The sequence below is a fragment of the Sphingomonas sp. TZW2008 genome (assembly GCF_002117915.1).
Classification (GTDB): domain Bacteria; phylum Pseudomonadota; class Alphaproteobacteria; order Sphingomonadales; family Sphingomonadaceae; genus Sphingomonas.
On the sequence record NZ_BDJB01000004.1, the window covers coordinates 110,910 to 166,129 of the forward strand.

Genomic DNA, 55,220 nt, shown 5'->3' on the forward strand with positions numbered 1-55,220 from the left:
CCCTGCCTGCTTGTTGTTCTTCAGATTGGCGACGATCATCGACATCACCATCGCGCAGGTGTGCCAGCCGCTCGCCGACAGTCGCCCGAAATGGGTCGCCGCTGCCGCCTCGTCAGAGAGGTGGAAGGGCTGCGGATCGTAGCGCGAGGCGAAGTCGATCACTTCCTCACGCGTCACCTGATAGGCGCCGAAGCTCGCCTTCGCGCCGATCGCGATATCCTCGAAATACTGCATCGCCCGTCCTTATCGTTTCAGTACCTTCTGAAACGGCGCGTCGCTGCCGTCCAGCGACGGATCGGCAGGCAGGCCGATCAGCCGCCGCAGCAGCGGGGTGACGGACACGTTGTCGAACGTCGCGATCGTACGCCCCGCGGCGAAGGCGGGTCCGTTGGCGATGAACAGCGCACGCATGCTGGCCGCGTCGTTGTCAAAGCCGTGCTCGCCGCGCGCGAAGGGCTTCGTCGGCGCGGTCTTGTACGTCGTCCACCCATCCTCGGCGAGGCATAGGAACGGCGGGACGCGCGGGTTCGTCCCGTAGTGGAAGCGCGCCGGGATCTCGGACTTGCGCCAGCATTGCAGATGCGCGTGCGGCTTCAGCAACGCAGCGGCGAGCGCGGCCTCGCGACCGGGCATAGGTGCGAAGGTCGCGTAGGGCCCGCTCTCGACGACCCGGGCGTCGCTTGCAGACACAAGCGTGTCGAGCGCGATCACCCGGTCGCTCGACGTCGCGCTCATCCCGTGATCGGACACGACGACGATATTGGCGGGCTGTGCGAGAGCGGCGAGCCCGGCGACGAGCTCACCGATCTGCTGGTCGACTTCTGCGATCGCGGCGTTCACCTCGGAGGAAGAGGGGCCGCGCTGATGCCCGGCGGTGTCGACGACGTCGAAATAGGTGGTGACGAAGCGCGGCCGCGCGGCGGCCGGGCGTCGCATCCAGTCAATCACCGCGCGGACGCGGTTGCTGCCGGGCATCTGCTGGCTGTACTGCTGCCAATCGGTCGGCCGCGTGCCGCCGGCGACGGTGTTCGGCCACTCGGCGGCGCGCGTACCGCCCCACGCGACGTTCGATCCAGGCCAGTACATCGCGGCGGTCGGTATGCCGGCGCGCTCCGCGCTGACCCACAGCGGCGGCGCGGCGTTCCACCAATAGGGATCGTCGGTCGCCATCGTGAAGACCTCGCCCGGCCGGGCGGGATCTTCCATCGAGTTGGCGGTAATGCCGTGGCGGTCAGGGCGCAGCCCGGTGACGAGCGTCCAGTGGTTGGGATAAGTTTTTGACGGGAAGGACGGCCGCATCGGCCCCGTCACGCCGCCGGCGGCGAGCGCCGACAGATTGGGCGTCAAACCGCGATCAAGATAGTCGGGACGAAAGCCGTCGATCGAGACGAGAATCGTGACGGGCTGGCGCAGCTCGGCCCCGGCGAGTGCCTGCGACGTCGCCGGTGCGAGGTGATCAGCGGGCGGCAGGGCCGGCGGGGTCTTCGGATAAGCGCATCCCGCGAGCGCGGAGACGGCGGCGAGCGACGCGAAGAGTCGGCGAACCATGGCGCTGCCTCTAGCGGGCGGCGCCGGCGCTGTCTCGTCCCGTTGTGCAAGACGAACGCGGCCCCGGGATCAGCGCGCCGCGGACCGCTGCGCCGCGGTGACCCGCCAAATGGTGTTGCCGACGTCATCCGCGACGAGCAGCGCACCGGTACGATCGGTTATCACCCCGACGGGGCGGCCCTGCGCCTCGCCGTCGCCGTTGAGGAAGCCTGTCAGCACATCCACCGGCTTGGCACCGCGCACCGGCCACCCCTGCACAGTGAAGGGCACGAACACGACCTTGTAGCCCGAAACCGGCACGCGGTTCCACGATCCGTGCTCACCGATGAACGCCCCGCTGGTGTAGCGCTGCCCCAGCTTCGCATCCCCGGCGAACGTCAGCCCGAGCGCCGCGACGTGCGGGCCGAGCGCATAGTCCGGGCGCTTGGCATATTGCTGGAGCTGCGGGTTCGCGGGCTCGACGCGCTTGTCGGGATAGCCGCCCCAGTAATACCACGGCCAGCCGAAGTGGTCGCCGAGGCTCACCTCGGTCAGATAGTCGGGCACGATGTCCGAGCCGAGCATGTCGCGCTCGTTGACGACGGCCCACAATTGCTTCGACTGCGGATGGATCGCCATGCCGTTGGCGTTGCGCACGCCGGCCGCGAACACGCGCGACGTTTTTTCCTTCGGATAGACCTGGAGGATCGTCGCACGGCGCTGTTCGAGCTCGAGTCCCTTCTCGCCGATATTCGACGCCGACCCGACCGAGACGTAGAGCGTGCGCCCGTCCTCCGCCGCGATCACGTTACGCGCCCAATGGTTCTGCCCGCCGGGCAGCTTGACGACGACTTCGGGAGTGGCGGTGATGCGCGTGTCGCCATCCTTGTAGGGCACGCGGACGAGCGCGTCGGTGTTGGCGACGTAGAGCTGCCCCTCGAACAGCACCATGCCGAACGGCGAATTTAGCCCGGTCATGAAGGCGTGACGCTGATCGACGCGGCCGTCGCCGTTGGCGTCGCGCAGCAGTGTGATGCGGTTGGCGGACGGCACGCCGGCGCCGGCGCGTCCCATCAGGAAGCCCATCACGCGATCGGTGAAGCTCCGCCCGCGCGGCGGCGAGTTGCTCTCCGCGACCAGCACGTCACCGTTGGGCAGGCGATAGAGCCAGCGCGGGTGATCGAGCCCGGTGGCGAACGGCTGAACCGCGAGGCCGGCGGCGGGCGTCGGCATCGCGCCCTGCGGCCAGCCGACTGCCTTTGCCACCTTTACCGTCGGGATCATCTGGCTGCGCGGATTGGTGATCTGCGGCCGCTGCCCGGTGACGGCAGCGAAGTCGACCCGCGCCTTGTCGGGCCAGCCGAGCCAAACGAAGACGCCGATGCCGGCGAGAACCAGCAGGCCGAGGACGATCAGAATGTGTTTGCGCATGGGGAAGAGATAGGGCGCCCTGCGTGATTGGGGAAGATCGTTCCGGTCCGGCCGAACCGGGATCGTCAGGGGGCGCCATCCGCCAGCAGGCTGTCGGCGAGCAGCAGCAGCAGCTTGACGTCGATCGCAAGCCCCTCGCGGCGCTTCGCGGCGACGAACGCAGCAATCTCGCCCCGCGGGACGACGTGGACGACGATATCCTCGTCGGCATCGCCGCCGCCGTCACTCACCTTCACCAGATCGCGCGCGCGCACCAGCGTGAAGCCCTCGCTGACCATGCCGGGCGAGGAGAAAAAGGTGCCGAGCGGCTCGATCGAACCCGCGCGATAGCCGGTCTCCTCCTCGAGCTCACGGCTCGCGGCCTCAGCCAGCGGCTCGTTGGCGGTCTGATCACCGATCAGCCCGGCGGGCAGCTCGAGACACGGGCGGCCAAGCGGAACGCGATGCTGCTCGACGAGCACGATTTCGTCCGCGTCGGTGATTGCGACGATCACTGCCGCCTCGATGCCACGGTTGCGCGCGGCATATTCCCACTTGCCTTGCTTCACCGCCTTGATGAAGCGGCCTTCCCACATCGTTTCGGGTGCGTCGGTCACAGCTCGATCAGCCGGTCTGGAAGTTCGTTGGGATTGCGTCCAGTCGGCGGGAAATGCTCGGCGAGGACGGCCCCGATCTCGGTGACCGCGGCGGCCATGCCGTCGGCAGGCCGCCCGTCCTTCACCGCCTCGACCAGCGCCGCCATGGCGTGGCCCCATACATCGGGTGACACGCGATCGTGGATCCCGGCGTCTGCCACGATCTCGGCGCGATGCTCGTCTAGGCTGAGGTACAGTAGTACGCCTGTTGCGGCGATCGTGCGATGCTCGGCGCTCGCGCGGAACAGGGCGAGCGCGCGGGCATGGACGCGGCGCGTCTTGGTCGCCGCAGGGGTGAGCACCATGCGCAGCGGCCGGATCGCGAACAGATAGCGCGCGAGCAGAAAGGTGAGCGCGGCGAGCACCGTCGCGATCGTCAGCGCGGTGGCGGTGGAGACGTGCTCCTCCCACGGATCGCCGGTCAGCAGATGGACCGCATCGATCGCCGCGGGAAAGCCCGAGAGGATCGCGAGCACCAGCAGCATCGCGAGCACGGCATAGTGCAGCCCGACGTCATGGTAGGCGTCGGACGATTGCGCGACGATCGTCACGATCTCGCCGTCGGTGGCCTGCTCGGCCGCGGTGACGGCCGCCGTGACGCGGGCATGATCTTGCGGTGCAAGGCGCATCACCAACTCCCCGAAGCGCCGCCGCCGCCGAACGATCCGCCGCCACCGCCGCCAAAACCGCCGCCGCCCCAACCGCCGCCGCCGCCGCCCCAGCCGCCGCCACCGGAGCCCCAATCGTCATCGTCACGGTCGCCGTGCATCGCTGCGCTGGCCGCATTGGCCGCGATGTTCCACAGGATCACTGATCCCAGCCCGCTGCCATCGTCGCCGCGGTAGCGCCGCGCGCCGCGCGTGCTTCCGCGCCGCGCCACCGAGAGGAAGACGAAGACGGCGACCATACCCCAAAAGATCAGCCCGATCGGCACGCCGCCGCCACCGCGCCGCTGCGCCTTGGCCGTTGAATCGAACTCGCGCACCGCGGCGTCGAGCTTAGCTTGCGCTTCTTCCGGCGATGCGCGCAGCTGCGCGATCAATCCGTCGGTTCCCGCAACGATTCCGCCGGGAAGATCCCCAGCCTTGAAGCGCGGCAGGATCGTCTGGTTGATCAGCACGCTGGAGAAGGCGTCGGTGAGAAACGGTTCGAGCCCGTTGCCCACTTCGACGCGTACCTTGCGCTCGTTCGGCGCGACCAGCAGGATGGCGCCGTTGTTGACGTCCTTCAGCCCGACGCCCCACGCCCGCCCGAGCTTGTAGCCATATTCCTCGATCGGGTAATTTTCGAGGCTGGGCACGGTGGCGACCACCACCTGTCGTTTGGTATCGCGCTGCAACGCGTCGAGTTTCTGGGTCAGATCCTGCTCGACGGCGGGCGGCAGCACATTGGCCGCGTCGACGACGAAGCCGGTGAACTTGGGAAAGGTCTGTGCAGCCGCCGGACCGGCGAGCGCCGTGACGACGACGAACATCGCGGCGAGCAGCGCCAGCCATCCGCCCCGAACAACCTTGCCGATACGCACCACATGCCGCTCCGCCGGCAGGGCGGGGCCGAGCGCGGTACGCCCAGCCCCGACAGAATAGGGCCGGCTCAGCTGCCGAAATCCACCTTGGGCGCCGTTTCGGCGTTGGGCGTGGTCGCCTGGAACGGCACCATCGGCTTCGCGCCGTAGAAGATCTTGGCACCGACCGCGTCGGGGAAGGTGCGAATGCGGGTGTTATACGCCTGCACCGCGCCGTTGTAGTCGTTGCGCGCGATGGTGATGCGGTTCTCGGTACCTTCGAGCTGGCTCATCAACGTGGTGTAGTTCGCCTGGCTGCGAAGCTCGGGATACGCCTCCTGCAAGCGCTGGAGCGACAGCGTCAGCCCGGCTTGCGCACGTTGATACGCCTGCATCTTGGCGGGATCGCTGAGGTCGTCACCCGAAACCTGCACCTGCGTCGCGGAGGCGCGCGCCTGCGTCACCTGCGTCAGCACCTCCTTCTCCTGCGCACCGGCGGCCTTCACCGTCGCGACGAGATTGGGGATGAGATCGGCGCGGCGCTGATACTGGTTCTGCACGTCGGCCCAGCGCGCCTTGGCGTTCTCCTCCGCGGTCGGAACGCTGTTGATCCCGCACCCGGCAAGGCTGGCGGAAAGCGCGACGAGAAGAAGCGGACGGAACGTCATCGTGGTTGGTCTCCAAGGGGGCCTGTGTCACTCATATAGGACGCTCTAGCCGCTTGGCGAAGGCTTAATCGGGCAGTAGCCTCGAATAAGGAACTGCCAGAAGGGGAAGCACGGCATGCTGAAGGAGTTTCGGGCATTCATCGCGCGCGGCAACGTGTTCGATCTCGCGGTCGCGGTGATCATCGGCGCCGCCTTCGGCAAGATCGTCACCTCGCTGACCGAGGACGTGCTGATGCCGATCATCGGCAAGATCTTCGGCGGTCTCGATTTCTCGAGTTATTTCGTCGTGATGGGTACCGTACCCGCCAACCTCGTCGGATCGACCGACTACGTCGCGTTGAAGAAGGCCGGCGTTCCGCTGCTCGGCTACGGCGCGTTCCTGACGCAGGCGGTCAATTTCGTGATCGTCGCGTTCATCATCTTCATGCTGCTGCGCACCGTGAATCGGGCGACGGCGATGTTCGAGCGTGAGAAGGAGAAAGCGGCAGCCGAGCCTGCCGCCGAGCCGACCGACGTCGCGCTGCTGCGCGAGATCCGCGACGAGCTTCGCGAGCGACCGCGCGTGTAGGCCTTTTTTGCCGCGCTGCCCTTCGAGCGGCGCGGCGATTGCGGTTCAGGCCGCCGCCATCTGCTTCGCCGCGGCGTCGGCAAGACTGGTGCCGTCGAGGATCCGTGCGGTTTCGTCGCGCACCCGCGCCATTGCGTGGCGGATCGCGCAATCGGCCTCGCTCTTGCAGTCCTTGCACGGGCGATAGGCCGTGCGGCTGACGCACGGGACGAGGGCAAGCGGCCCTTCGATGACGCGGATCACCTCGCCCAGCGAGATGAGATAGCCTGGTCGCGAGAGGACGTACCCGCCCATCTTGCCGCGCTGGCTGTGCAGCAGCCCGGCATCGCGCAGATCGGCAAGGATGAGCTCGAGGAACTTGCGCGGCACGTTCGCCTCGAGCGCGATTCGGTTCATCGGCACGGGCGGGCCACCAGCCGGCATCGTGGCGAGATAGAGCATCGAACGAAGGGCGTAACGCGAACGCTGGGTAAGCATGATACCTGTTATATGGCGGCATATTATGGCGACCGAAAGGCGCCCTTGGCACTTTCCCGCCGGCGTCCTATATCGGTCGGGCTCGCGGGGCTTGCCCCACGGCTATGGCGATAAAAGCCGGCGAAAAATAGGCACAGCGGACCCGGGGGCAGTACCCGGCGGCTCCACCACTGCCGCTGCTTCCAGCAGGGGCATTGATGGGGCCGAACCAGGATCGACGTGTGTTGAAAGGCGCTGGTCTTTGCTCGGAATGGGACCACCGTGACGGCCCATACACAAGTGCCAACGATAACGAAGCACTCGCGATTGCGGCGTAACCTGACGGCTTAACGGCCTAAGGTTACACCAAAATAGCGCGGTTGGACCGCACCGGGCAACAGAAGCGGATTCCAGCGGCACGGGGAGCGCCGGGCAACAGAAGCTCCCCACCGATCATCATGCCGCCGATGGTCGGCCGGTCATACCTGACTAACGCACCGCAGGCTTGTCATCGCGGCGCGGGCGCGCACATAGGCCAGCCATGGCATCAGCGAACGTCCCAGGCCATCCTTCGGCCCATCGCGCGCAGATCGGTTCCGCCGTCGCAGCCCGCCTGTCGGCCGATCCGCGCGCGATCCGCCTGCCGAGCAACTATGCCGCGGCGTGGAAGCTGCCCGATTACCTCGACGCGGCGACCTGCAAGCGGCTGATCGCGATGATCGATGCAAACCGTCGCCCGTCCACCGTATTGACCGATCAAGGCGACACGTCGTTTCGTACATCGGAGAGCTGTGACATGGCGCGCGACGCGCCTGAGATCAGGCCGATCGACGAGGGGTTGGCGCATCTGCTCGGCATCGATCCCGCGTGGGGCGAGACGATGCAGGGCCAGCGCTATGCCCCCGGACAGTATTTCAAGGCGCATCAGGATTATTTCCATGAGGGCGAGAGCTACTGGCCGGCGATGCTGGCCAGCGGCGGCCAGCGCGTGTGGACGGCGATGATCTTCCTCAACACCGTTGAGGAAGGGGGGGCGACCTGGTTTCCGCAGGCAGGCCTGCGCGTTGCCCCCAAGCGCGGCACGCTTCTCGCGTGGAACAACATGAACGCCGACGGCAGCCCGAACGGCTACACGTTGCACGAGGGCACCGTCGTTACCGACGGCGTGAAGTACATCGTCACGAAATGGTTCCGCGAGGGACCGTGGATGCCCGAAGGCATGGCCAGGCGATGAGCGCACTGCCGCACGTGCTCGGGGTCGAGCGGTCGATTCTCGGCCAGCCGTGGCGCTGGCGCGCGACCGCGTCGGACGATCTGTCGCTCGATGATCTGGTGACGCAGCTGTTGCTCGCCCGCGGCTGCCCGCGCGAGGCGCTCGACGCGCACCGCGCACCGTCGATCCGCGCCTTCATGCCCGATCCGTCGATCTTCCGCGACATGGACCGCGCGGCGGAACGCTTGGCGGACGCGGTCGTCGCAGGTGAGGCGATCGCGATTTTCGGCGATTACGACGTCGACGGCGCAACCTCCGCGGCGGTAATGATCCTGCTGCTGCGCGAGCTGGGGATCGAGGCGCGCAGCTACATTCCCGATCGCCTGACCGAAGGCTACGGTCCCACCGCGGCGGCGATGCTGCAACTCGCGCGCGAGGGCGCGTCGCTGATCGTCACCGTCGATTGCGGGGCGCAGGCGTTCGAGGCGCTGGCGGCCGCGCGCGGTGCGCCGGTCGACGTCATCGTCGTCGATCACCATCAATGCGCGAGCGAGCTGCCGCTGGCGCATGCGGTGGTGAACCCCAACCGGCTCGACGAGGCGGAAGGGGCGGCGCACGGGCATCTCGCCGCGGTCGGCGTCGCCTTCCTGCTCGGCGCGGCGCTGGTGCGCGTGCTGCGTCGGCGCGGCTGGTTCGCGGCACGTGCCGAGCCGCGGCTACTCGACCTGCTCGATCTCGTCGCGCTAGGCACCGTTGCCGACGTCGCGCAGCTGCGCGGCCTCAACCGCGCCTTCGTCGCGCAGGGGCTGAAGGTGATGGCGGCGCGCCGCAACATCGGCCTGGCGGCGCTGATCGAGGCATCGCGGCTGACGCGTGCGCCGACCGCGACCGATCTCGGCTTCGCATTGGGGCCGCGGATCAACGCCGGCGGGCGCGTCGGTCGCAGCGATCTCGGTGTCCGGCTGCTGACGACGCGCGACGCGCAGGAGGCGCGAACGCTCGCCGCCGAACTCGATCGCCTCAACGAGGAGCGGCGCGCGATCGAGAGCGGCGTGCAGGCGGAAGCGGAGGCGCTGTACCCGCCGGGGCGCGCGGTCACTGTCGTTGCCGGCCGCGGCTGGCACCCCGGCGTGATCGGGATCGTGGCGGGGCGGCTCAAGGAAAAGCTGGGTCAGCCGGCGATCGTGATCGCGATCGACGACGAGGGCATCGGCAAGGGATCGGGGCGGTCGATCCCCGGCGTCGACCTCGGTCAGGCGGTGCTCGCGGCGAAGGAGGCGGGGCTGCTGATCGCCGGCGGCGGCCACGCAATGGCGGCCGGGCTCACCATCGCGGGCGACAAGATCAACCCTTTCGCCGACTTCCTCGAAGAGCTGCTGGCCGCGCGGGTCGCTGCGGCCGTCGCCGATCGCGCGCTGTTGGTCGATTCGGTTCACGCCCCCGGCGGAGTGACGCCCGATCTGGTGACGGCGCTCGATGTCGGCGGCCCCTATGGAATGGGTTGGCCGAGCCCGCGCGTCGCGATCGGGCCGGTGCGCGCGGTGCGCGTCGACGTGGTCGGCAACGGTCACGTGCGCGCGATCGTTGCCGGCGACGACGGGCGCAGCCTGAAGGCGATGGCGTTCCGCGCTGCGGATACGCCGCTCGGTGCCGCGCTGCTCGGTGCGCCGTCACACCGGCGGCTGTGGCTGGCCGGACGCGCGAAGATCGACGATTGGGCGCAGCGCCCCGCCGCCGAGCTTCACGTCGACGATGCCGCATGGGCGTCGTGAACGCGTCGCCTTTCCCGCCGAGCCCGATTGACTTCGCGCCGGACGGCTTCTAACCGCACCCCCGCTGGCCCCTTCGTCTAGCGGTTAGGACGCGGCCCTTTCACGGCTGAAGCACGGGTTCGATTCCCGTAGGGGTCACCAGCACACGCCCGATCGCACCGGTTGGCGCCTGCGGGCGCAATAAACGGGGGGACGGGCGATGACTTTCGACCTTAGCGGGCGCACCGCGCTCATCACCGGCGCCTCATCTGGCCTTGGTGCGCATTTCGCGGAAATATTCGTCGCCGCTGGCGCCCGTGTCGTGATCGGCGCGCGGCGGATCGATCGCGTCGAGGCGCTAGCCGCCAGGCTCGGCGACAAGGCGCTGCCGGTCGCGATCGACGTCACCGACGAGACATCGATTGCCGCGGCATACGACCGGGCGGAGGCGCATTTCGGCACCGTCGACACGATTATCGCCAATGCCGGCGTCGCCAATGGCGGCCGCTCGGTCGATGTTGCGGCCAGCGCGCTGCGCGCGACGATCGACACGAACTTCACCGGCGTGCTGCTGACCGCGCGCGAGGGTGCGCGGCGGCTGATTGCGGCGGGATCGCGCGAGACGGGGCGCGGGCGCATCGTGCTGGTGGGATCGATCACCGCGCATCTGACGGGGCAGGGCGACAGCGCCTATGCCGCGTCGAAGGCGGCGGTGGCGCATCTCGGCCGCAACCTCGCGCGCGAGTGGGTGCGGCAGGGGATCAACGTCAACGTCATCCAGCCGGGCTATATTCAGACCGAGATCGCCGGCGACTGGTTCGAGAGCGAGGGCGGCGCGAAGCAGATCGCGGCGTGGCACCGCCGGCGCTTCATGCCGATCGACGTGCTTGACCCGCAATTGCTCTATTTCGCGTCGGACGCGAGTGCGATGGTGACCGGATCGGTGATTGATATCGACGACGGCCAGTCGCTGTAATCCGATCGGCCAAGCAGCGAGGCTTCGACAAACCGGCATCGCACGCGCTATCGCCGCGCGATGCGATCGATCGATCTCAACGCCGATCTGGGCGAAGGCTATGGCCCCTGGTCGATCGGGGACGATGCGGCGATGCTTGCGCTCGTCTCCAGCGCCAACGTCGCGTGTGGCGGTCACGCGAGCGATCCCGAAACGATGTTCCGCACGATGGCGCTGGCGCGCACGCACGGCGTCGTCGTCGGCGCGCATCCCAGCTACCCCGATCTTGCGGGCTTCGGTCGGCGACGGCTGCCCTGCACACCGGGCGAAATCGAGCGCTTCGTCGCGGCGCAGATCGGCGCACTCGTAGCGATCGGCGCACTAGCCGGGCACCCGGTGCGCTACGTCAAGCCGCACGGCGCGCTCGCGAACGTCGCCGCCGCCGAGGCCGCGGTGGCCCAGGCGATCGTACGCGCGATCGGCGCGGTCGACGCGGGGCTGGCAGTGCTGGCGATCTCGGGCACGATGCTCGAGCAGGTAGCGCGGGCGGCCGGGCTGCGCGTCTACAGCGAGGTGTTCGCCGACCGCGGCTATACCACACAGGGGCATCTGGTGCCGCGCGACCGGCCGGGTGCGCTGATCCACGACGCGGACGCCGCAGCAAGCCGGCTCGTGGCGTTCCTGGCGAACGGCCAAATGCCGACGGTGGACGGCGGCACCGTGCCGCTCGCGGTCGATTCGATCTGCGTCCACGGCGACAACCCCGCGGCAGTGGCAATGGCGAGCCGCGTTCGAGAAGTCCTGACCGACCGCGGACTAACGATCGCGCCGTTCCTGCCCGCGTGAGCGCGCCGGTCTTCCGCGCGGCGGGCGCGGGGGCGCTGCTCGCCGATTTCGGTGGAGCGATCGATGATGCGGTGTTCGCACGGGTCGTCGCGCTCGACCGTGCGCTTACCGCGGCGGCGCCTGAGGGACTGATCGAGACCGTTCCCGCCTATACGAGCCTGCTGATCGTGTTCGATCCGCTGGTGACGGACCATGTCGCGATTGAGGCGCACGCCGCCCCCCTCGCGGCAACGCTGCACGCGCACCTTGCCGACGCGGCGGTGCATAAGGTTCCGGTCTGCTATGACGGCGCCGCGGCGCCCGATCTGGCGGAAGCGGCGGAGCGGCTAGGCGTGTCGCCCGAAGCGCTGATCACGTCGCACCTATCGGGCGAGTACCGCGTCTTCATGTACGGCTTCGCGCCAGGCTACGCGTATCTCGGAGGGGTGCCGGAGGCGATCGCGCTGCCGCGTAAGCCGGCGGCGGTACGCGGCTATCCCGTTGGCAGCGTGATGATCGCCGGGCCGCAATGCCTGATCACGACGCTGCCGATGCCGACCGGGTGGTGGGTGATCGGTCGCACGCCGCTTCGGGTGCTCGACACGGATGCGAAACGCCCGTTCCTGTTCGAGCCGGGTGACCGCGTGCGCTTCGTCCGGGTTGGGGGTGAGGCGCTGTGACGACGCTGCGCATCGCGGCGGCAGGGCCGATGACAAGCATCCAGGATCGCGGCCGATCCGGCTACCGACGCTTCGGCGTACCCCCGTCGGGGCCGGTCGACCGGCGCGCTTTCGCAGCGGCGCTCGCGGCAGTCGGCGCGTCGGCGGACGATACCGCCATCGAGCTGTCGCACGGTGGCCTGGCATTAGACGCGGGCGAGCGGCCGTTCGTGATCGCCGTTACCGGCGCGGCGGCCGCAAGGATCGACGGTTTCGAGCTAGGCGGCTGGTGCGTGGCGGGCGTTCCGGCGGGCGCACGAGTGCAGATCAACGTGCGGCACGGCAATTGGGGCTATGTCGCCGTCGCCGGCCGAATCGCGGCGCTGTCGTGGCTCGGCAGTCGTTCGACGCACTTTCTCGCCGAGCTGGGAGGCGGTCGCATTCGGACGGGCGACGTGGTTCCGCTGGCGGACCTCGACGACCATCTCGCGGCGGCCGTGATCGAGCCGCCGCCCGACCACGTGCCGATAACGACCGCGCGGATCGTCGTCGGGCCCCAGCAGCGCTTCTTCGACGACGAAGCGATGCACATCCTCTCATCGGGCACGTTCAACGCCAGCGCGCGCTTCGACCGCATGGGAATGGTGTTGGGCAGCCCCGCGCTTCGGCCGGTGCGGGTCGACATGCCGAGCGAACCGGCGGTGCGCGGCGCGCTGCAGGTCGACGGTGAGGGGCGGATCAGCCTCTTGACCGCCGATCATCAGACGACGGGCGGCTATCCGCGTATCGCGGTAGTCGTCGAGCCGGACATCGACCGCGTCGCGCAGCTCGCCGTCGGCTCGCCGATACGCTTCGTTGCGGTGGATGCGGCCGAAGCGATCGCAATCACGCGTGCCGCGGCGGCGGCGGACGAGCGATGGCTAACGCGCATCGCTGCGGCGCGACGTGCGAAACCATCGCTGCTGACCGCCAATCTCATCGGCGGGGTGGTCGACGCGCTCGCCGAACTCTAGCGGGCGCGCCGCAGATCAGAGCGCGTCGAAGTCGATCGGCTGGTGGCGATCGAGCGCGGCGTCGGCAGGGGGCATCGGATATTTCAGCCCGGTCGCGCAATTGAACAGGACGACCTCCTCGTCCTCGTCGACCTCGCCGTCGCGCAGCGCTTGGCGATAAGCCGCGAGCGTCGCGCCGCCCTCCGGGCAGAGCAGCAGTCCGTCCTTACGCGCCGTATCGTCGACCGCCTGAAGGATCGCAGGGTCGCCGACCGCCAGCGCCTTGCCGCCGCTCTCGCGCACCGCGCGCAGGATCAGGAAATCGCCCACCGCGCGCGGCACGCGGATGCCCATCGCGATCGTGTCGGCATCCTCCCAGCGCTCGGCATGCTCCTCGCCTGCTTCGAACGCGCGCACGATCGGGGCGCAGCCCGATGCCTGCACTGCGTACATCCGCGGTCGCTCGCTGCCGATCCAGCCGAGCCGCTCGAGCTCGTCGAACGCCTTCCACATGCCAATCAGCCCGGTACCGCCCCCGGTGGGATAGAAGATCGCCTTCGGCAGCCGCCAGCCGAGCTGCGCGGCGAGTTCGAGCCCCATCGTCTTCTTGCCCTCGATTCGGTAAGGCTCCTTCAGCGTCGAGAAGTCGAACCACCGGCCCTCGGCCGCGCCCTTACCGACGATCGCGCCGCAATCGTCGATCAGCCCGTTGACGCGCCAGACGCGCGCACCCTGCATCGCAATCTCGCGCACGTTCACTTCGGGCGTATCTTCCGGACAGAAGACGATCGTCTCGATCCCGCAGCGGCTGGCGTAAGCGGCGAGCGCGGCGCCGGCGTTGCCGTTGGTCGGCATCGCGATCCGCGTGACGCCGAGCTCCTTCGCCATCGCCACCGCCATGACGAGCCCGCGCGCCTTGAAGCTGCCGGTCGGCAGCCGCGCCTCGTCCTTGACCCACACGTTGCTGCCGCCCGCCTTGGGGATGGGCACCAGCGGCGTTTCGATCTCGCCGAGGCTGACGACGTTGCGCGTCTCACGGACGGGGAGCAGCTCGCGCCACCGCCACAGATCGGTCGGCCGCGCCGCCAGCGCATCGCGCGACAGTGCCGCACCGACCGCGGCGAGATCGTAGCGCACCAGCAGCGGCCGGCCGACCCGCGACAGGTTGTGCAGCGTGTCGGCGTCGTAGCGCTCCCCCGTCATCGAACATTCGAGATGCGTGACGAAGGTCTGCCGGTCGGCGGTGAGATTCGCGTTCATGCAACGATGCTTAGCGCGCGTTGCCGGGCAAAGGAACGCCCCGAACGGTACGCGTTCAGTCGGGCTTCTTCGCGACGCCTACCAGCGCCGGCCGCAACAGCCGATCGCGGATCATCCAGCCCGACTGCATCTCCTGCACGATTGTACCCGGCGCCTCGTCCGACGGCACCTCAAGCATTGCCTGGTGCTTGTTGGGATCGAGCGGCTGGCCCATCGCCTCGATGCGGACAAGCCCATGGCGTTGGAACACGCTCGTCAGTTCGCGCCCGGTCGCCTCAAGCCCCGTGACAAGGCCCTTGAACTTGTCGTCCCCGCGCAGCTCCACCGGAATGGCGGACAGCGCGCGCTCGAGGTTGTCGTTGACGCTCAGCACGTCGCGCGCGAACGCGGTTGCGGCATAGGCGCGCGCATCGGTGGCGTCCTTCTCCGCGCGGCGACGAACGTTCTGGATTTCGGCCTGCGCGTAGAGCGTCTGCTGCTTGGCGTCGGCGAGCTGGTTCTCGAGCTCGGCCACGCGGTGATGCTCCGCCACTTCGGGCGCTGCGGCCGCGGTCTCCTCGCGCAGATCCTCGCCGCCCTCGGTGACGGTGGTATTGCCTTGCGTATCGGTCATCGTTTCCCTGTCTGATTGCGTCGTTCGTTGCCGGCTCAACCCATCAGGCGGGCGAGCGTTGCGGCCGTGAAATCCACCATGGGCACGACGCGGGCGTAGTTCAACCGAGTCGGGCCGATCACGCCGACGACGCCGACGACCCGCCCGTCGCTGCCATGGAACGGTCGCGCGATCACCGACGAGCCTGACAATGCGAACAGCTTGTTCTCTGCGCCGATGAAGATGCGCGTCGCATCACCGGCGCGCGCCGAATCGAGCAGGGCGGCGATTTCCTGCTTGCCGTCGAGATCGTCGAGCAGCTCGCGCACGCGGTCGAGGTCGGCGTTGGCCGCGTCGTCGAGCAATCGCCCCTGGCCGCGCACGATCAGCACCGGGCGCCGCCCGCCGTCCTCGCTCCACACAGCGAGACCGCGTTCGATCAGCGCGCGTGCTGCGCCGTCGAGCGCCGCGCGGCCCTGCGCGAGTTCGCGATCGATCCGCGCGCGCGCAGCGGACAGCGTCAGACCAGAAAGCGTGGCGGACATGAAGTTGCCTGCCTCGACCAGCGCCGCGGGGCCGACGCCGGAGGGCAGATCGACGACGCGATTCTCGACCGACCCATCCTCGCTGACGAGCACAGCCAGCGCCTGGCCCTGCGATAGCGGCAGGAAGCCGATCGAGCGTAGCACCTGCTCGCGCTTTGGCACCATCACGAGCCCGGCGCACGCCGACAGGCCGGACAGCGCGGCGGTGGTCGCGGCGAGCGCTTCCTCGACCGGGCCGCCGCTGCCCGCGCGCGCTTCGATCGTCGCGCGTTCTTCAGCGGAGGGCTCGAGCGCCTGCATCATCCCGTCGACGAACAGACGCAGCCCGAGGTCGGTCGGCATCCGCCCCGCGGAGGTATGCGGTGCGGCGAGCAGGCCGGCATCCTCGAGCTGCGCAAGCACGCTGCGGATCGAGGCGGGCGAAAGGTTCAGCCCGGCAAGCGCCAGCGTCTTCGAGCCGACTGGTTGCCCGCTCGCGAGATAGCCGTCGACGACGCGGCGGAAGATGTCGCGGGCGCGGTCGTTGAGTTCGGCGATCGGCAGTGATGCGGTCACGCCGGCGAATCTAGGGTGCGTGGGCTGGCGCGGCAATCGCCGAGCGGCTAACCGCGCGGGCCTATCCAGGAGAAATATTTCATGCGTCCCAGCGGCCGTGCGCCCGACCAGATGCGCGCCATCAGCATCGAGCCGAACTTCACCCGCCACGCCGAAGGTTCGGTGCTGATCGGCTTCGGCGATACCAAGGTGCTCGTCACCGCGAGCATTGAGGAGCGCGTGCCGCCGTTCCTGCGTGGCAAGGGGCAGGGCTGGGTAACGGCGGAATACGGCATGCTGCCGCGCGCTACGCATACCCGCGGCAGCCGCGAAGCCGCTAAAGGCAAGCAATCGGGGCGGACGCAGGAAATTCAGCGGCTTATCGGCCGTTCCTTGCGCGCCGTCACCGATATGGCGGCACTTGGCGAGCGGCAGATCGTGCTCGACTGCGACGTGATCCAGGCGGACGGCGGCACGCGCACCGCGTCGATCTCGGGCGCGTGGGTCGCGCTCAGGCTCGCGGTCGATGGGCTGATGCAGGCCGGCAAGATCGACAAGGATCCGATCGCGCAGAAGGTCGCCGCGGTCAGCTGCGGGATCTACCAGGGGCAGCCGGTGCTCGACCTCGACTATATCGAGGACTCAAACGCCGACGCCGACGGCAATTTCGTGCTGCTGGAGAACGGCAATATCGCCGAAGCGCAAGCGACCGCCGAGCACGCGACCTATGACGAGGAAGCGCTGCTGCGCCTGCTGCGGCTGGCGCGGATCGGCTGCACCGATATCTTCGCGGCACAGGCCAAGGCGGTCGGCCGATGAGCGGTGAGGGGGACGCGCCGCAGGCGATCCGCAAGCTGCAACCGGGACGGCTGGTGATCGCCAGCCACAATCCGGGCAAGGTGCGCGAGATCGCTGCGTTGCTCGAGGGGCGCGGGCTCGACGTCGTGTCCGCGGCCGAGCTCGACCTGCCCGAACCCGAGGAGACGGGCACCACCTTCGTGATGAACGCCGAGCTCAAGGCGCGCGCTGCGGCCGATTTGTCGGGTCTGCCGGCGCTGGCCGACGACAGCGGCCTGTGCGTCGAGGCATTGGGCGGCGACCCCGGCATCTTCTCGGCGCGCTGGGCGGGCGAGGGCAAGGACTTCGCCGAGGCGATGCGCCGCGTCGAGGCGAAGCTGGGCGAGATAGAAGACGCGCCGCGCGACGCGCACTTCGTCTGCGCGCTCGCACTCGCCTGGCCTGACGGGCATGTCGAATGGTTCGAGGGCCGCGTTGACGGCACGCTCGTCTGGCCGCCGCGCGGCGACAAGGGGTTCGGCTACGACGCGATGTTCCTGCCCGATGGCGCCGCGGAGACGTTCGGCGAGATGGAGGAGGACGCGAAACACGCGATCAGCCATCGCGCGGACGCCTTCCGCCAGATGGTGGCCGCGGTCTTCTGAGCGACGGACGGGGCGAGAAAGGCTGCGTTTTGAGGGAGCGATGGACGTCTGCCATAAGGGGCTGCAAATCGTCTGGATTCACAAATGCCCGACCATATCGCGGATGTCTCGGATCGGGAGGGAAGTAACATTAGTTACTTTTCGCCAGATTGACAGCGAAGTCCCTGAAGGAGAATCGCGATGTCCGCCATGCTCGCTACACTCGCGCTAGCGCAGGCTCAATTTCACCCGCTAGAGAACTGCTCCCTGATCCGACCCGTGACGTTTTTCGAGAACATGAACGCACTTCCGGCAGAGATTAGGACGGATATCATGAAGCGAGCTGGCGCGATTTATCCAAGAACGAAAAAAGGTCTCACCTTCGGTGATGTCGTCGGACCGAGATCCAAAATCGGTAAGGTCCTTCTTTACGTTGCCCGCGACAACAATCAGTGGCTCGTGTCGTACATGTACGGTGGAGTAGCGATTCGGACGGTGACGGTTTCATACATTCAGGGCGATAGAACGACGGTGCCACCGTATTTCATGGGCGCCTTGGAAGGCCACGCTTGTACCGTGGCAAACGCTTTCTTGAAGGGGGTCAACGTGGATAAAACCTGGCAACATTGACTGGGAAGACGTGCGCTGTTGGGCGAAAGCGGACTGTACGCTTTGCCAAGTTCAAAAAATAACTAGTTCCCGCAGCATCAAAACGCCCGTTGCCCGACCACATTGCCGGCCGGGCTGTAGCGGCAGACGAGATAATCGTCGGTCGCGGTCGAGGCCATCGCGCAGCCGATGCGCTGCGTGTTGCGCCAGACGATCTGGGTATAGTGCGCGACGTCCTCCCAACGGCCGGTGCGGCTGAACGCCGGCGTCGGGCGGTCAACGAAATCGCGTCGTTCGGCGACCCAGTGCCCGATCATCTCGTCGTAGCGATAGGCGCCGCGTGTACCCGTCCACAGGTTTTCGCCCTCGCGCAGCGGGCCGTGCGGCTGGTCGGCATGCGCGAACCGGCCGGTGCGCGCCATCTCCTCGGCATAGGCACGCGCCGAGCCTGCAAGACGATCGTCCCACACCAGCGGCGGGACATTCACGGCCGCACGGGCGCGATTGTGCGCGCCGATCATCGTGTCGCGGAGCAGCGCTGTGCCGCGTGGTGCCGACGCGTCGGTTGCGCGCTGTTCGACGATTCGTTCGGGGCCGGGATCGGGCGATTGTGCGCATCCCGTCAGGATCAGGGCGAGGGGAAGGAGGTAGCGGTGCGGCGACATCGCCGCCATATCGGCCTGACCATGCTTTCCAACAATGCACCGGCCATCGATCGCGCGCCGAACGATCACGCGATCGACGATCCGCTGGCGCTCTACGTCCACTGGCCATTCTGCGTGTCCAAGTGCCCGTATTGCGATTTCAACAGCCACGTGCGTGCGTCGGTCGATCAGGCGGCGTGGCGCGACGCGCTGCTCGCCGACCTCGCTTATGAGGCGGCGATGTTGCCCGGACGGCGGCTTGGCTCGATCTTCTTCGGCGGCGGCACGCCGTCGCTGATGCCGCCCGCCACCGTCGCCGCAGTGCTGACGGCGGCCGAGCGCGCGTGGGGGTTCGCGCCCGATATCGAGATCACGCTGGAGGCGAACCCCTCGTCGGTCGAGGCGGCGCGGTTCGCGGACCTTGCCGCCGCCGGCGTCAACCGCGCCTCGCTCGGGCTCCAAGCGCTCGACGACGCGGCACTTCAGTTCCTCGGGCGCGCGCACGGCGTCGACGAGGGGCTGGCGGCGCTGGCGGTGGCGCAGGACGTGTTCCGGCGCGTCAGCTTCGATCTGATCTATGCCCGGCCCGGCCAGCCGATCGCCTCATGGGAGGCGGAACTTCGCCGCGCGATCGGTTTGGGCACCGAGCATCTGTCCTTGTACCAGCTGACGATCGAGCCGGGGACGCGCTTCTTCACCGAGGCGGCGGCGGGGCGGCTGACGATCCCTGATGAGGATACGGCGGCGACGCTGTTCGAAACGACGCGCGCGATCACCGCGGCGGCGGGGCTGCCGGCGTATGAGATCAGCAATCACGCGAAACCGGGCGCCGAGAGCCGGCACAACCTGACCTATTGGCGCTATCGCGACTATGCCGGGATCGGGCCTGGCGCGCACGGGCGGCGCATCGGCGTAGCGACGACGCGGCGGCGCAAGCCCGAAAATTGGCTCGCGGCGGTGGCGCGCAACGGCCACGGGACCGAGGCGGAGGAGCCGCTCGCGCCGCAGACGCGTGCATCGGAGGCGCTGCTGATGGGGCTACGACTGCGTGAGGGCGTCGATCTGCGCCGCGTCGCCGCGCTCGGCGAGACAAATATCGCCGGCGTCATCGATGAGGCGGCGATCGCGCGCCTGCCCGAGCTGATCGTGCGCGAAGGCGACCGGCTGCGGATCACGGAGGCCGGCATGCTGCTGCTCGATGCTATCTTGCCCGAGGTGGTGCGCGATCCACCGGCGCAGAAAGTCGCTTAGTAGCCCCACCAGGCGACGAGCATGATCAGCAGCGCGATCGCGACGAAGACGAGGTGACCGCGATAGGGATCGCGTTCGGGCCGGTCGACGAACAGAGACGGGTCGCCAGGTCGCGGCATGTCGGGCGGGGGCGGTTCCTGAAGCGGCGGTTCGCGCTTGTCGGTCATCGTCACCTCCTCGCCGTCGCTCGGCAGCGCGTCATGCCCGCCGCAGCCTGAGGCGGCAAGTGCCGGCGCGACGGTCGCGCCGTCAGGCGGGAGGGATCACGGTATCGCGCAGCCAATGGCTGACCGCCTGAATACGTGGCGCAGCGTGTCCGTCGGCGTGGGTGACGAGCCAGAAGGTGCGCGACAGCGCGACATCGTTGGGTAGCACGGGCACCAACGCCGTGTCACTCGCGGCGACGAAGTCGGGCAGGATGCCAATCCCGGCGCCCGATCGTACCATTGCGTGCTGCACGTTGATGCTGGTCGAGCGCAGTCGCGCGACGAGCCCGTCGTGCACTTCCGACAGGTAATCGAGCTCGGGCGCATGGATATGCTCGGGCACGTAGCCGAGCAGGATGTGGCGTTCGAGCGACTGCCGGTCTGCCGGCACGCCATGGGCGGCGAGATAGGCCGGCGCGGCGTAGAGGCGCAGGCGATAGTGGGCGAGCTTGCCCGCAATCAACTGGCGGTTGCGCGGGCGGGCAAGCATGACGGCGATGTCGGCTTCGCGCTTCGACGGATCGAGAAAGCCCGATGCGGTAATCAGATCGAGCCGAATCCTCGGATGCGCGGACTGAAGCGCCGGCAGACGGCGGGCGAGGACGTGCGTCGCGAGACCCTCGGCGACGCTGAGCCGCACGTGCCCCGCGATACCGCCGCCGCGCTCGCCCTCCGTCGCGGAGAGGATCGCGGCGTCGACCGCCTCGGCATGGCCGAGCAGCTTCTGCCCGGCGTCGCTCAACCGCCGTTCGCCGCCGATCGATTCGAACAGCGGCTGGCCGACCGCCGCCTCGAGCCGCTGCAGCCGGCGCGCGACGGTGGTGGTGTCGATGCCGAGCGCGCGCGCGGCCGCCGCAACTCTGCCGGCGTGCGCGACGGATAGGAACACGCGAAGATCGTCCCAGTTCTTCAAGCGCTCAGCCCCCGCATGGCTGCAAAAATGCATTCACGCATTGCGAAATCACGCGCTTGTATGCAGAAACGCCGCTGGGCTACAAGTCGCGCGAACAATCACCGGAGAGCCCCATGCGTGTCATCGATCACCACATCGTCGGTTCGGGCGGCGCGGGCAGCGGCCGTACCTCCGAGGTGTTCGATCCAAACACCGGCCGCGTGCAGGCGACGGTGACGTTGGGCACGCAGGCCGATCTCGACCGCGCGATTGCAGCAGCGCAGGCGGCGCAGCCGGCATGGGCGGCAACGAATCCCCAGCGGCGCGCACGCGTGATGTTCGCGTTCAAGGCGCTGGTCGAGGCCAACATGGACGAGCTGGCGCACTTGCTCAGCAGCGAGCACGGCAAGGTGATCGCCGACGCGAAGGGCGATATCCAGCGCGGACTGGAAGTGATCGAATTCTGCTGCGGTATCCCGCACGTGCTGAAGGGCGAGTATACGCAAGGGGCGGGGCCGGGGATCGACGTTTACTCGATGCGCCAGCCGCTCGGCATCGGCGCTGGCATCACGCCGTTCAACTTCCCTGCGATGATCCCGCTGTGGATGAGCGGCGTCGCGATCGCGACGGGCAACGCCTTCATCCTTAAGCCGTCGGAGCGCGACCCGAGCGTGCCCGTGCGGCTCGCCGAGCTGTTCCGCGAGGCGGGGCTGCCCGAGGGTATCCTGCAGGTGGTGCAGGGCGACAAGGAGATGGTCGACGCGATCCTTGATCATCCGGCGATCAGCGCGGTCAGCTTCGTCGGCTCGAGCGACATCGCGCATTACGTGTACCGTCGCGGCGTCGCGGCGGGCAAGCGCGTGCAGGCGATGGGCGGCGCGAAGAACCACGGCATCGTCATGCCCGACGCCGATCTCGATCAGGTCGTCGCCGATCTTTCTGGTGCCGCCTTCGGTTCCGCGGGCGAGCGCTGCATGGCGCTGCCCGTGGTGGTGCCGGTCGGCGAGAAGACCGCGGTGGCGCTACGTGAGAAGCTGATCCCCGCGATCGCGGCGCTGCGCGTCGGCGTGTCGACCGACGCGGAGGCGCATTACGGCCCGGTCGTCAACGCGGCGCACCGGCAGCGCGTCGAGAACTGGATCCAGACCGGCGTCGACGAAGGCGCGGAGCTCGTTGTTGACGGACGCGGCTTCACGCTGCAGGGGCATGAGGAGGGCTTCTTCATCGGGCCGAGCCTGTTCGATCACGTCACGCCTGAGATGAGCGCCTACAAGGAAGAGATCTTCGGCCCCGTCCTCCAGATCGTCCGCGCACCCGATTTCGAGACCGCGGTGCGACTGCCGAGCGAGCATCAATACGGCAACGGCGTCGCGATCTTTACGCGCAACGGCCATGCAGCGCGTGAGTTCGCCGCGCGCGTCAACGTCGGCATGGTCGGCATCAACGTGCCGATTCCGGTGCCGGTCGCCTACCACACCTTCGGTGGCTGGAAGCGCTCGGCGTTCGGCGATACCAACCAGCACGGCATGGAAGGCGTGAAGTTCTGGACCAAGGTCAAGACCGTCACGCAGCGCTGGCCCGACGGCAGCAGCGATTTGCCGCGCGGCAGCGAGGACGGCGGGCCGAGCCGTATCCAGGACGCGTTCGTGATCCCGACGATGGGCTGATCCGGCCGACGATGGCATAGCCGCGTCGGGCGCAGTGTGGCGGGAGATCCATGATGGACAGAAAGGCGACGTTGTTCGCGATCGCTGCGGTGGCGGCGCTGGTTTCGGCATGCGAAATTCCGATGCCCGAGCAGCGCAACGAGACCGTGATCGAGGAGGGCGGCACGTTCAACGTCGTTAACGCGATCGATCCGGCGCCACGCGATGACGCTGCGGACGTCGCGGTGGCGGCAATCAACGGCCGCCTGCCGCCCGCGTTTCTCGGGCGCTGGGGACTCGTGCCGGCGGATTGCACGTCGACGCGCGGCGACGCGAAGGGATTGATGACGGTCGAGGCCGATCGTCTCACCTTCTACGAATCGCGCGCGACGATCGCCAAGCTCGCCACCGTCTCGCCGACCGAGTTGCGCGCAAGCCTCGCGTTCAGCGGCGAGGGACAGGAATGGACGCAGGAGACGCCGCTGGTGCTGGAGGACAATGGCAATGCGCTGACCCGCGTCGCCGATGGGCAGACGCTTCGCTACACGCGTTGTGCGGCGTGATCGCCCGGTGACGCAGGCAAGCTGGATTCTCACCTTCTCGTGCCAGGACCGCGGCGGGATCGTTGCCGCGGTGACGGGCACGCTCGCCGACGCCGGCGGCTTCATTCTCGACAGTCAGCAATATGCCGATCTCGACAGCGGGCGCTTCTTCATGCGCGTCGTCTTCGCGGGGCCGGACGTGCGCGATGCGCTGTCGATCGTCGCCGAGCGCTTTGGCTTCGATTGGACGCTGGTGCCCGCCGATCACCGCCCGCGCGTGGTGATCGCCTGCTCGACGACGTCGCACTGCCTCAACGATCTGCTGCATCGCTGGTCGATCGGCGCGCTGCCGATCGATCCGGTCGCGGTGGTTTCGAACCACGAGACACTGCGCAAACTCGCCGAGTGGCACGGCGTGCCGTTTCATCACCTGCCGGTGTTGGCCGCGAACCGCGGCGCGCAGGAGGCGGCGCTGCGCGCGATTTTCGACGAGGCGCGCGCGGATCTGCTGGTCCTCGCGCGCTACATGCAGGTGCTGTCGCCCGATCTTGTCGCGGCGCTCGCCGGGCGCTGTGTCAACATCCATCACAGCTTTCTCCCGAGCTTCAAGGGCGCCAAGCCTTACCACCAGGCGCATGCGCGTGGCGTGAAGCTGATCGGGGCGACGGCACACTTCGTCACCACCGATCTCGACGAGGGGCCGATCATCGAGCAGGCGGCCGAGCGCGTCGACCACCGCGCGACCGTCGAGGAGTTCATCGCCACCGGGCGTGACATCGAGGCGCAGGTGCTCGCGCGCGCGGTGCGCTGGATCGCCGAGCGCCGCGTCCTTGCCAATGGTGCGCGTACCGTCGTCTTCCGTTAGAGAGTTCCCATGACCGACCAGTCCGACCCAACCGCCCAGTTCGATCTGACGGGCGACCAGCGCGAGATCCAGGAACTCGCGCGCCGCTTCACCGCCGATCGCATCACGCCGTTCGCGGCCGAGTGGGATGAGCAGCACATCTTCCCGCGCGACACGATCAAGGCCGCGGCCGAGCTCGGCTTCGCCGCGATCTACGTCAGCGAGGAGAGCGGGGGGATCAACCTCGGCCGGCTCGAGGCGGCGCTGATCATGGAAGCGATGGCCTATGGCTGCCCCGCGACGAGCGCGTTCATCTCGATCCACAACATGGCGTCGTGGATGATCGATCGCTTCGGGTCGGACGATCTCAAGGGCCGCTACCTCCCCGACCTCGTCACGATGGAGCGGATGGCGAGCTACTGCCTGACTGAGCCGGGCTCCGGATCGGATGCCGCCGCGCTCAAGACGAGCGCGCGGCTCGACGGCGATCATTACGTCGTCAACGGGACCAAGCAGTTCATCTCGGGCGCAGGCGAGAACGAAGTCTACGTCACGATGGTGCGCACCGGGGCGGACGGGCCAAAGGGGATTTCGTGCCTCGTCATCGATAAGGATACGCCGGGCGTCAGCTTTGGCGCGAACGAGCGCAAGCTCGGGTGGCACGCACAGCCGACGCGCCAGGTTATCTTCGACAACGTGCGCGTGCCCGTGGCCAATCGCGTCGGGCAGGAAGGCGAGGGGTTCCGCTTCGCGATGATGGGTCTCGACGGCGGGCGGCTCAACATCGGCGCCTGCTCGCTCGGCGGCGCGCAGCGCTGCCTCGACGAGGCGATCGCCTATACCAAGGATCGCCAGCAGTTCGGGCGGCCGGTCGCCGATTTCCAGAACACGCAATTCACGCTGGCCGACATGGATACCGAGCTGCAGGCCGCGCGCTACCTGCTCTACGTCGCGGCCGCCAAGGTAACCGCGAACGCGCCCGACAAGACGCGCTTCGCGGCGATGGCGAAGCGGCTGGCGACCGATACTGGGTCGTTGGTGGTCGATCGCGCGCTGCAGCTGCACGGCGGCTATGGCTATCTGATGGATTATCCGGTCGAGCGTTTCTGGCGCGACCTTCGCGTCCACTCGATCCTCGAGGGTACCAACCAAGTGATGCGGATGATCGTCGGGCGCGAGCTGACGCGGCAGTGAGCGGGGCGGAAGGAACCAGCATGAGCCAGGATCTAATCGTCACGACTGAGGGTGCCATCGGCCGCATCCGCCTCAACCGGCCCAAGGCGATCCATGCGCTCAACACCGCGATGTGCGAGGGCTTGCTCGCCGCACTCGAGGCGTGGCGCGCCGACACGGCCGTGCAGGCGATCGTGATCGACCATGCAGAGGGGCGCGGCTTTTGCGCGGGCGGCGACATCCGCATGCTGGCAGATAGCGGGGCGAAGGACGGCGCCGAAGCGCGCGCGTTCTTCCACACCGAATATCGCATGAACCACCGCCTGTTCACCTACGCCAAGGACACGATCGCGTTCATGGATGGGATCACGATGGGCGGCGGGGTGGGCCTGTCGCAGCCATGCCGCTTCCGCGTCGCGACCGAGAATACGAAGTTCGCGATGCCTGAAACCGGGATCGGCCTGTTCCCCGACGTCGGCGGCGGCTGGTATCTGTCGCGCCTGCCGGGGCGGTTCGGGCAATATTTGGCGCTGACCGGGCACCGGCTCGACGGTGCGGAGACGTTGGCGCTCGGCCTCGCAACGCACTTCGTGCCCGCCGAGAAGGTGGACGAGGCGAAGCGGTGCATCACCGCGGAGCCGACGCGGATCGAAGCGATCCTCACGGACCTATCGGTCGATCCGGGTCGCGCCGCGATCCTCGAACATCGCGCCGAGATCGATCGGCTGTTTGCGTCTGACCGGCTGGAGGACGTGTTCGACGCGCTGGCAGCGGACGGCAGCGATTTTGCGCGCGATACGCTGGCGACGCTTCGCACCAAGTCGCCGCAGACGATGAAGGTCAGCCTCAAGCTGCTCCTCGACGGCAATTCGATGTCGACGTTCGAGGACGAGATGCGTCAGGAATATGCCGTCGGCGCGCGCGTCGTGCAGCGGCACGATTTCCTCGAAGGCGTGCGCGCGGTGATCGTCGACAAGGACAATGCGCCGCGCTGGGATCCGGCGACGCCGGAGGGGGTCAGCGATCACGTGATCGACCAGATCTTTGCGCCCTTGCCCGATGCCGAGGCGTGGTCGCCGGCCTAATAACACTGAAGCGCCGCCCCTGCGCTGATCCGGGGCGGCAACGGGAGAGACAATCGATGTCCGATTATGCCAATATCCTGGTCGAGCAGCGCGGCGCGGTGACGCTCGTCACGCTCAATCGCCCGCAGTCGCTCAATGCGCTCAATTCGGACGTGCTGGCCGATCTCGCCGCGGCGTTCGGCGCCTATGATCAGGATCCTGGCCAGCGCTGCCTGGTGCTCACCGGCGCAGGCGAGAAGGCGTTCGCGGCGGGTGCCGACATCAAGCAGATGGCGGACATGGCGGCGGCCGATTTCTTCCTGCAGGATTTCTTCGCCGGTTGGCAGACCGGCGTCGTCGCGACGCGCAAGCCGTGGATCGCGGCGGTGAACGGCTTCGCGCTCGGTGGCGGGTGCGAGCTCGCGATGATGGCGGACTTCATCTACGCGGCCGACACCGCCAAGTTCGGCCAGCCCGAAATCAAGCTCGGTGTCGCGCCGGGCATGGGCGGATCGCAGCGGCTGACGCGCGCGATCGGCAAGGCCAAGGCGATGGAAATGTGCCTGACCGGCCGGATGATGGACGCCGCCGAAGCGGAACGCAGTGGGCTTGTCGCAAAGGTGGTGCCGCTCGGAGATCTGCTCAACGAGACGCTCAAGACCGCCGAGCTGATCGCCGGCATGCCGCCGATGGCTGCGATGGTGAACAAGGAGATGGTCAACGCCGCGTTCGAGACCAACCTCGCGCAGGGCATCCTGACCGAGCGCCGCCTCTTTCAGATCCTGACCGCGACCGAGGACAAGGCCGAGGGCATGGCGGCGTTCATCGAGAAGCGCGCCGGGGTGTGGAAGGGACGCTGATCGAACTCCTGCTGGTAGGCGCGGCGGTGATCGCCGCTTCGGGCGTGGCGGCGGGTCGCTGGACGCGGCTGCACCCGCTGGTCGCCGCGATGCTGGTGGCGATCCTGCCGGCGGTGCTGGCGGTCATCGCGATGGCCGGGTTTATGGCGGACGCGCGCGGCGTCTACGGTGCGGGGCTGCTCGCGTTCGTTGCGGCTGCGGGCATCGCGGCCCTTGGCGCGTTCCTCGGTTGGTTGCGCCGCAAGCATGTTGAAGGAATTGGGTAATGGCACGCGTGGGTTTCATCGGGCTCGGCAACATGGGCGGCGGCATGGCCGCGAACCTCGCAAAGAACGGGCATGACGTTCACGCCTTCGACCTGAGTGAAGAGGCGCTGGCGCGCGCGAGGCAGGCAGGCTGCCTGCCGGTTGCCGATGCGGCCGCGGCGGCGGACGGTGCCGAGGCGATTATCACCATGCTGCCCGCTGGGCGACACGTCGCCGGCGTCTATACCGACGCCGTCTTCCCGCACGCCGCGCCTGGCGCCGTGTTGATCGACTGCTCGACGATCGACGTCGCAACCGCGCGCCAGCTGGCGAGCGACGCGGCGGCCAAGGGGCTAGAGGCGGTCGACGCGCCGGTGTCGGGCGGGATCGCAGCGGCGAACGGCGGGACGCTGACCTTCATGGTGGGCGGCAGTGATGCCGGCTTCCGCCGCGCGCAGCCGTTCCTGGAGGACATGGGCAAGGCGGTGATCCACGCCGGCGCGAGCGGCGCGGGTCAGGCGGTCAAGATGTGCAACAACCTGATCCTCGCCGGCACGATGATCGCGACGTGCGAGGGTTTCGCGCTTGCTGAGAAGCTCGGGCTCGATCCGCAGGTGTTCTACGATATTTCGAGCAAGGCGACGGGGCAGAGCTGGTCGATGACGAGCTACTGCCCGCTCCCGGGCGTGGGCCCCGAAAGCCCGGCGGACCGCGACTATCAGGGCGGGTTCGCCGCCGCGCTGATGCTGAAGGATCTGCGGCTTGCAATGGCGGCGGCAGCGGAAGCCGGCGCGACGCTGCCGCTCGGCACGCGCGCGACCGAGCTCTACGAGGCGTTCGCCACCGAGCATGATAATCTCGATTTCTCCGCGATCATCAAGACGGCGCAGGGCAAGGCATGAGCGTCGCCTTCCGCCGAGAGAGCGACGAGGAGCACAAGGAACCGCGCTTCGAACTGCCGCTGCCGGCGGGGCCGAACCTTGTCACTGCGCGCGGGCAGGAGCTGATTGACGAGCGGATCGCCGCTCTCGAGGCCGAGCGGCTCGCCGCCGACGAGGCGCGCACGGCCGAGATCGCGCGCGAGCTGCGCTACTGGGTGACGCGGCGCGCGACCGCGATCCTCGCGCCGCCACCGCCCGCCGACGAGGTCGCCTTCGGCAGCAGTGTGACGTTTCGGCTCAACGGCAAGGAGCAGCGGATCACGCTCGTCGGGGACGACGAGGCCGAACCCGCCGCCGGCCTCGTCTCGTTCTCCGCACCGCTCGCCCGCGCGATGATTGGGGCGGGGGAGGGCGAGCTCGTCGCTTTCAACGGGCGCGAAGACGCGATCGAGATCATCGCGGTCGGCTGATCAGCCCCAGGTGGTACCATCAGTAACGGCACCAACGATGCCGTGCCGCGTTTCGCTCGCATCCCATATACAGGAGCGACGGCATGAGCATTTTCGGTGCGATCAAGAAGGCGATCTTCGGCGATCGCGGGCCGCTTGGCGGACAGTTCTCAGGCAAGCCGGCGCCTGCACCAAATCCACAGGCGACACCGGCGCCCGCGCCGCAGTCGCGTCCGACGCCTGCACCGGCGCCCGCACCGCAGCAGTCGCCGGCAGCGGCACCGGCGCAGCCGTCGCCCGCTGCTGCGGCGGTGGACGTCGAGAAGGTGCTGACGGATATCGCGGCGAAGCGCGGCGGCCCGCAGCTCAATTGGCGAACCTCGATCGTCGACTTGATGAAGCTGCTCGACATCGATTCGAGCCTCGACAACCGCAAGGAACTGGCGACCGAGCTCGGCTACACGGGCGCCAAGGACGGGTCGGCGGAAATGAACATCTGGCTCCACAAGGCGGTGATGCGCGAGCTGGAGAAGAACGGCGGCGTCGTGCCCGCCGGCCTGAAAGACTGACTTTGCCGATCGCGCGGCCACAAGGGCGGCGCGATCGAGCCGCTTGCCGCCTTCCGCCGTTGCGCTAGACGAACGGCAAGGGAGGGGCGTGCATGACGATGGCTGCAGACGGCGTAGCGGGCGAGCCGGCGCCGAGCGACATTCGACTGGTGATATCGGCGTCGGCGCTCGGCACCGTGTTCGAATGGTATGATTTCTTCATCTACGGCACGCTCGCCGCCTCGGGGGTGATCGGACGCACCTTCTTTCCCGCGGGGAACGAGACGGTGCAAGCGCTGCTCGCCTGGGCCGGCTTCGCTGTTGGCTTCGGGTTCCGGCCGCTGGGCGCAGTGGTGTTCGGCTATCTCGGCGACCGGCTGGGCCGCAAATACACCTTCCTCGTCACGATCACGCTGATGGGCATCGCGACCGCTGGCGTCGGCCTGGTCCCGTCCTACGCCGCGATCGGCATGGCGGCGCCGCTCATCGTCATCCTGCTGCGGATCGCGCAGGGACTGGCGCTGGGCGGTGAATATGGCGGGGCGGCGGTCTATGTCGCCGAGCATTCGCCCGCTGGCCGCAGCGGCTATTACACGAGTTTCATCCAGGCGGGCGTCGCGGGCGGCTTCGTGCTTAGCCTCGCGGTCGTGCTCGGCTTCAAGGCGCTGATCCCGGCCGACGCGTGGAGCGCGTGGGGCTGGCGCCTGCCGTTCCTCTTCTCGGTGCTGCTGCTCGCGATATCGCTGTGGATGCGCGTCAAGCTGTCCGAAAGCCCCGTGTTCAAGAAGATGCGCGCAGCGGGCGAGATCGAGAAGAACCCGGTCCGCGCCAGCTTCACCTATCCCGGCAACATCAAGCGGATGTTCGTCGCGCTGATCGGCATCGCCGCCGGGCTGACGGTGATCTGGTACACGTCGATGTTCAGCGTCCTGTCGTTCCTGCAAACGACGATGCGCGTCGAGGAAACGACGGCGCAGCTGCTGTCCGGCGCCGGGGCGATGATGGGGCTGTTCTGGTTCGTCTATTTCGGGCGGCTGTCGGATCGTATCGGGCGCAAGAAGCCGATCGTCATCGGGTATGTCCTGACGCTGATCTTCCTGTTTCCGATCTTCTGGCTGATCGCCGGTGCCGCCAACCCGGCCCTCGCCGCGGCCGGGCGCGCATCGCCGGTCGTCGTGTCCGGCCCGGACTGCACCTACAGCCCGTTCGCGGCGAAGCAGGCGACCGAGTGCGGCCGGCTGCTTGATACGCTGTCAAAAAAAGGGGTGCCGTACACCACGGCCGAGGCGCCGGCGACGACGCTCACCATCGGGACGCAGCCGCTCGCCGATCGCTCACCCGAGGCGGTCGACGCCGCCCTCGCGCAGGCGGGCTACGATCTGGCGAAGGTTTCGCCGTCCGCGGGCAACGTCGCGCTGATCCTGCTCGGCATTCTCGCGATCACCGGCCTGTCGGGCATCACTTATGGCCCGGTGGCGGCGGCGCTGGCAGAGATGTTCCCGCCGGCGATCCGCTACTCGTCGCTGTCCATCCCCTATCATCTGGGCACCGGCTATTTCGGCGGATTTCTGCCGTTCATCAGCCAGTATATCGTCGCCAAGACGGGCAATCCGTTCGCCGGGCTATGGTATACCTGGGCGATCACGCTGCTCGCGCTGATCGTGTGCCTCGTGTGGCTGCGCGACGATGCGCAAGGGCGCGCGACGGTGGCGTGATCGTGCCGCCGCGGCTAAGGCGCCGCGGATGACTGCGCCCAGCCGCCTCCGGCTCGATCGAGCCGCACTAGTCGACAATTGGTGTGCGCTGGCGCGCATGAGCGGCACGGCGGCATGCGGCGCGGCGGTGAAGGCCGACGGCTACGGCCTGGGTGCCCGCGCCGTCGTGACGCATCTCGCTGCTGCCGGTTGCCGCGACTTCTTCGTCGCCACCTGGGCCGAGGCAGCGGCACTCGGCGAGCTCGAAGCGCCGCTGAGCGTGCTCCACGGCGTTCGTGCCGAGGACTTGGAGCAGGCGCTGCACGGTCACGCCCGGCCGGTGCTCAATACCGCGGCCCAAGTGCGGCGCTGGCGTGAAGCGGGGGGCGGGGCATGCGACGTGATGGTCGACACCGGCATGAACCGGCTCGGCATCTCTCCCGCTGACGTTCACGCCGGGCTGCTCGACGGGCTGACGATCGACACCCTGATGAGCCACCTTGCCTGCGCCGATGAGGACGCGGCGATGAACGCGCGGCAGCGCCAGGCGCTCGCCGGGCTGGCTGGGCGGACGGCGGCGCGGCGGCTGAGTCTTGCCAACTCCGCCGGGATCGCGCTTGGCGGCGATTACGCGTTCGATCTCACGCGGCCGGGGCTCGCGCTCTACGGCGGCGTGTCGCGCGGCGAGTTCGCCGCGATTATCCGGCCGGTAGTGACGATCGAGGCGCAGGTGCTGCAAGTGCGCCGCGTGCCGGCCGGCGCGCCCGTCGGCTACAATGCCACCTGGACCTCGCGCCGCGACAGCGACGTGGCGATCGTCAACCTCGGCTATGCGGACGGGTATCGCCGTGCGCTGTCGGATCGTGGCACGGCGTTCGTCAGTGGCAGCGCAGTGCCGGTGATCGGCCGCGTATCGATGGATCTTACGGCGCTGGACGTGACCGACTGTCCGATTGGTGAAGGTGAGTGGGTTGCGTTCGACACCGATCTCGCGCGGGTGTCTGCCGCATCGGGCGTGTCGCAGTATGAACTGCTCACTGGCCTTGGCGCACGTTTCGAGCGCCGCTGGACCTGATCATTCACCCGACGCTGCGCAGCCAATCCCGCAGCGGTTCCCACAACTGCTCCTTGGCACGACTGCCGACGACCATGCCGACGTGTCCGGCACCCAGATCACGCCGGTCGGCTAGTCCGATCGCGCTGGCGGCGGGCACGATGCGATCGTTGAGCGACACGAACTCCGCAGCGGGGCAGGCGAGCGCGAGCGGATTGACGGGCGCGCCGGCGACGCGCCATTCGCCGCGCCCCGTCACGTCGCGGGCGAGGAAGTCCTCGAACAGTTCGGCGCCCGCGGCATAGGTCAGCGGCGCGCCGGCGTTGGCCCAGTCCTCCATCGCGACGAACATCGTCGCATCGGCATCGGGCATTGTCGCGAACGCCTCGTACTTCGCGATCGTGCGCGCTGGATCGAGCTTCCAGAAGCCGGTCTGCAATACTTCCATTGGTACGAGGCCAAGCGACGCGCATCCCGGCTGTGCGGACCGCCACAGCGCCGCGATGTCCCGCCGCGCCGCTTCGCCATAGCCCGCAAATCGCCATGGCGACGCGATCGTCGCGACGCCGGCAACCGGCCCGGCTGCAGCCGCCGCGAGGCTCATTGTCCCGCCGAGGCAGTAGCCGACCAGGATTGGCGGCAGGGCGAAGCGGCGGATCATCGGCAGCAGCAGCCGCTCGACGTGGCCGCCGACGTCCATCGCGTGCTCATCGGCAGACGGCGTTCCCCAATCGATCAGCCACGTGCGGAACCCCTGCGTCGCGATCCATCGCAGCAGCGACCGTCCGTCGATGAGGTCGAGGATGTGCGGCGGATTGATCAGCGAGGGGACGAAGATCACGGGGCGCCCATCGCCACCGTAATCGCGTAGTCGCGCTCGGCCCTGCCGCCGCCTCGCCGACGCCAAGCGACGCGGCGTTCGGGAATATGTCTGATAGCGCCGCAGACCGGCCAATGCCGCGGCGCGACGTGACGGCGATGTTGCGGTTTCGCTGCGCAACATGTCGAGGAATAGCGGCAGCGGGCGCGGTCCGTGTTGCAGCGCCGCATGCGATGCTATAGCCCCGTTGTCATTCACGGGTGGGGCCTTGCGATGAAGAAGCAGCACGACGGATCCGGGGCAGTCATCATCAAGAAATACGCCAACCGGCGGCTCTACAACACCGAAAGTTCGTCCTACATCACGCTCGACCACCTTGCGGCGATGACGCGCGAGGGGCGCGAGTTCAAAGTCGTCGATGCCAAGACCGACGACGATATCACGCATAACGTGCTGACTCAGATCATCATGGAGGAGGAAGGCCGCGGCGCAACACCGATGCTGCCGGTCAATTTCCTGCGCCAGCTGATCTCGATGTACGGCGATTCGATGCAGGCGATGGTGCCGGGCTATCTCGAAGCGTCGATGGACAGCTTTCGCCGCAACCAGGCGCAATTCAAGTCGGCAGTCGAGGGCGCGTTCGCCGGTTCGCCGTTCGCCGAGATGGCGAAGCGCAACATGGCGATGTTCGAGGCCGCGACCAGCGCGTTCAAGCCGAAGCCAGCAGCGCCGGTTAGCGCGACCAAGGACGACGAGATCGCCGCGCTGAAGGCGGAACTCGCCAAGCTGCAGGACAAGGTCGACAAGCTCGGTTGACGCCTTCGCCCGGCGGCGACGCCGGGAGACGGTTCGTCACGCCGTCACTTCGGCTTGACGAACTTCAGCGTGAAACGATCGCTCTCGCCGATGGCGGCGTATTTCGCGCGATCGACGTCCTTGAGCGCGAAGGTCGGCGGCAGCGTCCAGACGCCGCCGGGGTGATCGTGCGTGTCCTTGGGATTGGCATTGACCTGGCTTTCGCCGGCAAGCTTGAACCCCGCGGCCTCGGCGAGGCGAACCACCGTCGAACGTTTGATGTATCCGCTCTTCTTCTCAAGCGCGGTGTCCATCGTTTCCGGCAGGCGGTGATCGACGACGCCGAGCACGCCGCCCGGCTTCAGCGCAGCGTAGAAGGCCGCAAACGTGCCCGGCGCGGCGGCCGGATTGTCGTTCATCAGGAGGTTGTGGACGTTACGGAACGTCAGCACGACGTCGGCGCTGCCGGCAGGCAGCGTGCTGGCGCCGGTCGCGGGATCGATCGTTGCGACCGTTGTTGGGCCGAACCATGCCTGCTTGCCCGCGAGCATCGTCTTGGTGCGATCGGCCGCGTTGCTCGGCACCAGTGCCACGTAGCGCCCCTTGCCCTTGACCATCGGCGCCAGGATCTCGGTGTACCAGCCGCCGCCGGGGATAAATTCGACCACGGTGTCGCCCGGTTTGACGCCGAAGAAGGCGAGCGTTTCGGCGGGATGGCGATAGATGTCGCGCGCGCGGTTCGCGGCGCTGCGCTGCGGATCCTTGAGCGCGGCGGCGACGGCACCGCTTGGCGCCTTTGGTGCGGCAGGGGCGGCGCCCAGCGTGGCGGCGCTGGCGAGAAGGACGGTCGCAATGGCGGCGTGGCGCATTATCTCTCTCCGGTTCGTCGTGCGCCACGTTTGAGCGGCGCGATGGCACGGGGTGTGGAGGCAAGTCGATGGCGACGCAAGCGGTGCTGCTGGGGGCGGCGGGATCGTGTACGGCGGCGGCGCTGGTCGCGGCGTGGCGCGATCGCCGCCGCACGTGCCGTTACGACCCGGATGCGGTCGGGATCGTCGATTGGCGCACGGTACAGCTGGCAGCGATCGGCGCCGCGCTTGTGCTGATCGTCCTCGCAATCAAGCAATAGTCAGTAGAAGCGCTGCAGCGTCAGCCGTCGCTGCGTCCCGTCGCACAGGCCCAGCGCGACGACACGGCCGGGCGTACCCGCGGACCAGGTGGCTAGGGTGCTGCTGCCGTAGTTGGCGGGGATCGGCTGGCCATCGATCGTGCAGATCGTCTCGCCTTCCTTCCATCCCGCCGCGGCGGCGGGCCCTCCGCGCATCACATGGAGAATGCGCAGCCGATCGGTGTCGACGCCGACCAGAAGCCCGCTGGTGGATCGCACGGGCGGCTGGTCGGCGGTCGAGCCTGGGCTCAGCACCATCCGGCCGGCGGCAGGGTCGAGCAGGACGCGATAGTTCTGCAGGAAGCCCGAGCCGATGCGCCCCGCGACTTCGATTGATTCGGAGAAGCCGCCGGCCGGCTCGACGCGGACCTCGACCGAGCGTGCCGTCAGTTGGCCGAGCGTCAGCGCAGGGACGATGCCGATCGTACTCGTCACCGCACCGGCTAGGCCGAACGATATCGCGGTCGTCGTCGGCGTCTTGGCAAGCCGCGCCGCCGCCCATCCGGCGCTGGTGACGGTGATCGACGATCCGTCGCCGGTATCGACCACCATCGGCCGCAGGCGTGCGGCGCCGAGCGTGATCTCGCTGACGTAGACCAGCCGATCGCGCGAGATCGCGAGCGGCGCGGTGCGGCCGTTGAACGGCATCCGTCCGCTCGGTAGCAGGCGGAAGCGGCGGTTGGCATAATCGATGTCGAGCGCATAGGTGCCGGTCAGATCGCGGCCGACAAGAAGGTCGACTGCCTTCGCGCTGCCGGTGGCGAGCGCGGGCAGGGTCGCGACGGTTAGCCCGCCGCCTCGCCGCGTAACGCCGCCGAGCGTCACCGTACGTGTACCGGCCCAGCCGATATCGACCAGCCCGCCGATCGCGGTCGCACTGCCGCCTGGGCGCACGGGCATAGCCGCGGCGGTGGCGAAGCGACGCGACAGCACCGAATAGCTGACGCCGGTATCCAGAATTGCGGTCGCGGGGCGGCCGTCGATCGCCATGGTGAAGCGCAGCTGGTTGCCCGGCGTCAGATCGAACGGCACCCAGCGCGTCTCCGCATCGGCGGCGAGAGTCGCGGTTCCGACCGGCTGGGCGGCAGGCAGCGCGAGCGCCGACAGGAGCATGGGGATGAGAAACACGCGCCCGCTTACCGGCTGTCGCGCAGAACCGCCATCACTGCGTCGGGTGCGTGCACGCGGCTGCGCCGGTGCCCGATCAGCGCTGACGGTCAGGTGTGACGATCAGAGGCACGCTTCGAGGAACGCTTGGTCGAACCCGAACTGCTTGGCCTTGTCGATCGAATAGGGGCGCAAGCCCATCGCGCGATACTCGCCGATGATCTTTCCGTCGGCGCTCTCGTCGAGATACTCGAACTTGAACAGCTCCTGCGTCACGATGACGGGGCCTTCCATGCCGATCACTTCGGTGACGTTGGTGACGCGGCGCGAGCCGTCGCGTAGGCGCTTCACCTGGATGATCATGTCGACGGAATCGGCGATCTGGCGGCTGATCGCTTCCTTGGGCACCTTGATGTCCGACATCATCACCATGTTCTCCATACGCGCCAGCGCCTCGCGCGGGGAGTTGGAGTGGAGCGTGCACATCGAGCCATCGTGGCCGGTGTTCATTGCCGAGAGCATGTCGAAACACTCGCTGCCACGGATTTCGCCCAGAATGATGCGATCGGGGCGCATACGCAGCGCGTTCTTGACGAGGTCGCGGATCGAAATCTCGCCCTGACCTTCGAGGTTGGCGGGGCGGGTTTCGAGCGGCAGCCAGTGCGGCTGCTGCAGGCGAAGCTCGGCCGCGTCCTCGATCGTCAGCACGCGCTCGCCCGGGTCGATCATCTTAGACAACGCGTTGAGCATCGTCGTCTTGCCCGAGCCGGTGCCACCCGAAATGACGATGTTGAAGCGGCAGGCGCCGGCGATTTTCAGCGCGGTCGCCATCTTGGGTGACATCGAGCCGAAGCCCGCCATCATGTCGAGCGTGATCGGCTTGGCGGAGAATTTACGGATCGAGATGGCGGTGCCGCGAAGCGAGAGCGGCGGGACGATCACGTTGACGCGGCTGCCGTCCTTGAGGCGGGCGTCGGCGAGCGGCGTGGTCTGGTCGACGCGGCGGCCGACTGAGTTGCAGATGCGCTGCGCAATCTGGAACAGATGCTCTTCGTCGCGGAACTGGATCTGGGCGAGCTGGAGCTTGCCCTTCTTTTCGATGAAGGTCTGCTCGGGCCCGTTGACCATGATGTCCGAGATTTCGGGATCGGCGAGCAGCTCCTCGAGCGGCCCCAATCCGAGCAGCTCGTCGACCAGCACCTTTTCCAGCGCGAACTGTTCGCGGCGGTTGAGGGTGAGCTTCAGTTCGGCGAGCACCTCGCCGATGATTGGGCGGAATTCTTCCGCGAGCTCGTCCTTGCCGAGCGTTGCCGCGGCCTCCGGGTCGACGCGCTCGAGCAGGCGCGGGAGCACCTGTTCCTTGATCTTGTGGATCGACGCTTCGAAACCCTCGACGCGACTATTGCCCGCCTCCCCCGATGATGCCTGACGGTCGGCGAGCCGCTGCATCGCGTCGATCTGACCAACAGGGATCATGCCGGCATCGGGCGCGGCGATCTCACCGGGAAGCGCGAGCGTGTCGATAGGCGGGAATTGTTCGCCACCCTCCGGTCGCCCGGTGCCGCCCTGCATCGGGCGTGCGACGCCGAAGCCGGGGCGTGCGCCCGCTGTGATCCCGTTACGACGCCCGAATGCGCTCACGATCGTTCTTCCCTAATGGTCGATCGGGCACGCTAAGCTGCACCTTTTGCGAATTGCTTAACCGGCGATCAATCGCCTTTTCGCTCGACCTCGCGGTTGAGCAGCGCCCGCTTGCGCTCGGCGCCATAGGCGTAGCCGCCGATGCCACCGTCGCTGCGCGTCACGCGGTGGCACGGGATCAGCAGCGGCACGTGATTCGCCCCGCACGCGCTGCCGGCCGCGCGCACCGCCCCCGGATGACCGGCGAGCGCCGCGAGCTCGGCGTAGCTGCGCGTCTCGCCCGAGGGGATCGAACGCAGCGCCTGCCACACCGCTTCCTGAAAGGCGGTGCCGCGTACGTCCAGCGGCAGATCGTGGTGCCGCGCCGGCGATTCGACCAGCGCGACGACCTCGTTCGCCAGCTCCTGCAGCGCGATGTCGTCGGCGAGGATCCGGGCGGCGGGGAAGCGCTGCGCCAGGGCGGCGCCGTCCTCGTCGAAGGCGATGCGGCAGATGCCGCGCGCGGTCGCGGCGATCAGCAGCGAGCCGAGATCCGTCGGGACGATCGTCCAGCGGATCGTCGTTCCCGCGCCTCCGCGCGACCAGACACGCGGCGCCATGCCGAGCCGGACGGCGCCGTCGGCGTAGAAGCGGCTCGGCGCCGAATAGCCCGCGGCATAGACCGCGCCGGTCACCGTAGCGCCGTCGGTCAGCGCCCGGGCGGCGCGGTCGGCCTTGATCCCGCGCGCGTAGCTTGCCGGCGTCACGCCCGTCGCTTGCTTGAACAGGCGATGGAAATGGTGCGGGGCGTAGCCGACGTGGCGCGCAACCGCATCGAGCGACGGGGCGGTTTCGGTGCTGTCGATCAGCACGATCGCCGCGGCGACGGCCGCCGTGTCACGCGCAGTCTCGTCCGGTCGGCAGCGCAGGCAGGCGCGGTAGCCCGCTGCGCGCGCCGCCGCCGGATCGCGGTAGAACGCCATGTTCTCGCGCCGCGGGCGCCGCGCCGGACAGCTCGGCTTGCAGTAGATACCCGTCGTCCGCACGGCGCCGACGAAGGTGCCGTCGGCGCGGCGATCGCGGGCTTCGAACGCGGCCCAGGCGGTGTCTGGATCAATACTGTCGCTCATCGCCGCCATCTTAGCGGACATCTATGTGCGGGCATCCCAATCTTTGCGCTCAAAACGACAGCGATCGAAGATGGAGCCGGCATGTCGCGGCTAGGAGGATGCCGGGGAATGCGCCAAACACGCCGTGCAATCGCCGGCGGCGGGACGGCCGGCCGAAACGGGAGAGACCAATGGCTGACCTGGTGTTGATGGAAAAGGCGGACGGCGTCGCGACGGTGACGCTCAACCGCCCCGAGGCGATGAACGCATTGTCGAAGGCGCTACGCACGCGGCTCTATGAGGTGATGTCGCAGATCGATGGCGACGACAGCGTTCGTGCGGTGGTGCTGACGGGGGCGGGGACGCGGGCCTTCACCGCAGGGCTCGATCTCAAGGAACTCGGCTCCCAGCCCGGCGCGCTTGGCTCCGCCAATGCGACCGGAGCGGACGAGAACCCGGTCAAGGCGATCGAATTGTGCAGCAAGCCGGTGATCGGCGCGATCAACGGCGTCGCCATCACCGGCGGCTTCGAGGTCGCGCTCGCCTGCGACATCTTGATCGCGAGCGAGAACGCCCGCTTCGCGGATACGCACGCGCGCGTCGGCGTGATGCCGGGGTGGGGATTGAGCCAGAAGCTGTCGCGGCTCATCGGCATTTCGCGCGCCAAGGAACTGTCGCTCAGCGGCAATTTCCTCGACGCGGCGACGGCGGAGCGCTGGGGGCTCGTCAACCGCGTGGTGCCTGCCGACGCGCTGCTGCCGACCGCGCAGCAGCTGGCGGCGGACATCGCCTCCGTCGACACCGCCTTCATTACCGCCTACAAAAGATTGATCGACGACGGGTTCGCACGGCCGTTCGGCGAGGCGATGGCGCTCGAGCATGAACGCTCTTCAGCGGCGAATAGCGGGGTGACCCCGGAAGCGGTCGAGGCGCGCCGCGCGGGGGTGCAGGCGCGGGGACGGGCGCAGTGATCCTCTACTAGGCAAGCATCCGCGAACGGCTGGCCGGTGACCGCTTGGCGCGCCGGCCGCCCGATCAGCCGCCATTGGCACGGAACAGCGCCAGCGTGCGCTCGCGCGCCAGATCAGCCGAGGGTTCGTGATAGTCCTTGCGACGATCCGAGTTGAAGCCGTGACCCGCCTCGTAGACATAAATCGCGGCGACCGGAAAATCCTTCGCGATCACTTTCTCGACGCCCTCCATCGGAATGCCGTGATCGAAGCGACCAAAATGGGCGATGACGGGCACGCGCGGCGCGGCTTCCGCGGCGATCTGCGGCACCATGCTGCCGTAGTAGGCTGAGGCGGCGGCGACGCGCTCGAGCTTGGTGGCAGCCGCCCAGGCGAGCGACCCGCCGTAGCAATAGCCGACGACGAAGACGGGGCCCTCGGCCGCCAGCGCGTCGATGCAGGTCTGCGTATCGGCAACCGACAGATCGAACGGGTGGAGCTTGCGCGCCAGCTCCACCGCGCGTTCGAAGTCCGGGCCGGTATAGCTCGCCTCGAACCCGGGGTGCTCGCGATCGAACAGCGCGGGCGACAATACCTCATAGCCCTCGCTCGCGAAATCGTCCGCCATCTCGCGGATGTGATCGGTGACGCCGAAGATCTCCTGCAGCAGCACGACACCGCCGCGCCGTTCGCCGTGCGGCTTGGCGTGATAGACCGCGATCTCGGCGCCGTCGCGCATCGTCATGCGGATCGTCTCGCCCGCCTGTGCCGCGTCGTTTTCGTTCCGGTTCATCGTCACCCCTCCGTCACTATTGTTGCATCCCGGCTACCCCTTTGCTACGCGCCCGCCAACCCAAGCGTCGGCGCCGATCGTGCGCCGTGTTTTCGCATGGGGGTCACACTTTTGTGCGAACGGGGATTCGACTCGCGTGGATGGTTCCAGCGGTACTTTGGGTGGCAGCGTCCAGGCGAGCCTTGGCGGTCGGTACGCGACCGCACTGTTCGACCTGGCCGAACAGAGCCGGACGATCGACACGGTCGAGGCGAGCCTCGCCAAGGTGCGCGCGGCGCTCGATCAGTCGGACGATTTCAAGGCGCTGACGACCTCGCCGGTCGTCGCACGCGACGCCGCCGGCAAGGCGGTGCTGTCGACTGCGGACGAGCTTGGCGTCGATCAGACGACGCGCAACTTCCTCGGCGTGCTCGCGCAGAACCGCCGTCTTGCCGAGCTGCCCGCGATCATCCGTGCGTTCCGCCAGCTCGCGGCACGGCATCGCGGCGAAGTCACCGCCGAGGTCACCAGCGCGCACGCGCTGACCGACGAGCAGATCGACGAGCTGAAGCAGCAGCTGCGCCGCCGCGTGGGGCGCGAGGTTTCGGTCGATCTATCGATCGATCCGGCGCTGCTCGGCGGACTGGTCGTGCGCATCGGCTCGCAGATGATCGATTCCTCGATCCGTACCCGCTTGAATGCGCTCGCCAGCGCGATGACGAAAGGCTGACGGCTGACGCCGTCGGGAAGGGCTAAGAGCAATGGATATTCGCGCCGCAGAAATCTCCAAGGTGATCAAGGATCAGATCGCCAATTTCGGCACCGAGGCCCAGGTCAGCGAGACCGGCCAGGTGCTCAGCGTCGGTGACGGCATCGCGCGCATCTACGGGCTCGACAACGTCCAGGCGGGCGAGATGGTCGAGTTCTCGAACGGCGTGCAGGGCATGGCGCTCAACCTCGAGGCCGACAATGTCGGCGTCGTGATCTTCGGCTCGGACGCCGAGATCAAGGAAGGCGACACCGTCAAGCGTACCGGCACGATCGTGGACGTGCCGGTCGGCAAGGGCCTGCTCGGCCGCGTGGTCGATGGCCTCGGCAACCCAATCGACGGCAAGGGTCCGATCGTGTCGACCGAGCGTCGCCGCGTCGAGGTGAAGGCGCCGGGTATCATCCCGCGCAAGTCGGTGCACGAGCCGGTGCAGACGGGCCTGAAGGCGATCGACGCGCTGGTGCCGGTCGGCCGTGGCCAGCGCGAGCTGATCATCGGTGACCGCCAGACCGGCAAGTCGGCGATCGCGATCGACACGTTCATCAACCAGAAGTCGGTCAACGCCGGCGACGATGAATCGAAGAAGCTGTACTGCGTCTACGTCGCGGTCGGCCAGAAGCGCTCGACGGTGGCGCAGCTCGTCCGCACGCTGACCGAGAACGGCGCGATGGATTATTCCATCGTCGTCGCCGCGACCGCGTCCGATCCGGCGCCGCTGCAGTTTCTCGCGCCCTACACCGGCACCGCGATGGGCGAGTATTTCCGCGACAATGCGATGCACGCCGTCATCGTGTTCGACGATCTGTCGAAGCAGGCGGTTGCCTATCGCCAGATGTCGCTGCTGCTGCGCCGTCCGCCGGGCCGTGAAGCGTATCCGGGCGACGTCTTCTATCTCCACTCGCGCCTGCTGGAGCGCGCGGCGAAGATGAACGACGCCAACGGCAACGGCTCGCTGACGGCGCTGCCGATCATCGAGACGCAGGCGGGCGACGTGTCGGCCTACATCCCGACGAACGTGATCTCGATCACGGACGGCCAGATCTTCCTCGAAACCGACCTGTTCTTCGCCGGCATCCGCCCTGCGATCAACGTCGGCCTCTCGGTGAGCCGCGTGGGTTCGGCGGCGCAGACCAAGGCGATGAAGAAGGTGTCGGGCTCGATCAAGCTCGAGCTGGCGCAATATCGCGAGATGGCGGCGTTCGCGCAGTTCGGCTCGGACCTCGACGCCTCGACGCAGAAGCTGCTGAACCGCGGCGCGCGCCTGACCGAGCTGCTGAAGCAGCCGCAGTTCTCGCCGCTGCCGTTCGAGGAGCAGACGGTGTCGATCTTCGCCGGGACCAACGGCTATCTCGACAACGTGCCGGTGCAGGACGTGGTCCGCTACGAGGCGGCGATGCTCGCCTTCATGCGCGACCAGCATGGCGACACGCTGGCGAAGATCCGCGACAGCCGCGACCTGGGCGACGACGCCAAGGCCGGCGTGAAGAGCGCGCTCGACGCGTTCGCGAAGACGTTCGCCTGATTTGATCGACCGTCGTCACCCCGGCCCCAGGCCGGGGTCCCGCTTCTGACGACGGAACATAGGCAGCGGGACGCCGGGCAAGGCTTGGCGTGACGACAAGAGGATACGAATGGCAAGCCTCAAGGCCCTCAAGATCCGCATCGGCTCGGTGAAGTCGACGCAGAAGATCACCAAGGCGATGAAGATGGTCGCGGCGGCCAAGCTGCGCCGTGCGCAGGAGGCGGCGGTTGCCGGTCGTCCGTATGCCGAGCGGCTGGAAGCGGTGATGGCGAGCCTCGCCTCGAAGGTCGGCGTGACGGAGGGCAGTTCGCCGCTGCTCGCCGGTACCGGCCGCGATCAGGTGCATCTGCTCGTCGTCGTGACGTCAGAGCGCGGCCTGGCGGGTGCGTTCAACACCAACATCGTGCGCGCGGCACGGAAGAAGGCGGAAGAGCTGGAGGCCGCGGGCAAGACGGTGCGCTTCTACCTCGCCGGCAAGAAGGGCCGCGTGCTGCGCCGCTTCTATCCCGATGCGATCGCCGCCGACCATGAACTCGGCCAGCATAAGGTGCTTGGGTTCGACCAGGCGCGCGAAGTGGCGGACGATCTGATCGCCAGCTACCTGCGCGGCGAGTTCGACGTGGCGCATCTGTTCTACGCCAAGTTCCAGTCGGCGCTGGTGCAGATCCCGACCGGGCAGCAGATCATTCCCGTCCCGGTGCCTACCGCGACGGTCGATGCGCCGAACGACGGTGGCGCCGCGGTCGAGTACGAGCCCGACGAGGAGGCAATCCTCGCCGATCTGCTGCCGCGCAATGTCGCGATCCAGATTTTCCGCGCGATGCTGGAGAATGCTGCGTCCGAGCAGGGCAGCCGCATGACCGCGATGGACAATGCGACGCGCAACGCCGGCGACATGATCAAGAAGCTGTCGATCCAGTACAATCGCGCGCGGCAGGCGGCGATCACGACCGAGCTGGTCGAGATCATTTCGGGCGCCGAGGCACTGTGATTCGCACGGGCATCCTGCTGTTGGCGGCGCTTGCCGCGGCGGGATGCACCGGTGCGCCCGTCGCGGGCGAGCAGGCGGCGAAGGACAAGGCCGCGGGCAAGACTGCATTCGCGTCGCCGAGTCTGGCCGGCGGCACGTGGAGCGGCGTGTTCGCGAACCCGCAGAAGTCGATCGACAACTTCAGCCGAATTGGCCTGCGACCCGGTCCGTACGAGCAGAAGGGCGATGAGTGGCGTTCGGACGCTGTGCCGACCGCACTGACCGATCCTTCCGCCCCCGATCCGGTGATGGCGCATTTTTCCGCGGCGGGCGACAAGGGGTCGCTTAAGCGCGTGGCCTTCGTTCTCGTCGAGCCGGCGCGATCGAACGATCAGCAGGCGCGCGACCAGTTCGACGCGTGGATGAAGCAGGCACTCGCCCAGCTCGGCGTCACCGGCGGCGACACCGCAGTGGAGGCGATCCACGGGCGCAAGCGGCCGACAGGATCGCTGAAAGCGGGCGCGAACTATGCCGTGCAGCGCGAGACGACCCCGCGCGAGCGCCGCCTGACGGTGACGTTCTCGCGCGCCACGCCTATATTGAATGGTACCGAGCCGGCGACGGGCTGACACCCGGCGGACCGACGACCAAGACACCCCCTGCATTCGCAGGTACGACGAAGAAGGTAGAAGCAAGATGGCCACCGTTCTCGAAGAGCGCCCGACCATTTCGGGCAGCAACAAAGTCGGCCGGATCAGCCAGGTGATCGGCGCCGTGGTCGACGTGACGTTCGAGCAGGACCACCTGCCGGCGATCCTGTCGGCCTTGGAAACGAGCAACAACGGCCAGCGGCTGGTGCTTGAGGTCGCGCAGCACCTCGGCGAAAACACTGTTCGCACGATCGCGATGGACTCGACCGAGGGTCTGACCCGCGGCCAGAACGTGACCGATACCGGCGCGCAGATCACTGTGCCCGTCGGTCCGGCGACGCTTGGTCGCATTCTCAACGTCATCGGCGAGCCGATCGACGAGCGCGGCCCGGTCAACTCGGCGCATCACGCGCCGATCCACGCCTCGGCGCCCTTGTTCGTCGACCAGTCGACCGAGAGCTCGATCCTGGTCACCGGTATCAAGGTAATCGACCTGCTCGCGCCCTACGCGAAGGGCGGCAAGATCGGCCTGTTCGGCGGTGCAGGCGTCGGCAAGACGGTGCTCATCCAGGAGCTGATCAACAACATCGCCAAGGGCCACGGTGGCACCTCGGTGTTCGCCGGCGTGGGTGAGCGTACGCGCGAGGGCAACGATCTCTACCACGAGTTCCTCGACGCGGGCGTCATCGCCAAGGACGCCGATGGCAACCCGCAGAGCGAGGGTTCGAAGGTTGCGCTGGTGTTCGGCCAGATGAACGAGCCACCGGGCGCGCGTGCGCGTGTCGCGCTGTCGGGCCTGACGATCGCTGAGTATTTCCGCGACGTTGAAGGCCAGGACGTGCTGTTCTTCGTCGATAACATCTTCCGCTTTACCCAGGCGGGCGCAGAGGTGTCGGCGCTGCTCGGCCGTATTCCGTCGGCCGTGGGCTACCAGCCGACGCTGTCGACCGACATGGGCGCGCTGCAGGAGCGCATCACCTCGACCAACAAGGGCTCGATCACCTCGGTGCAGGCGGTGTACGTGCCTGCGGACGATCTGACCGATCCGGCGCCGGCGACGTCGTTCGCCCACTTGGACGCGACGACCGTGCTCAACCGCGCGATTTCGGAGCTTGGCATCTATCCGGCGGTCGATCCGCTCGATTCGACCAGCCGCGTGCTCGAGCCGCGCGTCGTCGGCCAGGAGCATTATGAGACCGCACGCGCCGTGCAGACGATCCTGCAGAAGTACAAGTCGCTGCAGGACATCATCGCGATCCTCGGCATGGACGAGCTCTCCGAAGAGGATAAGCTGACCGTCAGCCGCGCGCGCAAGATCCAGAAGTTCCTGTCGCAGCCGTTCCACGTTGCGGAGGTCTTCACCGGCATCGACGGCAAGTTCGTGCAGATCGAGGACACGGTGCGCTCGTTCAAGGCGGTGGTGAACGGCGAGTACGATCACCTGCCCGAGGCGGCATTCTACATGGTCGGCGGCATCGACGACGTCGTCGCCAAGGCCGAGAAGCTGGCGCAGGAAGCCTGAACCCGCGCTGCGACCCCCGAACCGGTACGGGTTCGGGGATTGCTGGCCGGCGGGATCGGCCGTTTGGCTTTGATCCCGCCGCCGGAAGCCCTTTCCCGCCCTTCGCCTCGGCGTAGGGAAGTGAGACACAGACATGCTGCACTTCGAACTCGTCACGCCCGAACGCCTCGTCCGCAGCGAGGAGGTTTATATGGTCACCGTGCCCGGGACCGAGGGTAATTTCGGCGTTCTCGAAGGCCACGCCCCGCTGATGTCGACGATTCGCGACGGCGATCTGCTGATCCAGCGCACTGCTGGCGGCGCGGCGGAGACGATCGCGATCCGCGGCGGGTTCGCGGAGGTGAATGCGCGCGGGCTGACCGTGCTGGCCGAGCACGCCGCCTGATACCGGCACCCCGTTTCACTTACCAGCGGCTTGCCGGCCTAGCTGACCAGTTCGAGCGGGCGGCTCTTATCAAAATCGATCAGGCCGTTGATCATCTCGGCGCGAAAATAACGCGCGCGTGATCGGCCGCGGCCATCGAGATCGTGGATCATCCAGCCAAGGTCAATTTTCCCTTTTCCGCCGTAGGCGGTTCGGGGCGGCGCGCTGCTATCTACCATCGATAAGTCGGCCTTGAAGTCGGTGAGACCTAGATGCGCGCGATCGTTGCTTTGCTCAGCGATGACGTTGTCCGCGACCGCCGAAACCAAATCGGCATCGAGCGTATAAGCGACGTCGCGTAGCACCAAGGCACGCTTCTCCCCGCGCGCCGTCTTCATCGTCAGCCATTCGAACGCGATGGGACGCTGTACCCAGAGGCGGCGAACGCTCCACTGCGTATCCGGACGCGTGCTGATGGCCGATAGAAGGCGCTTCGCTGCCGAGGCGAGATGACATCGTAGCTAATGAGATCGTCAACGAACTCCGGCCGCCGGAAGCAGGCATGCATACCGCGAAGCTCGATGCGGACAGAGGTTGCTCGCGGTTCGTTCACGTGGCGTTCTTACAACCGATCGCGGATGTTCCAGCTTGAATTTGCACCGTTTCGTAGGTGTTCATGCCGGTGCGAGCGCGCGTCTGACGTATGGTTTGCCGGTGCATTTACACACCCGGAGGGCTCGCCTCATGACCATCACTATTTCCGCGACGATCAGCGCCAAGAACACCAGCGTATCGGTGCGTGTGCAGCTTCCGCGGCGACCCGTTACCGTCTCCGCGCCGCGACCGTCGAGTTGATGGCAGCAGCGTCCGGAGCGGGCGGGCGACTGTGTTGGCGGATTGCTCAACTCGTGCCGTGCGCCGACCTGGAACGTTACTACCGTCTCAGCGCCTCACGATACCTAGCGAGCCCGCGTTCAAGATCGGCGATTAGATCCGCCGGGTCTTCGAGCCCGATCTGCAATCGCACGAGCGGCCCTGCGAAATGCGGCGTCGTCGCCGTGCGATAGCGCTGCGGATCGACCGGCAGCGCCAAGCTCTCGAATCCACCCCACGAATAACCGATGCCGAAATGGTCGAGCCCGTCGATCAGCGCGGCACGTGCTGCCTCGTTGCCGCCGTCGAGGACGAACGAGAAGAGGCCGCTCGATCCGGTGAAGTCCCGTCGGAAGATGTCGTGTGCTGGTGACGAGGCGAGGGCGGGGTGCAGGACCTGCGCGACTTCGGGCTGCTCTTTCAGCCATTCCGCGATCTGGAGGGCGCTCGACTGGTGCTGGGCCATCCGCACCGCCATCGTGCGCAGTCCGCGCGACGCGAGCCATGCATCGTCGGGGCTGGCGACCTGTCCCAATTGAAAGCTGGTATCGCGCAGCTTGCGCCAGTGCGACGGCGCGGCGGTGACGCTGCCGAGCATCACGTCCGAATGGCCGACGACGTACTTCGTGCAGGCGAGGATCGACAGATCGACGCCGAGGCCGATCGCGCGGAAGTTGAGCGGCGTCGCCCAGGTGTTGTCGAGCAGTGTCGTGACGCCGCGCGCCTTTGCCGCGGCGACGATCGCGGGCACGTCCTGCACTTCGAAAGTGAGGCTGCCGGGGCTTTCCATGAAGATGGCACGCGTCCGCTCGCCGATCAGGTCGACAATGCCGCTGCCGGCCAGCGGATCGTAGTAGCGCGTCGTGATGCCGAAGCGCCGCAGCAGGCCGTCTGCCATCGCCCGCGTCGGGTCGTACGCCGTGTCGGCGAGTAGCAATTCGTCGCCGGGCGACAGCACCGATAGCAACGCCGCGGCGATCGCGGCTACGCCGGACGGATAGAGAAAGGTCGCCTCGGCGCCGGGCTCGAGCTCGGTCAGTGCATCGGCCAAACTCCACTGCGTCGGGCTGCCGCGACGGCCGTAGAACAGGCGATGATGCGTCTCGCGGCCACTTGCGGCGCGCAGCTCGGCGACCGAGCCGTAGAGGTGCGTCGAGGCGCGCCACACCGGCGGGTTGACGATGCCCTGCGTCCATTCGGCGCGACGCCCGGCGGCGACGACGCGGGTGGCATCGCGGATCGGCCGATCGTCGCTCATGGGCCAGTCTCCTTGGGCGTCGTCGGATCGCTGCCCCATTCGGCCCAGCTGCCGTCGTAGATCGGCACCGTTTGCCCGAGAAGATGCGCGGCAAAGGCGATCACCGCCGCGGTCACGCCGGAACCGCATGTCGCAACTAGTGGGCGATCGAGATCGATGCCGGCATCGACGAATACCGATGCCAGTTGGTCAACCTCCTTCCACGTGCCGTCCGTGTTGAAGAAGGTGGCATAGTGAAGGTTGATCGCGCCCGGGATATGGCCGGGCACGACGCCAGGTCGCGGCTCGGCCTCGGCGCCGGCGAAGCGGCCGGGCGATCGCGCGTCTACGATCTGCGTGTCGCGCGTCGCCTGCGCCGCCTTCATGTCCGCCAGATCTGCGATCCCCGCCCCCCGTGCACGAACCGTGACGTGTCGCGGTTTCGCTTCGATAGGTCCCTGCGCGATCGGGCGACCCTCCGCGCGCCACTTGGCAAGGCCGCCATCGAGCAGTGCCACGTCGCTCACGCCGAAGCTTCGCAGCATCGCCCATCCGCGGGCGGCGGTATGGTGCGGGGAATCATCGTAGAGGATGATGCGCGTGCCATCGCCGAGCCCGAGCTTCGTCATCCGGCTGGCGAACTTTTCCGGCGGTGGCAGCATCATCGGTAGGTCCGACGTCGTATTCGCCAGATCGGCCAGATCGAGGAAGACGGCGCCGGGGATGTGCGCCACTTCGAAGTCGGCGCGCGCATCGCGTGCTTCGGTCGGCAGGTACCAGCTGGCATCGGCGACGCGGACATCGCGCGCATCGAGCGCGTCGGCGAGCCATTGGGTGGAAACGAGCGGGGTCATCCTCCACCATTAGCCGGCATCGGCGCCGGGATTGAAGCCCCGTCTCGGTATTGCCTGCCGTAGCCCAGCGTGTCGCTGGCGCAGCGCGGCATGCGCCACTATCTGACACGTCATGACACTTCATCTCGGACAGACCAGCGCGCTTCCCGCGACGCCGGAAGAAGCAGTGCTCGATTACGTCCCCAACCCACGCCTCGGTCGCACCTACCTCGTGCGGTTCGTGGCGCCCGAATTCACATCGCTGTGCCCGGTGACCGGCCAGCCCGACTTCGCACACATCGTGATCGACTACGTGCCCGGCGACACGATCGTCGAATCGAAGTCGCTCAAGCTGTTCCTCGGCAGCTTCCGCAACCATGCCGCGTTTCACGAGGATTGCACCGTCGGTATCGGCGAGCGTCTCGTTGTAGAGATGGCGCCGCGGTGGTTGCGTATCGGCGGCTATTGGTACCCGCGCGGCGGCATTCCGATCGACGTATTCTGGCAGAACGCGGCGCCGCCAGCCGATCTGTGGCTGCCGGATCAAGGCGTTCCATCCTACCGCGGGCGCGGCTGACCGAAATTAGCGATTTGACGTTGTTGCATCGCAACAAAGCGTGCAACCAACTGCGGCCCCACCGGTTGTCCCGCTGAATAACCCGTGAATGGGTGTGTTAGCGAAGGCATTGAACGATGGACAAAAAGGCACAGGCGATCGGCGTTGGCCACCTTGCCCTCATCGGTAACTTCTTGCCGCGCAAGTGCGGCCTCGCGACATTCACGACCGACACGTTCAACGCGTTGAAGGGTCGCTTTCCCGACCTCACCGTGGACGTCTACGCGATGGACGATCATCCGGGTCGATACAGCTATCCTGACGCGGTAACGGGCACGATCGCACAGAACGATCTTGGCGCCTATCTCGATACGGCACGGCAGATCGAGGCATCGGGTGCGCAGGCGATTTGGTTGCAGCACGAGTATGGCATCTATGGCGGGCCGGCGGGCGAGCATATCCTTGCGCTGCTGGATCGAACCACGCTGCCGCTCATCGTGACGCTTCACACCGTGCTCGAAAAGCCAAGTCACGACGAGCGCGTCGTGATGGAAGCGCTGTTGCGCCGCGCGGCGAAGATCGTCGTCATGGCAGAGCGGGGGCGCGAGATCCTAACCCGCGTCTACGGCGCGAACTTGCGATCGATCGTCAACATCCCGCACGGCGTGCCCGATCGCGTCTTTGCCGAGCCTGCCGCATTCAAGCCGCGGTTCGGGTGGCAGGGGCGGCAGGTTATCCTGACGTTCGGGTTGCTCGCCCCTGGCAAGGGGATCGAGACGGTGATCGAGGCGCTGCCGGCGGTTGTCGCGCAGCATCCTGACGCGATGTACGTCGTTCTAGGCGCGACACATCCCAACCTCGTGGCGCACGAGGGCGAGAAGTATCGTGATAGCCTGAAGGCGCTCGCCGCCGATAAGGGCGTGGCCGACAATGTTGCCTTCATCGACGCGTTCGTCGAGCAGGACGATCTGATCGACTATCTCCAGGCGGCGGACATCTACGTCACGCCGTATCTCAACCCCGCGCAGATCACGAGCGGCACGCTGTCCTACGCGATCGGCGTTGGCAAGGCGGTTATTTCGACGCCCTATGTCCATGCGACCGAGATACTGGCGGATGGCCACGGCGTGCTCGTCGATTTCCGTGACTCGGCAGCATTCTCGCGCGAGATCAACGACCTGCTCGGCAGCGAGCGCAACCGCATGCGGCTGTCGTCGCGCGCCTATGCACGTGGCCGCACGATGACTTGGTCGCGTGTCGCCGAGCGGGCGATGGGCGAACTTGAGGCGATCGTCGACGGCCAGCCGAAGCGGATCGTCCCGTCGAGCGCGCTCAAGGTGCTGGCGCCCGACATCGCCGCGGTCGAGCGGATGAGCGACGCGACCGGCATGCTCCAGCACTCGATCTATTCGGTGCCCGATCGACGCCACGGCTATTGCATCGACGACAACGCCCGCGCGCTGATCCTGATGAGCGCCGTTGACGATCTCGACGAGACCGCACGCGACAAGTGGACGACGATCTACGCCTCGTTCGTTCAATATGCTTGGAATCCTGACAAGCGGCGCTTCCGTAACTTCATGAACTACGACCGCACATGGTGTGAGGATTGCGGATCAGAGGACTCTAACGGCCGCGCGCTCTGGTCGCTCGGCGTGACGGCGCGCGACGCGCGGACGCGCAAGCATCGCGACTGGGCGACGATGATGTTCGACACCACGGCTAGCCTCGCGCTGGAGCTTGGCAGCCCGCGCGCGCAGGCGTTCGCGATGCTCGGCGCGGCGGCGATGCTCGAGGCCTCGCCCGGCCACCAGCTTGCCCGTTCGATCCTTGAACGCTTCCCCGACCAGCATGTCGCCTTGCTCGACGAGGCGCGGCGGCCGAACTGGGTGTGGTTCGAGATCGTTCTTGCCTATGACAATGCGCGCCTGCCCGAGGGGCTGATCCGCGCCGGCATGGCGCTCAACCGCCGCGACCTGATCGCAGTTGGCGTCGAGACGCTCGAGTGGATCATCAGTCGGCAGAAGAGCCCCGCCGGTCATTTCCGCGCGGTCGGCTCGGAAAGCTTCGGACGGCCCTATGCTGAGCCGCTGCCGTTCGACCAGCAGCCGCTCGAGGCGCAGGCGACGATCGACGCATGCTGCGCAGCCTTTGCGGCGACCGGCGAGCAGCGCTGGCGCGACGAGGCAGAGCGTGCTTACGGCTGGTATCTCGGCCGCAACGATCTCGATCTGCCGCTCGCGACGATGCACGATGGCGGCTGTTTCGATGGCCTGATGCCGACGGGCCTCAATCGCAATCAGGGTGCCGAGTCGATCCTGGCGCTGCAATTGTCGAGCTGTGCGATTTCGGGGCTATCAAAGGCGACCCAAGGCGTGGCAGGGGCCGACCGCGCTGTCGCGTAAGCCCCGCTTGCCTCAGCGCGTCGACTGCTGACGACAACGCGAGGCTTTCTTGGACCTGTTCAACCATCAGCTTCGGCTGCACGCCGATCCTTCGCGCGTCGTGGTACGTCCGTTCCACATTCCGTGGTCGGCCACCAACGGGCAGGGGCAGAGCCGTGCGGAACGCATGATCGCCGAAGTGCTCGAGATGTCGCCGCGCGAGGCGAGCGATCAGCTCGCGGCGGTGCTCAAGGATTTCGAGGCGCGCCACTGGCAGACGCGCCGCGTGTTCATGACGCGCTACGACGACATGGCCGAGCAGATGGGGCTCGATGGCAGCAACATCGGCGACGAGAAGCGGCAGCTGATCGGTGCCTATTTCTGTCATGAATACAGCTACGCCGCCGCCGCGCTGATGAACCCGAGTGCGGTGCCGCATTTCGACCAGTCGGGCATGCCGCCGGGCGCCCAGCGCATTCTGATGAGCCTGCGTGCGGTGGGAGAGGGGCACATCTCGTCCGTCGCGTTCCGTGAAGGCATCATCGGTGAGGACAATGAATTGCGCCTCGCGCCCGAGCCGCCCTTCGCGACCGCCGCCGACGCGCCTGGGATCGACGGCGAAGAGATGCCGAGCGGACCGATCACGGTGCATCGCCATCGCGATTCGACGCTGTCGGGCACGGTGATCTTCCCGATCACCGAAGCGCAGTCGAAGGGGCTGGAAGACCTACGCCTCGTCCATTTCACGCACGACGACGGCACGATCGAGTGGCTCGGCACCTATACCGCGTATAACGGCGCCAAGATTCAGTCCGAGCTGCTCCGCACGCGTGATTTCCGCAGCTTCGACCTCGTGCCGATGACGGGTACGGCGGCGCGCAACAAGGGGATCGCCTTGTTCCCCCGAACGGTGAACGGAGAGTATCTGTCGATCGGCCGGCAGGACGGCGAGAACCTTTATCTGCTGCGCTCCGATCGGCTCGATCACTGGGACGACGGTGATCTTATCCTGACGCCGGTGTTCCCGTGGGAACTGGTGCAGATCGGCAATTGCGGTCCACCGATTGAGGTCGACGAGGGCTGGCTGCTGCTGACGCACGGTGTCGGCGCGATGCGCAAATATTCGATCGGGGCGGCGCTGCTCGACAAGAACGATCCGTCGAAAGTACTCGGGCGGACGCGCGAGCCGATCCTGGCCGCGGCGGATCAGGACCGCGAGGGCTATGTGCCCAACGTCGTCTATACCTGCGGCGCGATGCGGCATGGCGACAAACTGTTCATGCCCTACGGCATCGCGGATAGTTCGGTGGGCTTCGCCTTCGTCGATATCAAGCAGCTGATCGCGCGGATGTGACGGCGGCGCGGCGCGTCGTGCGGTAGAGCCACGCGATCAGCACGGCGAACAGCAGCGCGCCGCCGGCCGCCGCGAGCGGCGCGAAGCCTTCGCCGACCACCGCCAGCGGTGCGTCGCTGCTCGAGACGGCGACGATGCCGGCGAAGGCGACACCCCACAGGCTCTCGCCGACGATCATGCCGGTCGCGACCAATGTTCCCATCCGCTCGGCACGCACGGGATCAGCAGTGCGACGCGCCCAGCGATCGTAGAACGCGCCGACAAAGGCGCCGAGCACGACCGGCAGGATCACCGCCATCGGCAGATAGATCGCGATCCCGATCGCGAGCGGCGGCAGGCGCATCCGGCCGAGCTTACCCAGCAGTTCGTCGATCACGACGAAGATCGCACCCGCAAGCGCGCCCCAGCGCAGCATCGACCAGTTGAGGTCGCCCCCGAGCACACCCTTGGCGAGCGAGGAAATGAGCCCCGCCTGCGGCGCGGCCAGGGCGTTCGGCCCCGCCCCCGGCGCACCGGCGAAGCCGAAGGCGGTGTTGAGCAGGTCGAGGACGGGCGGCACCACGATCGAGCCGAAGATTACGCCGATCACCAGCGCCATCTGCTGCTTCCACGGCGTCGCGCCGACGAGCTGTCCCGTCTTCAGATCCTGCAGATTGTCGTTCGCGATCGTGGCGATGCCGAATACCAGACCGGTGACGATCAGCGCGTAGGCGACAAGCGCAGCGGTGGTATCCGGCGGCAGATCGCGGCCGAACAGTCCGACGAGCAGCAAGGAGGCGGCGATGATTGAGAGGATGCCGATCCCCGACACGGGCGAGTTCGACGCGCCGATCAACCCGGCCATATAGCCGGTCACCGCCGCGATCATCAGTCCGATGACGACGACGAAGACCAGCGCACCGCCAACCAGCACTGCCGCCGAACCGGCGATCGGGCCGACCGATGCGACGCTCCACAGCAGCCACGCGATCGGCACCAGCAGCGCCATCGCGACGCCCGCGACGACGCCGATCGGCAGATCCTTTTCCTGCAGCGCGAGCGTTTCGCCCGAGTGGCGCGCCCTGCTGGCGGCGAGCGCCGAGACGACGCCGCCGACCACCGGGCGCGCGATGCGCAGCAGCGTCCACACCGCCGCGACGCCGATCACGCCGGCGCCGAAGAAGCGCACGTCCTGGCGGAATATCGCGCCCCCCCAGTCCTCCACGCTTCCCGGCATAGGCTGCGCGGCGGTGAGGATCGGCAGCAGGATGAACCAGGCGGTGACGAGCCCGACGAGCTGCGCGATCCCGACCGACAGGCCGACCAGATGGCCAACCCCGAAAAGCGCGAACGAGAGCCCGCCCGATACGCCGCTCGCGCCGGCGCCGACGCGGAACCAGCCACCCACCTCGGCCGCGGCGAGCCGCATCTGCGTGAGGATCGCAAAGCCGGCGGCGGCGACGCTGCCGAGGATTAGCAGCCGAAGCCCAGCGGCGCTCTCCGCCGCGCCCGCGTTCGAGGCCGATCCGATCTGCAGCACCTCGGCGGCTGCGCGACCCTCCGGATAGGGCAGGTCGCCCTCCACCACGAGCGCGCGGCGCAGCGGTACCGAGAACATGACGCCGAGGGTGCCGCCCAGCGCGGTGATCCCCGCCGTCAGCAGAAAGGGAAAGCCTTGCCACCAGCCAATGATGACGAGACCCGGAAGGACGAAGATGATTGCTGCGA

60 protein-coding genes, 1 tRNA gene and 1 other RNA gene (2 of these 62 cut by a window edge) are annotated in these 55,220 nt (G+C 67.5%); 37 read left to right on the forward strand and 25 right to left on the reverse strand.

The features are described from left to right. The 7 genes from B7L05_RS05290 to B7L05_RS05320 all read right to left on the reverse strand — a co-directional run. Positions 1–234: the 5' portion of a MaoC family dehydratase gene (locus B7L05_RS05290; RefSeq protein WP_085809216.1), read on the reverse strand. Its footprint begins 216 nt before the window's first position; 234 of the gene's 450 nt are visible here — the first part of the coding sequence; the start codon lies at positions 232–234; its stop codon lies beyond the left edge, outside the window. 9 nt (positions 235–243) lie between these two features. Continuing rightward, positions 244–1,548: an ectonucleotide pyrophosphatase/phosphodiesterase gene (locus B7L05_RS05295; protein WP_085809217.1), complete on the reverse strand. Its 1,305-nt coding sequence runs from the start codon at positions 1,546–1,548 to the stop codon at positions 244–246. A 69-nt stretch (positions 1,549–1,617) separates the two neighbouring features. Then, on the reverse strand, positions 1,618–2,958 hold the full coding sequence (locus B7L05_RS05300; protein WP_085809218.1) for a sorbosone dehydrogenase family protein: 1,341 nt from the start codon (positions 2,956–2,958) through the stop codon (positions 1,618–1,620). A 65-nt stretch (positions 2,959–3,023) separates the two neighbouring features. Then, complete coding sequence (locus B7L05_RS05305) at positions 3,024–3,533, reverse strand: NUDIX hydrolase (RefSeq protein ID WP_085809363.1); 510 nt, start codon at positions 3,531–3,533, stop codon at positions 3,024–3,026. Between the two features lie 17 nt (positions 3,534–3,550). Beyond that, positions 3,551–4,222, reverse strand: a complete 672-nt coding sequence (locus tag B7L05_RS05310; protein WP_085809219.1) for a TPM domain-containing protein — start codon at positions 4,220–4,222, stop codon at positions 3,551–3,553. Further along, a complete protein-coding gene (locus B7L05_RS05315; protein ID WP_307718252.1) occupies positions 4,222–5,118 on the reverse strand; it encodes a YgcG family protein in 897 nt (298 codons plus the stop codon). Before B7L05_RS05315 ends, B7L05_RS05310 begins: the two co-directional genes overlap by 1 nt. Positions 5,119–5,186: 68 nt before the next feature. Continuing rightward, positions 5,187–5,765 carry a LemA family protein gene (locus B7L05_RS05320; RefSeq protein ID WP_085809220.1) on the reverse strand — a complete coding sequence of 193 codons (579 nt, stop codon included), beginning with the start codon at positions 5,763–5,765 and terminating at the stop codon, positions 5,187–5,189. Positions 5,766–5,880: 115 nt separating this feature from the next. Here B7L05_RS05320 and mscL point away from each other — a divergent pair, with 115 nt between their 5' ends. Beyond that, positions 5,881–6,333, forward strand: a complete 453-nt coding sequence (gene mscL, locus B7L05_RS05325) for a large conductance mechanosensitive channel protein MscL (protein WP_085809221.1) — start codon at positions 5,881–5,883, stop codon at positions 6,331–6,333. A gap of 45 nt (positions 6,334–6,378) precedes the next feature. Here the strand turns inward: mscL and B7L05_RS05330 are convergent, their stop codons facing one another. Further along, on the reverse strand, positions 6,379–6,810 hold the full coding sequence (locus B7L05_RS05330; protein WP_085809222.1) for an Rrf2 family transcriptional regulator: 432 nt from the start codon (positions 6,808–6,810) through the stop codon (positions 6,379–6,381). Positions 6,811–6,851: 41 nt separating this feature from the next. On the opposite strand from B7L05_RS05330, the gene ssrA reads away from it, so the two are divergent. The 8 genes from ssrA (at position 6,852) to B7L05_RS05370 (ending at position 13,205) form a co-directional block, all read left to right on the forward strand. Further along, positions 6,852–7,202, forward strand: a transfer-messenger RNA (tmRNA) gene (gene ssrA / locus B7L05_RS05335). A gap of 128 nt (positions 7,203–7,330) precedes the next feature. Then, positions 7,331–8,023 carry a 2OG-Fe(II) oxygenase gene (locus B7L05_RS05340; RefSeq protein WP_085809223.1) on the forward strand — a complete coding sequence of 231 codons (693 nt, stop codon included), beginning with the start codon at positions 7,331–7,333 and terminating at the stop codon, positions 8,021–8,023. After that, positions 8,020–9,774, forward strand: a complete 1,755-nt coding sequence (gene recJ / locus B7L05_RS05345) for a single-stranded-DNA-specific exonuclease RecJ (RefSeq protein WP_085809224.1) — start codon at positions 8,020–8,022, stop codon at positions 9,772–9,774. The genes B7L05_RS05340 and recJ overlap by 4 nt, the downstream gene beginning before the upstream one ends. Before the next feature lie 66 nt (positions 9,775–9,840). Then, a tRNA-Glu gene (locus tag B7L05_RS05350) sits at positions 9,841–9,915 on the forward strand. A gap of 58 nt (positions 9,916–9,973) precedes the next feature. Beyond that, positions 9,974–10,729 (forward strand): SDR family NAD(P)-dependent oxidoreductase, encoded by a 756-nt coding sequence (locus B7L05_RS05355; RefSeq protein ID WP_085809225.1) that lies wholly within the window; start codon positions 9,974–9,976, stop codon positions 10,727–10,729. Between the two features lie 60 nt (positions 10,730–10,789). Further along, positions 10,790–11,554 carry a LamB/YcsF family protein gene (locus B7L05_RS05360; protein ID WP_085809227.1) on the forward strand — a complete coding sequence of 255 codons (765 nt, stop codon included), beginning with the start codon at positions 10,790–10,792 and terminating at the stop codon, positions 11,552–11,554. After that, entirely contained in the window at positions 11,551–12,213 is a 663-nt protein-coding gene (locus B7L05_RS05365; protein WP_085809229.1) for an allophanate hydrolase subunit 1, read from the forward strand. The genes B7L05_RS05360 and B7L05_RS05365 overlap by 4 nt, the downstream gene beginning before the upstream one ends. Next, positions 12,210–13,205, forward strand: coding sequence for a biotin-dependent carboxyltransferase family protein (locus tag B7L05_RS05370; protein WP_085809231.1), 996 nt, complete (start codon positions 12,210–12,212; stop codon positions 13,203–13,205). The genes B7L05_RS05365 and B7L05_RS05370 overlap by 4 nt, the downstream gene beginning before the upstream one ends. 15 nt (positions 13,206–13,220) lie before the next feature. Here the strand turns inward: B7L05_RS05370 and B7L05_RS05375 are convergent, their stop codons facing one another. The 3 genes from B7L05_RS05375 to hrcA are packed head-to-tail and all read right to left on the reverse strand — an operon-like array spanning position 13,221 to position 16,136. Beyond that, positions 13,221–14,444: a threonine synthase gene (locus B7L05_RS05375; RefSeq protein ID WP_085809232.1), complete on the reverse strand. Its 1,224-nt coding sequence runs from the start codon at positions 14,442–14,444 to the stop codon at positions 13,221–13,223. 55 nt (positions 14,445–14,499) lie between these two features. Next, positions 14,500–15,096: a nucleotide exchange factor GrpE gene (gene grpE / locus B7L05_RS05380; protein ID WP_256926623.1), complete on the reverse strand. Its 597-nt coding sequence runs from the start codon at positions 15,094–15,096 to the stop codon at positions 14,500–14,502. Further along, entirely contained in the window at positions 15,093–16,136 is a 1,044-nt protein-coding gene (gene hrcA, locus B7L05_RS05385; RefSeq protein ID WP_085809235.1) for a heat-inducible transcriptional repressor HrcA, read from the reverse strand. The genes grpE and hrcA overlap by 4 nt, the downstream gene beginning before the upstream one ends. 81 nt (positions 16,137–16,217) lie before the next feature. Between hrcA and rph the strand changes: the two genes are divergently transcribed. The 3 genes from rph (at position 16,218) to B7L05_RS05400 (ending at position 18,166) form a co-directional block, all read left to right on the forward strand. Beyond that, the gene (gene rph / locus B7L05_RS05390; RefSeq protein ID WP_085809236.1) at positions 16,218–16,934 is read left to right on the forward strand and encodes a ribonuclease PH; all 717 of its coding nucleotides are present in this window, start codon (positions 16,218–16,220) and stop codon (positions 16,932–16,934) included. Continuing rightward, a complete protein-coding gene (rdgB, locus tag B7L05_RS05395) occupies positions 16,931–17,557 on the forward strand; it encodes an RdgB/HAM1 family non-canonical purine NTP pyrophosphatase (RefSeq protein WP_085809237.1) in 627 nt (208 codons plus the stop codon). The genes rph and rdgB overlap by 4 nt, the downstream gene beginning before the upstream one ends. Before the next feature lie 180 nt (positions 17,558–17,737). Continuing rightward, positions 17,738–18,166: a hypothetical protein gene (locus tag B7L05_RS05400; protein ID WP_085809238.1), complete on the forward strand. Its 429-nt coding sequence runs from the start codon at positions 17,738–17,740 to the stop codon at positions 18,164–18,166. 77 nt (positions 18,167–18,243) lie between these two features. Here the strand turns inward: B7L05_RS05400 and B7L05_RS05405 are convergent, their stop codons facing one another. Beyond that, on the reverse strand, positions 18,244–18,819 hold the full coding sequence (locus B7L05_RS05405) for a CAP domain-containing protein (RefSeq protein ID WP_085809239.1): 576 nt from the start codon (positions 18,817–18,819) through the stop codon (positions 18,244–18,246). A gap of 12 nt (positions 18,820–18,831) precedes the next feature. Here B7L05_RS05405 and hemW point away from each other — a divergent pair, with 12 nt between their 5' ends. Then, the gene (hemW, locus tag B7L05_RS05410; RefSeq protein ID WP_085809364.1) at positions 18,832–20,040 is read left to right on the forward strand and encodes a radical SAM family heme chaperone HemW; all 1,209 of its coding nucleotides are present in this window, start codon (positions 18,832–18,834) and stop codon (positions 20,038–20,040) included. On the opposite strand, the gene B7L05_RS17375 is transcribed toward hemW, so the two are convergent. Further along, a complete protein-coding gene (locus B7L05_RS17375; RefSeq protein ID WP_179187131.1) occupies positions 20,037–20,207 on the reverse strand; it encodes a hypothetical protein in 171 nt (56 codons plus the stop codon). The genes hemW and B7L05_RS17375 overlap by 4 nt on opposite strands. Before the next feature lie 82 nt (positions 20,208–20,289). Next, positions 20,290–21,159, reverse strand: coding sequence for a LysR family transcriptional regulator (locus B7L05_RS05415; RefSeq protein WP_085809240.1), 870 nt, complete (start codon positions 21,157–21,159; stop codon positions 20,290–20,292). 113 nt (positions 21,160–21,272) lie between these two features. Between B7L05_RS05415 and B7L05_RS05420 the strand changes: the two genes are divergently transcribed. The 12 genes from B7L05_RS05420 to alr all read left to right on the forward strand — a co-directional run bounded on the left by B7L05_RS05420 (position 21,273) and on the right by alr (position 32,159). Continuing rightward, a complete protein-coding gene (locus tag B7L05_RS05420; protein WP_085809366.1) occupies positions 21,273–22,805 on the forward strand; it encodes a CoA-acylating methylmalonate-semialdehyde dehydrogenase in 1,533 nt (510 codons plus the stop codon). 50 nt (positions 22,806–22,855) lie between these two features. Further along, positions 22,856–23,347 carry a hypothetical protein gene (locus B7L05_RS17580; protein WP_218775989.1) on the forward strand — a complete coding sequence of 164 codons (492 nt, stop codon included), beginning with the start codon at positions 22,856–22,858 and terminating at the stop codon, positions 23,345–23,347. Further along, entirely contained in the window at positions 23,310–24,191 is an 882-nt protein-coding gene (purU, locus tag B7L05_RS05430; protein ID WP_085809242.1) for a formyltetrahydrofolate deformylase, read from the forward strand. Before B7L05_RS17580 ends, purU begins: the two co-directional genes overlap by 38 nt. Positions 24,192–24,200: 9 nt before the next feature. Continuing rightward, positions 24,201–25,364 carry an acyl-CoA dehydrogenase family protein gene (locus tag B7L05_RS05435; protein ID WP_085809244.1) on the forward strand — a complete coding sequence of 388 codons (1,164 nt, stop codon included), beginning with the start codon at positions 24,201–24,203 and terminating at the stop codon, positions 25,362–25,364. A 20-nt stretch (positions 25,365–25,384) separates the two neighbouring features. Beyond that, positions 25,385–26,428: an enoyl-CoA hydratase/isomerase family protein gene (locus B7L05_RS05440; protein ID WP_085809369.1), complete on the forward strand. Its 1,044-nt coding sequence runs from the start codon at positions 25,385–25,387 to the stop codon at positions 26,426–26,428. A gap of 56 nt (positions 26,429–26,484) precedes the next feature. Then, a complete protein-coding gene (locus tag B7L05_RS05445) occupies positions 26,485–27,267 on the forward strand; it encodes an enoyl-CoA hydratase-related protein (protein WP_085809245.1) in 783 nt (260 codons plus the stop codon). Next, positions 27,252–27,533 (forward strand): hypothetical protein, encoded by a 282-nt coding sequence (locus B7L05_RS05450; RefSeq protein ID WP_085809246.1) that lies wholly within the window; start codon positions 27,252–27,254, stop codon positions 27,531–27,533. The genes B7L05_RS05445 and B7L05_RS05450 overlap by 16 nt, the downstream gene beginning before the upstream one ends. After that, complete coding sequence (mmsB, locus tag B7L05_RS05455) at positions 27,533–28,414, forward strand: 3-hydroxyisobutyrate dehydrogenase (RefSeq protein WP_085809247.1); 882 nt, start codon at positions 27,533–27,535, stop codon at positions 28,412–28,414. The genes B7L05_RS05450 and mmsB overlap by 1 nt, the downstream gene beginning before the upstream one ends. Continuing rightward, positions 28,411–28,863 (forward strand): GreA/GreB family elongation factor, encoded by a 453-nt coding sequence (locus B7L05_RS05460; protein ID WP_085809248.1) that lies wholly within the window; start codon positions 28,411–28,413, stop codon positions 28,861–28,863. Before mmsB ends, B7L05_RS05460 begins: the two co-directional genes overlap by 4 nt. 83 nt (positions 28,864–28,946) lie before the next feature. Next, positions 28,947–29,411 carry a DUF3597 domain-containing protein gene (locus B7L05_RS05465; protein WP_085809250.1) on the forward strand — a complete coding sequence of 155 codons (465 nt, stop codon included), beginning with the start codon at positions 28,947–28,949 and terminating at the stop codon, positions 29,409–29,411. 98 nt (positions 29,412–29,509) lie between these two features. Beyond that, entirely contained in the window at positions 29,510–31,105 is a 1,596-nt protein-coding gene (locus B7L05_RS05470) for an MFS transporter (protein ID WP_085809370.1), read from the forward strand. A 28-nt stretch (positions 31,106–31,133) separates the two neighbouring features. After that, positions 31,134–32,159, forward strand: coding sequence for an alanine racemase (gene alr / locus B7L05_RS05475; protein ID WP_085809372.1), 1,026 nt, complete (start codon positions 31,134–31,136; stop codon positions 32,157–32,159). 4 nt (positions 32,160–32,163) lie between these two features. Here alr and B7L05_RS05480 read toward each other — a convergent pair whose 3' ends face one another. Then, positions 32,164–32,979: an alpha/beta fold hydrolase gene (locus tag B7L05_RS05480; protein ID WP_307718253.1), complete on the reverse strand. Its 816-nt coding sequence runs from the start codon at positions 32,977–32,979 to the stop codon at positions 32,164–32,166. A 252-nt stretch (positions 32,980–33,231) separates the two neighbouring features. Between B7L05_RS05480 and phaR the strand changes: the two genes are divergently transcribed. Beyond that, positions 33,232–33,774 (forward strand): polyhydroxyalkanoate synthesis repressor PhaR, encoded by a 543-nt coding sequence (gene phaR, locus B7L05_RS05485; protein ID WP_085809253.1) that lies wholly within the window; start codon positions 33,232–33,234, stop codon positions 33,772–33,774. A gap of 44 nt (positions 33,775–33,818) precedes the next feature. Here phaR and B7L05_RS05490 read toward each other — a convergent pair whose 3' ends face one another. Beyond that, positions 33,819–34,622, reverse strand: a complete 804-nt coding sequence (locus B7L05_RS05490) for a class I SAM-dependent methyltransferase (protein ID WP_085809254.1) — start codon at positions 34,620–34,622, stop codon at positions 33,819–33,821. Between the two features lie 68 nt (positions 34,623–34,690). Here B7L05_RS05490 and B7L05_RS05495 point away from each other — a divergent pair, with 68 nt between their 5' ends. Next, complete coding sequence (locus tag B7L05_RS05495; RefSeq protein WP_085809255.1) at positions 34,691–34,882, forward strand: hypothetical protein; 192 nt, start codon at positions 34,691–34,693, stop codon at positions 34,880–34,882. Here B7L05_RS05495 and B7L05_RS05500 read toward each other — a convergent pair whose 3' ends face one another. From B7L05_RS05500 to ada, 3 genes are all read right to left on the reverse strand, one after another. Beyond that, positions 34,883–36,049 carry an aspartyl protease family protein gene (locus B7L05_RS05500; protein WP_256926624.1) on the reverse strand — a complete coding sequence of 389 codons (1,167 nt, stop codon included), beginning with the start codon at positions 36,047–36,049 and terminating at the stop codon, positions 34,883–34,885. Between the two features lie 102 nt (positions 36,050–36,151). After that, positions 36,152–37,669, reverse strand: a complete 1,518-nt coding sequence (locus B7L05_RS05505; RefSeq protein WP_085809257.1) for a CpaF family protein — start codon at positions 37,667–37,669, stop codon at positions 36,152–36,154. Between the two features lie 68 nt (positions 37,670–37,737). After that, entirely contained in the window at positions 37,738–38,778 is a 1,041-nt protein-coding gene (gene ada / locus B7L05_RS05510; protein WP_085809374.1) for a bifunctional DNA-binding transcriptional regulator/O6-methylguanine-DNA methyltransferase Ada, read from the reverse strand. A 170-nt stretch (positions 38,779–38,948) separates the two neighbouring features. Between ada and B7L05_RS05515 the strand changes: the two genes are divergently transcribed. Further along, positions 38,949–39,728, forward strand: coding sequence for an enoyl-CoA hydratase (locus B7L05_RS05515; protein ID WP_144037149.1), 780 nt, complete (start codon positions 38,949–38,951; stop codon positions 39,726–39,728). 64 nt (positions 39,729–39,792) lie between these two features. Here the strand turns inward: B7L05_RS05515 and B7L05_RS05520 are convergent, their stop codons facing one another. After that, positions 39,793–40,500, reverse strand: a complete 708-nt coding sequence (locus B7L05_RS05520; RefSeq protein WP_085809259.1) for a dienelactone hydrolase family protein — start codon at positions 40,498–40,500, stop codon at positions 39,793–39,795. A 157-nt stretch (positions 40,501–40,657) separates the two neighbouring features. Between B7L05_RS05520 and B7L05_RS05525 the strand changes: the two genes are divergently transcribed. The 6 genes from B7L05_RS05525 to B7L05_RS05550 all read left to right on the forward strand — a co-directional run bounded on the left by B7L05_RS05525 (position 40,658) and on the right by B7L05_RS05550 (position 46,297). Continuing rightward, the gene (locus B7L05_RS05525; protein ID WP_256926629.1) at positions 40,658–41,209 is read left to right on the forward strand and encodes a F0F1 ATP synthase subunit delta; all 552 of its coding nucleotides are present in this window, start codon (positions 40,658–40,660) and stop codon (positions 41,207–41,209) included. A gap of 31 nt (positions 41,210–41,240) precedes the next feature. Further along, positions 41,241–42,770 (forward strand): F0F1 ATP synthase subunit alpha, encoded by a 1,530-nt coding sequence (gene atpA / locus B7L05_RS05530; protein ID WP_085809261.1) that lies wholly within the window; start codon positions 41,241–41,243, stop codon positions 42,768–42,770. Positions 42,771–42,879: 109 nt separating this feature from the next. Further along, complete coding sequence (locus tag B7L05_RS05535) at positions 42,880–43,761, forward strand: F0F1 ATP synthase subunit gamma (protein ID WP_085809262.1); 882 nt, start codon at positions 42,880–42,882, stop codon at positions 43,759–43,761. Next, positions 43,758–44,369, forward strand: a complete 612-nt coding sequence (locus tag B7L05_RS05540) for a hypothetical protein (RefSeq protein ID WP_085809263.1) — start codon at positions 43,758–43,760, stop codon at positions 44,367–44,369. The genes B7L05_RS05535 and B7L05_RS05540 overlap by 4 nt, the downstream gene beginning before the upstream one ends. Before the next feature lie 67 nt (positions 44,370–44,436). After that, the gene (gene atpD / locus B7L05_RS05545; RefSeq protein WP_085809264.1) at positions 44,437–45,912 is read left to right on the forward strand and encodes a F0F1 ATP synthase subunit beta; all 1,476 of its coding nucleotides are present in this window, start codon (positions 44,437–44,439) and stop codon (positions 45,910–45,912) included. A 133-nt stretch (positions 45,913–46,045) separates the two neighbouring features. Next, complete coding sequence (locus tag B7L05_RS05550; protein WP_085809265.1) at positions 46,046–46,297, forward strand: ATP synthase F1 subunit epsilon; 252 nt, start codon at positions 46,046–46,048, stop codon at positions 46,295–46,297. Between the two features lie 38 nt (positions 46,298–46,335). On the opposite strand, the gene B7L05_RS05555 is transcribed toward B7L05_RS05550, so the two are convergent. The 4 genes from B7L05_RS05555 to B7L05_RS05565 form a co-directional block, all read right to left on the reverse strand. Next, positions 46,336–46,674, reverse strand: coding sequence for a hypothetical protein (locus B7L05_RS05555; protein WP_085809267.1), 339 nt, complete (start codon positions 46,672–46,674; stop codon positions 46,336–46,338). Positions 46,675–46,676: 2 nt separating this feature from the next. Continuing rightward, positions 46,677–46,889, reverse strand: coding sequence for a CRISPR-associated protein Cas5 (gene cas5, locus B7L05_RS17865; RefSeq protein WP_144037150.1), 213 nt, complete (start codon positions 46,887–46,889; stop codon positions 46,677–46,679). Positions 46,890–47,210: 321 nt separating this feature from the next. Beyond that, positions 47,211–48,407, reverse strand: a complete 1,197-nt coding sequence (metC, locus tag B7L05_RS05560) for a cystathionine beta-lyase (RefSeq protein WP_085809268.1) — start codon at positions 48,405–48,407, stop codon at positions 47,211–47,213. Continuing rightward, a complete protein-coding gene (locus B7L05_RS05565) occupies positions 48,404–49,240 on the reverse strand; it encodes a sulfurtransferase (RefSeq protein WP_085809269.1) in 837 nt (278 codons plus the stop codon). The genes metC and B7L05_RS05565 overlap by 4 nt, the downstream gene beginning before the upstream one ends. Positions 49,241–49,352: 112 nt before the next feature. On the opposite strand from B7L05_RS05565, the gene queF reads away from it, so the two are divergent. The 3 genes from queF (at position 49,353) to B7L05_RS05580 (ending at position 53,513) form a co-directional block, all read left to right on the forward strand. Continuing rightward, on the forward strand, positions 49,353–49,796 hold the full coding sequence (queF, locus tag B7L05_RS05570; protein WP_085809270.1) for a preQ(1) synthase: 444 nt from the start codon (positions 49,353–49,355) through the stop codon (positions 49,794–49,796). Positions 49,797–49,912: 116 nt separating this feature from the next. Next, on the forward strand, positions 49,913–52,180 hold the full coding sequence (locus tag B7L05_RS05575; RefSeq protein ID WP_085809272.1) for a glycosyltransferase family 4 protein: 2,268 nt from the start codon (positions 49,913–49,915) through the stop codon (positions 52,178–52,180). Between the two features lie 49 nt (positions 52,181–52,229). After that, positions 52,230–53,513 carry a glycoside hydrolase family 130 protein gene (locus tag B7L05_RS05580; protein ID WP_085809273.1) on the forward strand — a complete coding sequence of 428 codons (1,284 nt, stop codon included), beginning with the start codon at positions 52,230–52,232 and terminating at the stop codon, positions 53,511–53,513. Here the strand turns inward: B7L05_RS05580 and B7L05_RS05585 are convergent. Next, positions 53,488–55,220, reverse strand: partial view of an OPT family oligopeptide transporter gene (locus B7L05_RS05585; protein WP_085809275.1) — the 3' portion only. It continues 235 nt past the right edge of the window; the window shows 1,733 of its 1,968 coding nt (coding positions 236–1,968); the start codon falls outside the window, past its right edge; the stop codon is at positions 53,488–53,490. The genes B7L05_RS05580 and B7L05_RS05585 overlap by 26 nt on opposite strands.

Coding starts and splice junctions, on each gene's coding strand:
- B7L05_RS05465 (WP_085809250.1), top strand. CDS start 28,947: ATGAGCATTTTCGGTGCGATCAAGAAGGCGATCTTCGGCGATCGCGGG.
- B7L05_RS05435 (WP_085809244.1), top strand. CDS start 24,201: ATGACCGACCAGTCCGACCCAACCGCCCAGTTCGATCTGACGGGCGAC.
- B7L05_RS05340 (WP_085809223.1), top strand. CDS start 7,331: ATGGCATCAGCGAACGTCCCAGGCCATCCTTCGGCCCATCGCGCGCAG.
- B7L05_RS05320 (WP_085809220.1), bottom strand. CDS start 5,765: ATGACGTTCCGTCCGCTTCTTCTCGTCGCGCTTTCCGCCAGCCTTGCC.
- B7L05_RS05400 (WP_085809238.1), top strand. CDS start 17,738: ATGTCCGCCATGCTCGCTACACTCGCGCTAGCGCAGGCTCAATTTCAC.
- B7L05_RS05445 (WP_085809245.1), top strand. CDS start 26,485: ATGTCCGATTATGCCAATATCCTGGTCGAGCAGCGCGGCGCGGTGACG.
- mmsB (WP_085809247.1), top strand. CDS start 27,533: ATGGCACGCGTGGGTTTCATCGGGCTCGGCAACATGGGCGGCGGCATG.
- ada (WP_085809374.1), bottom strand. CDS start 38,778: ATGAGCGACAGTATTGATCCAGACACCGCCTGGGCCGCGTTCGAAGCC.
- B7L05_RS05330 (WP_085809222.1), bottom strand. CDS start 6,810: ATGCTTACCCAGCGTTCGCGTTACGCCCTTCGTTCGATGCTCTATCTC.
- alr (WP_085809372.1), top strand. CDS start 31,134: ATGACTGCGCCCAGCCGCCTCCGGCTCGATCGAGCCGCACTAGTCGAC.
- B7L05_RS05375 (WP_085809232.1), bottom strand. CDS start 14,444: ATGAACGCGAATCTCACCGCCGACCGGCAGACCTTCGTCACGCATCTC.
- B7L05_RS05310 (WP_085809219.1), bottom strand. CDS start 4,222: ATGCGCCTTGCACCGCAAGATCATGCCCGCGTCACGGCGGCCGTCACC.
- B7L05_RS05470 (WP_085809370.1), top strand. CDS start 29,510: ATGGCTGCAGACGGCGTAGCGGGCGAGCCGGCGCCGAGCGACATTCGA.
- B7L05_RS05550 (WP_085809265.1), top strand. CDS start 46,046: ATGCTGCACTTCGAACTCGTCACGCCCGAACGCCTCGTCCGCAGCGAG.
- B7L05_RS17375 (WP_179187131.1), bottom strand. CDS start 20,207: ATGACCGACAAGCGCGAACCGCCGCTTCAGGAACCGCCCCCGCCCGAC.
- B7L05_RS05420 (WP_085809366.1), top strand. CDS start 21,273: ATGCGTGTCATCGATCACCACATCGTCGGTTCGGGCGGCGCGGGCAGC.
- queF (WP_085809270.1), top strand. CDS start 49,353: ATGACACTTCATCTCGGACAGACCAGCGCGCTTCCCGCGACGCCGGAA.
- B7L05_RS05495 (WP_085809255.1), top strand. CDS start 34,691: ATGGCGACGCAAGCGGTGCTGCTGGGGGCGGCGGGATCGTGTACGGCG.
- B7L05_RS05520 (WP_085809259.1), bottom strand. CDS start 40,500: ATGAACCGGAACGAAAACGACGCGGCACAGGCGGGCGAGACGATCCGC.
- atpD (WP_085809264.1), top strand. CDS start 44,437: ATGGCCACCGTTCTCGAAGAGCGCCCGACCATTTCGGGCAGCAACAAA.
- B7L05_RS05295 (WP_085809217.1), bottom strand. CDS start 1,548: ATGGTTCGCCGACTCTTCGCGTCGCTCGCCGCCGTCTCCGCGCTCGCG.
- B7L05_RS05490 (WP_085809254.1), bottom strand. CDS start 34,622: ATGCGCCACGCCGCCATTGCGACCGTCCTTCTCGCCAGCGCCGCCACG.
- metC (WP_085809268.1), bottom strand. CDS start 48,407: ATGAGCGACGATCGGCCGATCCGCGATGCCACCCGCGTCGTCGCCGCC.
- rph (WP_085809236.1), top strand. CDS start 16,218: ATGCGTCCCAGCGGCCGTGCGCCCGACCAGATGCGCGCCATCAGCATC.
- mscL (WP_085809221.1), top strand. CDS start 5,881: ATGCTGAAGGAGTTTCGGGCATTCATCGCGCGCGGCAACGTGTTCGAT.
- B7L05_RS05360 (WP_085809227.1), top strand. CDS start 10,790: ATGCGATCGATCGATCTCAACGCCGATCTGGGCGAAGGCTATGGCCCC.
- B7L05_RS05405 (WP_085809239.1), bottom strand. CDS start 18,819: ATGGCGGCGATGTCGCCGCACCGCTACCTCCTTCCCCTCGCCCTGATC.
- purU (WP_085809242.1), top strand. CDS start 23,310: ATGGGCAGACGCTTCGCTACACGCGTTGTGCGGCGTGATCGCCCGGTG.
- B7L05_RS05305 (WP_085809363.1), bottom strand. CDS start 3,533: ATGTGGGAAGGCCGCTTCATCAAGGCGGTGAAGCAAGGCAAGTGGGAA.
- rdgB (WP_085809237.1), top strand. CDS start 16,931: ATGAGCGGTGAGGGGGACGCGCCGCAGGCGATCCGCAAGCTGCAACCG.
- B7L05_RS05535 (WP_085809262.1), top strand. CDS start 42,880: ATGGCAAGCCTCAAGGCCCTCAAGATCCGCATCGGCTCGGTGAAGTCG.
- recJ (WP_085809224.1), top strand. CDS start 8,020: ATGAGCGCACTGCCGCACGTGCTCGGGGTCGAGCGGTCGATTCTCGGC.
- hemW (WP_085809364.1), top strand. CDS start 18,832: ATGCTTTCCAACAATGCACCGGCCATCGATCGCGCGCCGAACGATCAC.
- B7L05_RS05565 (WP_085809269.1), bottom strand. CDS start 49,240: ATGACCCCGCTCGTTTCCACCCAATGGCTCGCCGACGCGCTCGATGCG.
- phaR (WP_085809253.1), top strand. CDS start 33,232: ATGAAGAAGCAGCACGACGGATCCGGGGCAGTCATCATCAAGAAATAC.
- B7L05_RS05575 (WP_085809272.1), top strand. CDS start 49,913: ATGGACAAAAAGGCACAGGCGATCGGCGTTGGCCACCTTGCCCTCATC.
- B7L05_RS17580 (WP_218775989.1), top strand. CDS start 22,856: ATGATGGACAGAAAGGCGACGTTGTTCGCGATCGCTGCGGTGGCGGCG.
- B7L05_RS05440 (WP_085809369.1), top strand. CDS start 25,385: ATGAGCCAGGATCTAATCGTCACGACTGAGGGTGCCATCGGCCGCATC.
- B7L05_RS05515 (WP_144037149.1), top strand. CDS start 38,949: ATGGCTGACCTGGTGTTGATGGAAAAGGCGGACGGCGTCGCGACGGTG.
- B7L05_RS05355 (WP_085809225.1), top strand. CDS start 9,974: ATGACTTTCGACCTTAGCGGGCGCACCGCGCTCATCACCGGCGCCTCA.
- atpA (WP_085809261.1), top strand. CDS start 41,241: ATGGATATTCGCGCCGCAGAAATCTCCAAGGTGATCAAGGATCAGATC.
- B7L05_RS05555 (WP_085809267.1), bottom strand. CDS start 46,674: ATGAAGACGGCGCGCGGGGAGAAGCGTGCCTTGGTGCTACGCGACGTC.
- B7L05_RS05460 (WP_085809248.1), top strand. CDS start 28,411: ATGAGCGTCGCCTTCCGCCGAGAGAGCGACGAGGAGCACAAGGAACCG.
- B7L05_RS05300 (WP_085809218.1), bottom strand. CDS start 2,958: ATGCGCAAACACATTCTGATCGTCCTCGGCCTGCTGGTTCTCGCCGGC.